Annotated in this window: 46 protein-coding genes, 1 tRNA gene, 1 rRNA gene and 1 other RNA gene; 3 read left to right on the top strand and 46 right to left on the bottom strand. The window is 50.3% G+C overall.

Features of this window, described 5'->3' with window-relative positions:
• Window positions 1-161 precede the first annotated feature (161 nt).
• Complete coding sequence (locus tag ACTQ1O_RS01535) at window positions 162-419, top strand: TIGR03905 family TSCPD domain-containing protein (RefSeq protein ID WP_441475540.1); 258 nt, start codon at window positions 162-164, stop codon at window positions 417-419.
• A gap of 325 nt (window positions 420-744) precedes the next feature.
• On the top strand, window positions 745-1,176 hold the full coding sequence (locus ACTQ1O_RS01540; RefSeq protein WP_441485811.1) for an Hsp20/alpha crystallin family protein: 432 nt from the start codon (window positions 745-747) through the stop codon (window positions 1,174-1,176).
• 117 nt (window positions 1,177-1,293) lie between these two features.
• Here the strand turns inward: ACTQ1O_RS01540 and ACTQ1O_RS01545 are convergent, their stop codons facing one another.
• The 36 genes from ACTQ1O_RS01545 to ACTQ1O_RS01720 all read right to left on the bottom strand — a co-directional run bounded on the left by ACTQ1O_RS01545 (window position 1,294) and on the right by ACTQ1O_RS01720 (window position 39,673).
• Entirely contained in the window at window positions 1,294-2,304 is a 1,011-nt protein-coding gene (locus ACTQ1O_RS01545) for an AraC family transcriptional regulator (RefSeq protein ID WP_441485812.1), read from the bottom strand.
• Between the two features lie 14 nt (window positions 2,305-2,318).
• Complete coding sequence (locus ACTQ1O_RS01550; RefSeq protein ID WP_441485813.1) at window positions 2,319-3,368, bottom strand: glycoside hydrolase family 25 protein; 1,050 nt, start codon at window positions 3,366-3,368, stop codon at window positions 2,319-2,321.
• Window positions 3,369-3,418: 50 nt separating this feature from the next.
• Window positions 3,419-4,828, bottom strand: a complete 1,410-nt coding sequence (locus ACTQ1O_RS01555; protein WP_441485814.1) for a radical SAM protein — start codon at window positions 4,826-4,828, stop codon at window positions 3,419-3,421.
• 431 nt (window positions 4,829-5,259) lie between these two features.
• A complete protein-coding gene (locus ACTQ1O_RS01560) occupies window positions 5,260-6,861 on the bottom strand; it encodes a CapA family protein (RefSeq protein WP_441485815.1) in 1,602 nt (533 codons plus the stop codon).
• Between the two features lie 143 nt (window positions 6,862-7,004).
• Complete coding sequence (locus tag ACTQ1O_RS01565; RefSeq protein ID WP_441485816.1) at window positions 7,005-7,154, bottom strand: hypothetical protein; 150 nt, start codon at window positions 7,152-7,154, stop codon at window positions 7,005-7,007.
• 173 nt (window positions 7,155-7,327) lie between these two features.
• Complete coding sequence (locus ACTQ1O_RS01570) at window positions 7,328-8,152, bottom strand: TPM domain-containing protein (RefSeq protein WP_441485817.1); 825 nt, start codon at window positions 8,150-8,152, stop codon at window positions 7,328-7,330.
• 13 nt (window positions 8,153-8,165) lie between these two features.
• Window positions 8,166-9,260 (bottom strand): hypothetical protein, encoded by a 1,095-nt coding sequence (locus tag ACTQ1O_RS01575; RefSeq protein WP_441485818.1) that lies wholly within the window; start codon window positions 9,258-9,260, stop codon window positions 8,166-8,168.
• 102 nt (window positions 9,261-9,362) lie between these two features.
• Complete coding sequence (locus ACTQ1O_RS01580) at window positions 9,363-9,776, bottom strand: hypothetical protein (RefSeq protein ID WP_441485819.1); 414 nt, start codon at window positions 9,774-9,776, stop codon at window positions 9,363-9,365.
• Window positions 9,777-9,800: 24 nt separating this feature from the next.
• Window positions 9,801-11,255 (bottom strand): SPFH domain-containing protein, encoded by a 1,455-nt coding sequence (locus ACTQ1O_RS01585; protein WP_441100723.1) that lies wholly within the window; start codon window positions 11,253-11,255, stop codon window positions 9,801-9,803.
• A gap of 31 nt (window positions 11,256-11,286) precedes the next feature.
• Window positions 11,287-11,670: a hypothetical protein gene (locus tag ACTQ1O_RS01590; protein WP_441485820.1), complete on the bottom strand. Its 384-nt coding sequence runs from the start codon at window positions 11,668-11,670 to the stop codon at window positions 11,287-11,289.
• Between the two features lie 257 nt (window positions 11,671-11,927).
• The gene (locus ACTQ1O_RS01595; RefSeq protein WP_441100724.1) at window positions 11,928-12,557 is read right to left on the bottom strand and encodes a response regulator transcription factor; all 630 of its coding nucleotides are present in this window, start codon (window positions 12,555-12,557) and stop codon (window positions 11,928-11,930) included.
• Between the two features lie 26 nt (window positions 12,558-12,583).
• Window positions 12,584-13,576 (bottom strand): hypothetical protein, encoded by a 993-nt coding sequence (locus ACTQ1O_RS01600; RefSeq protein WP_441485821.1) that lies wholly within the window; start codon window positions 13,574-13,576, stop codon window positions 12,584-12,586.
• 2 nt (window positions 13,577-13,578) lie between these two features.
• Entirely contained in the window at window positions 13,579-15,249 is a 1,671-nt protein-coding gene (locus ACTQ1O_RS01605) for a histidine kinase N-terminal 7TM domain-containing protein (RefSeq protein WP_441485822.1), read from the bottom strand.
• Window positions 15,250-15,656: 407 nt separating this feature from the next.
• Entirely contained in the window at window positions 15,657-17,000 is a 1,344-nt protein-coding gene (locus ACTQ1O_RS01610; protein ID WP_441485823.1) for an MATE family efflux transporter, read from the bottom strand.
• Window positions 17,001-17,546: 546 nt separating this feature from the next.
• Window positions 17,547-17,837 carry a hypothetical protein gene (locus ACTQ1O_RS01615; RefSeq protein ID WP_441485824.1) on the bottom strand — a complete coding sequence of 97 codons (291 nt, stop codon included), beginning with the start codon at window positions 17,835-17,837 and terminating at the stop codon, window positions 17,547-17,549.
• Window positions 17,838-17,854: 17 nt separating this feature from the next.
• Window positions 17,855-18,982, bottom strand: a complete 1,128-nt coding sequence (locus tag ACTQ1O_RS01620) for an aminotransferase (protein WP_441485825.1) — start codon at window positions 18,980-18,982, stop codon at window positions 17,855-17,857.
• Between the two features lie 143 nt (window positions 18,983-19,125).
• Complete coding sequence (locus tag ACTQ1O_RS01625; protein WP_441485826.1) at window positions 19,126-19,473, bottom strand: MATE family efflux transporter; 348 nt, start codon at window positions 19,471-19,473, stop codon at window positions 19,126-19,128.
• Between the two features lie 47 nt (window positions 19,474-19,520).
• Window positions 19,521-19,913, bottom strand: coding sequence for a 30S ribosomal protein S9 (gene rpsI / locus ACTQ1O_RS01630; protein ID WP_441101390.1), 393 nt, complete (start codon window positions 19,911-19,913; stop codon window positions 19,521-19,523).
• A gap of 19 nt (window positions 19,914-19,932) precedes the next feature.
• Window positions 19,933-20,361 (bottom strand): 50S ribosomal protein L13, encoded by a 429-nt coding sequence (gene rplM, locus ACTQ1O_RS01635; protein ID WP_441476333.1) that lies wholly within the window; start codon window positions 20,359-20,361, stop codon window positions 19,933-19,935.
• Between the two features lie 289 nt (window positions 20,362-20,650).
• Window positions 20,651-21,487 carry a mechanosensitive ion channel family protein gene (locus ACTQ1O_RS01640; RefSeq protein WP_441485827.1) on the bottom strand — a complete coding sequence of 279 codons (837 nt, stop codon included), beginning with the start codon at window positions 21,485-21,487 and terminating at the stop codon, window positions 20,651-20,653.
• Complete coding sequence (gene truA, locus ACTQ1O_RS01645; RefSeq protein WP_441485828.1) at window positions 21,487-22,269, bottom strand: tRNA pseudouridine(38-40) synthase TruA; 783 nt, start codon at window positions 22,267-22,269, stop codon at window positions 21,487-21,489. The genes ACTQ1O_RS01640 and truA overlap by 1 nt, the downstream gene beginning before the upstream one ends.
• Window positions 22,270-22,367: 98 nt before the next feature.
• On the bottom strand, window positions 22,368-23,171 hold the full coding sequence (locus ACTQ1O_RS01650; RefSeq protein WP_441485829.1) for an energy-coupling factor transporter transmembrane component T family protein: 804 nt from the start codon (window positions 23,169-23,171) through the stop codon (window positions 22,368-22,370).
• On the bottom strand, window positions 23,172-24,023 hold the full coding sequence (locus tag ACTQ1O_RS01655) for an energy-coupling factor transporter ATPase (protein WP_441485830.1): 852 nt from the start codon (window positions 24,021-24,023) through the stop codon (window positions 23,172-23,174).
• Window positions 24,008-24,916 carry an energy-coupling factor transporter ATPase gene (locus ACTQ1O_RS01660; RefSeq protein WP_441485831.1) on the bottom strand — a complete coding sequence of 303 codons (909 nt, stop codon included), beginning with the start codon at window positions 24,914-24,916 and terminating at the stop codon, window positions 24,008-24,010. Before ACTQ1O_RS01660 ends, ACTQ1O_RS01655 begins: the two co-directional genes overlap by 16 nt.
• The gene (gene yihA, locus ACTQ1O_RS01665) at window positions 24,913-25,509 is read right to left on the bottom strand and encodes a ribosome biogenesis GTP-binding protein YihA/YsxC (protein ID WP_441485832.1); all 597 of its coding nucleotides are present in this window, start codon (window positions 25,507-25,509) and stop codon (window positions 24,913-24,915) included. Before yihA ends, ACTQ1O_RS01660 begins: the two co-directional genes overlap by 4 nt.
• A gap of 26 nt (window positions 25,510-25,535) precedes the next feature.
• Window positions 25,536-27,854 carry an endopeptidase La gene (gene lon, locus ACTQ1O_RS01670; protein ID WP_441485833.1) on the bottom strand — a complete coding sequence of 773 codons (2,319 nt, stop codon included), beginning with the start codon at window positions 27,852-27,854 and terminating at the stop codon, window positions 25,536-25,538.
• 48 nt (window positions 27,855-27,902) lie between these two features.
• Window positions 27,903-29,204, bottom strand: coding sequence for an ATP-dependent Clp protease ATP-binding subunit ClpX (gene clpX / locus ACTQ1O_RS01675; protein ID WP_441485834.1), 1,302 nt, complete (start codon window positions 29,202-29,204; stop codon window positions 27,903-27,905).
• A gap of 96 nt (window positions 29,205-29,300) precedes the next feature.
• Window positions 29,301-29,882 (bottom strand): ATP-dependent Clp endopeptidase proteolytic subunit ClpP, encoded by a 582-nt coding sequence (clpP, locus tag ACTQ1O_RS01680; RefSeq protein ID WP_441485835.1) that lies wholly within the window; start codon window positions 29,880-29,882, stop codon window positions 29,301-29,303.
• Between the two features lie 3 nt (window positions 29,883-29,885).
• The gene (gene tig / locus ACTQ1O_RS01685; protein ID WP_441485836.1) at window positions 29,886-31,226 is read right to left on the bottom strand and encodes a trigger factor; all 1,341 of its coding nucleotides are present in this window, start codon (window positions 31,224-31,226) and stop codon (window positions 29,886-29,888) included.
• A gap of 356 nt (window positions 31,227-31,582) precedes the next feature.
• On the bottom strand, window positions 31,583-33,583 hold the full coding sequence (locus ACTQ1O_RS01690) for a DUF5711 family protein (RefSeq protein ID WP_441485837.1): 2,001 nt from the start codon (window positions 33,581-33,583) through the stop codon (window positions 31,583-31,585).
• A 116-nt stretch (window positions 33,584-33,699) separates the two neighbouring features.
• A complete protein-coding gene (locus tag ACTQ1O_RS01695) occupies window positions 33,700-34,638 on the bottom strand; it encodes a transketolase family protein (RefSeq protein ID WP_441485838.1) in 939 nt (312 codons plus the stop codon).
• Window positions 34,626-35,468, bottom strand: a complete 843-nt coding sequence (locus ACTQ1O_RS01700; protein ID WP_441485839.1) for a transketolase — start codon at window positions 35,466-35,468, stop codon at window positions 34,626-34,628. The genes ACTQ1O_RS01695 and ACTQ1O_RS01700 overlap by 13 nt, the downstream gene beginning before the upstream one ends.
• A 284-nt stretch (window positions 35,469-35,752) precedes the next feature.
• A complete protein-coding gene (gene recR, locus ACTQ1O_RS01705) occupies window positions 35,753-36,349 on the bottom strand; it encodes a recombination mediator RecR (RefSeq protein ID WP_441101375.1) in 597 nt (198 codons plus the stop codon).
• Complete coding sequence (locus ACTQ1O_RS01710; protein ID WP_441101374.1) at window positions 36,349-36,699, bottom strand: YbaB/EbfC family nucleoid-associated protein; 351 nt, start codon at window positions 36,697-36,699, stop codon at window positions 36,349-36,351. Before ACTQ1O_RS01710 ends, recR begins: the two co-directional genes overlap by 1 nt.
• Complete coding sequence (dnaX, locus tag ACTQ1O_RS01715) at window positions 36,692-38,347, bottom strand: DNA polymerase III subunit gamma/tau (protein WP_441485840.1); 1,656 nt, start codon at window positions 38,345-38,347, stop codon at window positions 36,692-36,694. Before dnaX ends, ACTQ1O_RS01710 begins: the two co-directional genes overlap by 8 nt.
• A 246-nt stretch (window positions 38,348-38,593) precedes the next feature.
• Window positions 38,594-39,673, bottom strand: coding sequence for a 6-phosphofructokinase (locus ACTQ1O_RS01720; protein ID WP_441485841.1), 1,080 nt, complete (start codon window positions 39,671-39,673; stop codon window positions 38,594-38,596).
• 191 nt (window positions 39,674-39,864) lie between these two features.
• On the opposite strand from ACTQ1O_RS01720, the gene ffs reads away from it, so the two are divergent.
• Window positions 39,865-40,128: signal recognition particle sRNA large type (gene ffs, locus ACTQ1O_RS01725), an RNA gene on the top strand.
• Window positions 40,129-40,182: 54 nt separating this feature from the next.
• Here ffs and ACTQ1O_RS01730 read toward each other — a convergent pair.
• From ACTQ1O_RS01730 to ACTQ1O_RS01775, 10 genes are all read right to left on the bottom strand, one after another.
• The gene (locus ACTQ1O_RS01730; protein WP_441485842.1) at window positions 40,183-40,905 is read right to left on the bottom strand and encodes an HAD family hydrolase; all 723 of its coding nucleotides are present in this window, start codon (window positions 40,903-40,905) and stop codon (window positions 40,183-40,185) included.
• A 28-nt stretch (window positions 40,906-40,933) separates the two neighbouring features.
• Window positions 40,934-41,191 carry a kinase gene (locus tag ACTQ1O_RS01735; protein ID WP_441101370.1) on the bottom strand — a complete coding sequence of 86 codons (258 nt, stop codon included), beginning with the start codon at window positions 41,189-41,191 and terminating at the stop codon, window positions 40,934-40,936.
• 61 nt (window positions 41,192-41,252) lie between these two features.
• Window positions 41,253-41,816 carry a DJ-1 family glyoxalase III gene (locus ACTQ1O_RS01740; RefSeq protein WP_441485843.1) on the bottom strand — a complete coding sequence of 188 codons (564 nt, stop codon included), beginning with the start codon at window positions 41,814-41,816 and terminating at the stop codon, window positions 41,253-41,255.
• 275 nt (window positions 41,817-42,091) lie between these two features.
• Entirely contained in the window at window positions 42,092-42,892 is an 801-nt protein-coding gene (proC, locus tag ACTQ1O_RS01745; protein WP_441485844.1) for a pyrroline-5-carboxylate reductase, read from the bottom strand.
• 101 nt (window positions 42,893-42,993) lie between these two features.
• Window positions 42,994-43,953 carry a radical SAM protein gene (locus ACTQ1O_RS01750; RefSeq protein ID WP_441485845.1) on the bottom strand — a complete coding sequence of 320 codons (960 nt, stop codon included), beginning with the start codon at window positions 43,951-43,953 and terminating at the stop codon, window positions 42,994-42,996.
• Window positions 43,954-44,066: 113 nt separating this feature from the next.
• On the bottom strand, window positions 44,067-44,480 hold the full coding sequence (locus tag ACTQ1O_RS01755) for a cytidine deaminase (RefSeq protein ID WP_441485846.1): 414 nt from the start codon (window positions 44,478-44,480) through the stop codon (window positions 44,067-44,069).
• Window positions 44,481-44,605: 125 nt separating this feature from the next.
• Window positions 44,606-44,791, bottom strand: coding sequence for a DUF6472 family protein (locus ACTQ1O_RS01760; RefSeq protein ID WP_441101365.1), 186 nt, complete (start codon window positions 44,789-44,791; stop codon window positions 44,606-44,608).
• 117 nt (window positions 44,792-44,908) lie between these two features.
• Window positions 44,909-46,267: a GH1 family beta-glucosidase gene (locus ACTQ1O_RS01765; protein WP_441485847.1), complete on the bottom strand. Its 1,359-nt coding sequence runs from the start codon at window positions 46,265-46,267 to the stop codon at window positions 44,909-44,911.
• A gap of 317 nt (window positions 46,268-46,584) precedes the next feature.
• Window positions 46,585-46,657 (bottom strand) — tRNA-Asn (locus tag ACTQ1O_RS01770).
• A gap of 108 nt (window positions 46,658-46,765) precedes the next feature.
• Window positions 46,766-46,877 (bottom strand): 23S ribosomal RNA (locus ACTQ1O_RS01775); the annotation flags it as partial.

The following is a 46,877-nucleotide window of genomic DNA, read 5'->3' on the forward strand; positions in this document are numbered from 1 at the left end:
GTCAATTGTCAGGAATAATGCCTCCCGTTTAAAACCGCGTGTAAGGCGATCCACACCAGATAGGCCAACTCGCGGGAATAATGCCCTCGCTTAAGATCGCGTGCAAGCCGAGCAAAAAGATAACATTAACATCACACATATACACAGAAAGAAGGATTTTTATGCATTACCAGTACAAAACAAAAGGAACCTGTTCCCAGCTCATTGATTTCGACATCAATGACGGCATTCTCACAAACGTAAGCTTTACCGGAGGCTGCAACGGAAATCTCTCCGGCATCAGCCGTCTGGTCGAGGGCCGCAAGGCAACTGAGGTCGCAGACATCTTAAAGGGTACAACCTGTGGATTTAAAAACACCTCCTGTCCTGACCAGCTTTCCAGGGCTCTCCTCGAGGCTGTTGAAAACGCCTCGAAATAACCGAAAAGCAGTCTGTTTCGCGCCGGTTCCTGCATCCGGCGCGATTTTTCACGCAATCATGTTTTATTTTTTAAGAAAAATTAGCACTCGCCACTTGACAGTGCTAGTAACAAGTGTTATAACAAAATTGTTCCAAAAAGAAGGAACTTATAAAACAACAATAAAGAAACAATAAAACAATAGCAATAAAACAGTACCAATAAAATAGTACCAATAAAACAACAAAAAAACAGAAGCAGCACAGAAAGACCGCTTCTATGGAACAGGCTTCCTGAACAGCCGCCTCGTATTACAGAAAATCAAAAACATAAAGGAGGAATGACTTATGTTACTGCCGGAACTTTTTGGAGATACTTTTGATGACTTTATGGATCAGGCATGGGATGGACGTTGGTTCAACGCACCTTCTGCTCCCGCTCACCGCATGAATACTGATATTAAGGAAACAAAGGACAGCTATCAGCTGGAGATGGAGCTTCCGGGATACGGAAAAGATGAGGTACACGCCGAGCTTAAAGACGGTTATCTTACAGTCACCGCAGCCAGAAACGAGAATAATGACAAGAAGGATGAAAACGGCAGATATGTACGCCGTGAACGCTACACAGGCACCGTGACCAGATCGTTCTATGTGGGTGAAAATATTGAGCCCGGAGACATTCACGCAAAATTTGAAAATGGAATTCTGACTCTCAGTATTCCAAAAGAAGCACCGAAAAAGGAAGAAACCAAAAAGACCATCACCATTGAGGGATAAAAAAATCATAGAATAAAGGCAGAGCCATCCGAACCGGCATTCCGGTCACGGATGGCTCTTGTCTTTTAAAGTATCGCCTTTTTATTAGTATCGCCTTTTATTTTTATAAGTATCGTATTAAAGCCGTATCCGTGAGTCTTTCCTGTGCCGATTCCGGAATTCCTTCGGTGTCATCTGATATCTCTCGCGAAAAATCCTATGAAAATAACTGTGATTCTCATACCCCACCGCATCAATGATATCATTCACCGGAAGGTCCGTGTCGCAAAGCAGACCTACCGCCTTGTTCAGGCGTTTCCGCTGAAGCAGTTCCTTAAAGTTCACTCCGGATGCCTTCTTAATCATGCGGCTCAGCGTGTGCGAAGGCAGGCAAAGTCCAGCGCAAAGCTCAGTCAGAGTCGCGGTCCGATAGTTCTGCTCAATATATTGCAGGGAGGTCATGAGTATCATATTCTCATATGAATCCGGTTCCATCGTTCCTGCCTTCGGAACCGCCTCCAGCAGATACATGAAAATCAGTCCCATCGTCGTCTGATTGATCCGATTCATCCTCTGAAGCAGGAAGGGTTCTCCGCCATTCTCCTTCTGAGAAATCAGCGAATAGATCATGTTTTCGATCAGATTTTGTATCTGAAGCACATCTGCGACCTTGAAATAAAGATACTCTCCCCGTCTCTCATCCTGTCTCAGCGTATTGACGATGAAATCAGCCAGCACATTGTTTGTTCCGATCATCTCAGAGGCAACATCGAAAAACTCAGGAAGAATCACAAAGTTGATCGCGATATCATTCCTGCCTGCCGGAAGAATCTCATGCCTTGTATACTGATTCAGGAAGAGAAGCTCACCCCTGCTTACCCGGATCTTTTTGCGATTGATGATATGCGTCACAGAGCCCTGGCAGATGTACATCACTTCCACATAATTATGCCTGTGCATGGGAAAATGCGCAAACCTTGTATGTGTCCGCACGGTAATCAGCTGACCTGTTTCCAGCAGCTTCGCATAATCAATGGTGAATTCCTCCCCGGAGGCATATAACTTTTTTTCAATTCCGGCTGTACCGTCCAGAATGCGCTGTTCCTCCTCTGTCACTCTGCCGAGCCGGTCCAGAAGTTCCTGATTCATTTCTTATCTTTCCCTCATTCGGCCCGGAAAAGAGCCGCCGAACCCGAAGAACCCACGGCTTCACCTGCAGATGCCTCCGAGTCATCTGCCGGTGTCATTTCGATGTCGAGATCCACACTTCCGCTGACTCCATCAACCGTCCCCGTATTCGAGTACTGCCATACCCTGAATTTGTACGGGGTACCCGGCGTCGCACTGTAATTGGAAAACCAGACCGGAAGATCATAGAGCTTTGTCATATCCAGAGTAAACGACTCCCAGTGCAGATTCGTATAGAGCATCGGTTCATAGCCAGCATCCACGATTGCAAGGCTAAAGGCCTTGATATTTTGTGTGAACTGGTCACCGCTGACACCATCGGTTCGCGCAGCGCCCTCTTCCACCGTTTCCATGTCGATCGCAGCCGGAAGATCCAGATGACGTCCGTTCAGCGTATCCGCCACAAATTTTGCCTCTTCTTCCGCCTCTGCTTCATCAATCGCCTGTGAATAAAAATAAACGCCGACATCCAGTCCTGCCTTTCTGGCTCCCTCATAATTTGTCTCAAACATAGCGTCTTCCACAAGAGAACCGTCGCTGCCATATCCACGATATCCGATTCTTAGGTACGCAAATTCATAGCCAGCATTTCGGACAGCTTCCCAGTCAACCTCCCCATTATGCTCGGAAACATCGATTCCGATACGGCTGGAATAATGATCACTGTCCGTATACGTCATCTTCTGCCCATCCAATGCAAAATCCGCTGAATTGTAGTCGTTATACATATCACTCATTGAATACGAGGTGGAAAAAAGGCGCTCTGACACCTGATTATCCTCTGCGGCGTGACTGCCGAATGCTGCAATCGCCACAAACGCTGCCGTAAAAGCAACCACTATGCCCGCGAGTATGCGGTTTCGGAGAATCTTTCTCCTCTCCGCTCTCGTCACCCGGTGACGTGCACCGTTTCTTCCCCTTTTTTTCCTGTTTGCTGCCATATGCGATCGGGCAGACGCAATGCCGCCCGTTCCTTTCTTAAATCTTCTCTCACATACCTTACACACAAAAAAGGAGTGTGTCAATCTTGACACACTCCTTTTCAATATCTCTCTTCTGCCGCAGACAGATTCCGTCAGCCCTCGTCGCTGATACCCTGAATCTGATCCTCTGTCTTCGGAACATAATCCGGATGATCGGATGCCCAGAGTTTCTCGGCAACCGGCGCCCAGTTCTTCGCGTATTCCTCAACCTTATGTGTCAGATGGTCTACATTCTCCGGATCTGACATATCGGTTGACTTCGCTCCAGTCGCATGAACCATTGCGCGAAGCTTTGCCGGATTCTCAAGCATCGGACAAGGACGAAGCAGGTTGTCGCTGAACGGCTGTCCGTCATGATATGCCTTGAACAGCGGCTGCTGCAGGCACTCGAGAATACTGTTCTGGTGAATATTCGCCCCGGAATAATGAATGAATACACAGGGCTCAGCGTCACCGTTCGGATTGATGTGGAAGTAAGCCTTACCTCCGGCGATACATCCGGATACCCACTCACCGTCATTCTGGAAATCCATAAGGAAGATTTCCTTGCCTCCGTGGTATCCGCGGACCTCACGGATTCTGTGATACATATACTCTCGCTGCTCCGGTGTCGGAACAAGCTCCATTGTTGTATCATTTCCGGTCGGCATGAAGTGGAAGTACCAGCTGAACAGAACTCCCTTGTCAATCAGGAAATCAAGGAACTCATCGCTGGTAACCGCCTTATAGTTCGCGCTGGTATAGCAGATGGAAGTACCATATGGAAGTCTGTTTTCACGAAGAAGATCCATCGTCTTCATAACCTTGTCAAATACACCTTCGCCGCGGCGGTTATCGGTTGCATCCTCAAGGCCCTCGATCGACATGGAAAGCACGATATTCTTGCATTCCTTCATGTCATCACAGAACTGCTGATCTACCAGAGTTCCATTCGTGAAGATCATGAATCCGCAGTCCTTATGAGCCTTTGCGAGCTTCACAATGTCTTTCTTGCGGACCATCGGTTCTCCGCCGGTCAGAACATAACCGCGGGTACCCAGTGCCTTTCCCTCGGTGACAATACGGTCCATATCCTCATAAGAGAGGTTCAGCGTACGGCTGTACTCAGATGCCCAGCATCCTACACAGTGCAGGTTGCATGCCGAAGTCGGATCAAAAAGGATGACCCACGGCACATTGATATTATATTTCTCAGCATTCTTTCTGGTCTCATGGTATCCAACATAGCCGGCTTCGAATCCAAATGCCATGAACAGACCCTTTACAACCTCCGGGTCAACGTCGCGCAGAATACGATCAAAAAAGTTTGCGTACTTTTCGCCCTTGGTAAACGTCTTTCTTAAATTGTCAAAAGCTTCCGGTTTCCATGTATCTCCAAGGAATTTCTGCGCCGTATCAATTACCTTGATATAGCCATCTTCCTTATTTGCTGTTTTGATTACCTGATTTAATACAAGCTCGAATGCTTTCCTCTCGGCAGCATGCACGATTGCGTTTGGCATCTTCATTAACCTCCTGATGAAACATTTATCTGACACTGCAACAATTATAAAATTTCGCTAAAAAAATGTCGAGAACAATTCCTTCAAATCAGTGGGACAAAATAAGATACCTGTCCAATTAGTGGACAACTAGCCGAAAACGTCAAATGGTCATTTTCAGCCGTACCGGCGCCATTTGTTGTACAGATTCATTAACAGGCTTGTCTTTTAAGACGAGTCACGTTGTCAGAACTGGTCAATATTTGCGTGTGATATTTACACGCAGGCTCAGATGTATCCCCTCCTCCAGGAGCTTCCCCTATGTTTCAGAAGGCAGCTGCAGCAGTCTGTCCATCCTGCAGCCGCCTTATCGCCGCCAGAATCCTACACATAATATGACAAGGACGCATTCGCCAGACCATACCGCAGCCTGTCTTCTCCAGCCATTCCCTTCAGTCTGAAAAATCAAGATAGCGGCTGTCAATGGAGTCTGTCAGAATACGCTTAATGTAAGCCAGATCAAATACTGTTCCATCCGTGATGTAACCATTTATCCCGCTTGCTTTCGCCTGTTCGTCAGTGTAATCCTTCAGGAGAACCACATGCGCGTCCGCTCCACCCTCTCCGTAGTCCGTAACAATCGGTACAAGGCTCGGATCGATAACGGTAACCTCTGGTTCTGATTCATCTGCTCCGTCGTTGCGGAAACGAAATGTACAGTCAATCGCCGTCCCGATCAGCTCGTCAGGCTGTTCCTGCGTTGACACAAAATTTCCCAGACAGTATGCGCAGAAAACCTTACGCCCGTCGGAAGCTGTCAGCATCTCAGCCGGCTGCACGACATGCGCGTGATCACCGATAATCAGGTCGGCGCCCCAGTCTGCAAGGTTCTGAGCCATTTCCTTTTGAAAATCCGTCACCTCATGACTGTCCTCATCACCCCAGTGACACGCAACAACCACAGCGTCCGCTTTTTCATCCGCCTTCTGGATCTGTGCTTCAATCAGCGAGGTCTCATACAGATAGATCACCCTCTGGTCCGTATCTGACGGCGTATCATATATTCCTCTTCCATCCAGCTCATTCGTCATCTGTGTATACGTCAGAAACGCTATGGTCTTACCATTTGAACAGGTGTATATCGGAATATCATCGTACTTCACTTCAAACTGAGGGCTGAGGCCCGCATCGCTGTAGCCCGCAGTATAACTCGTGCTGCCGTCCGTGTCTTTTTCCCAGAGACCGGTTGTCAGGAACTTCGCGCCCGAAGGCATGTCGTTCTGCCAGAACTTCACGGCCGCATTGATTCCTTCCGTTCCAAGATCATAAATATGGTTGTTCGCGAGACTGAAGATATTGAAACCGGCTTTGTACAAGTCAATCCCGTCCTGGCCCGGTGTTGAAAACTCCGGATAACCCGACGGCGTGATTTCATTGTTGATATCTGTTTCCACATCGATCCAGTTCACCTCGTGCTCCTGAATAAAAGAGGAAACGCCGTCATACAAATAGCTGAAATCATACGAGCCTCCGCTGCCTCGTTCCTCAGCCTGCGTGAGCATCCGCTCCGATATCAGGTTATCACCCACAGCAGAAAAACGGACCTCCATGCTGTCTTTTCTGTCATATGCTTTCCCTCCGGATCCTGAGTTCACTGACTCGGATCCTGCAGTCACTTTTTCCTGTCCGGTGCTTGAAGTATCTGTTACACCAGCCGACGAATCTTTTCCGTAATTCGACGAGGACCTCTTTGCAGACATTCGGACTCCGCTCACGATTCCGATCATAGCGACAGCCACAGCTGCACCGGCAACAATCCGGACGGTTTTTTTCCGGAACCTGACGCGCCTCTCTTCCTCCTCGCGGCGGCGCCGCTCTCTCTGTTTTCGTCTCCTCTGCAGCTCCTCCAGTCCTTCCTGCTCATCCTGCTCTATTTCACGGATCTCTTCCTCAAGATCCACCTGTTCAGAGGCGGTGAGCCGTCTGACCTGCTTCTTCCCGTTCGCAGAATCTGCGGAATCTCTCATTCTATGATGGTTTTCCTTATTTTCCACCCGTTTTTCTCCCTTTTTTACTCATTTCTCTCAAGCCATGGTTTTCTCTAAGCCCGATGCAGACATCTTGTACCTTCCCTCCGGAGAAGGGGCTTCCTCCTCCTTGTTGCGCAAAGAACAGCAGAAGCTGATGCTATTGGCATTTAGCCGCTCAATCCAGCTTTTGCCATTGTTGATATCATATCTTCCTTATATTCTATCTCTACAATATGAAACGCACAAGGAGCTCCTTTTTTCAAACTCCCCCTGAAATAATAAATCTTAATGATTCTTTCCTTTTCATCGTTCTTCACACACAGCCTATCCTGCAGACAGCCATGTAAAGCTCTTGAAATGTATCAATCTATGCATACACTATAAAAGGGCTCCCTAAAGGAGCCCTTTATAAAACATTAAGATTTCTTAAGATGTGCTGTATAAGTTCTTCTAAAAACGCCGACAGGATCGTCTTGCCTTTCGTTTCCTCCTAGAATTTTCCACCGCCTCCCCCGTGTATTGTCCCGGAAGACGATGTGTGCGTGCTGCTTTCAGAACCATTATTTTTTGCTTTTTCCGTGCGTTCAATCTTGTGATACAGGAACAGATCTTTGCTTTCCGTCACGATCATACTTCCTTCCCTCACATAGCTGCCCGCTGCAGCCTGGGCACGGACCGTCTTCAGCTGCTGTTTCATGGAGCCTACGATAAGCAGAGCTGTCACAAAGCCGATTGCCACGGAGACCAAAAACCAGACCGCAGACAACGGCTTCCGGGGAATATCAGACTTATCGAACGGATTGCCCTCTCTTGCCTGCGTCACATACGAACTGCCCAGACGGGCAAACGTACGAAAGGCTTCCGTATAGTTCCCGGCAGACAGATCTCCTTTCATCTGCTCTCCGAGATATTGAATGCCCTCGTCTGTAAAAGCCGTAATTCCATATCCGTGCGTGGAAACTGCCCAGTCCCTGTCCTCTGTGCTGATCAGAAGCAGAGCTCCATCCTTATCGCTTCCATAGCCGTACTGGCAGGAATTATACCAGTCATCCGCATAATCTCTGGCGGTCCGGCCCTCCAGACTCTCTACAATCACAATGCACAGATCAAATTTCAGCTCTGTGCTGTCTTGATCAAGAAGCTGCTGAATCTCGCTGTCCTCTTCTTCTGTTATAACAGCGGCCTGATCCTGCAGACGGTGATATGCGTCTGCGAATCCGCCTGTTTCTTCTCCACTGTCCGCTGCAAAAGCCGGCACTGCCATGCCAAGACAAAGTGCGAGCAGAAGAAAAATCGAAAAAATACGCTTTTTCATCGGTCTGCCCTCCCTATAAGATTCTCGCCAGATGCAGAAGCCAGATAATCCCGTAGGCCGCGGCACTGCACAGGGCTGTCAGCCCTAATGTCCATTTACGGGCTGCGCCTTTATCTACCGGAAGATCGCCCACCAGTTTTCCGGTCTGACCGTTCATCGCGAAGGTGTAGTTTTTTCCATTCCAGGTGGTGTTGAGCATCCACACCGGATAGAGCGCATAGGCTGCCTTTCCGCCCCGAAGCTTTACGCTGCCTGCTTCCGGAACCACACTCGTATAGTTCCTGACCGTATCCGCAAAGGCTTTCTCCGTGCTCTGTTTGATCCTGGCATTGGCCCGTTCTATGCTCTGTTCTTCATCTACATCATATTTATCTGCCAGATATCCCGCCAGATAAGCTGTTTTGAAATCTACCGCATCGGAAAACAGGAACGGCTCAATCGACTCCATCAGATCGTCCGGCATTTTGGAAGAGCCGTCCACAGGAACCCTCTCAAAGCCAATCTCCCCGCCCCGGGTGACCAAATAGTAGCTGGTCTCCTTGTATTGATAGCTGCTGTCGCTCCAGGTCCGGACGCTGGTCGCCTTATATCGGATGTTCGCCTCCGCCTCCGCGTCAAAAAGCCAGAACGGCACGTATATGCCCTTGATCTCATCAATGTGATTCTGATCCCTGAACACCTTGGGAAGAAGCCGCTTTCCACCGTAATGCTTTTGAAGCGCTTCCTTCGCAGCCTTCTTGTCCATCTTGAACGGAATGATATAATCCGGCTTCAGCGCGCCGGAAAACTGCCCCGTCATAACCACCGGATTCCCGCAGAACGGACAGGATGCCGCCGCGGTATTCTCATCGCCTACGATCTCACCGCCGCACGACTGGCACACATAAGTGCGAAGTCCCTCCGCTTCTCCTTCCTGCCACGCTCCTCCCGCGGCTGTTTCCCAGTTCATCTCATCCTCCCGGCCGGAGGCCTGTTCCCCGGCATAGGCTTCCAGGGTTTCTACTTCAAATTCCGTATCGCAAAACGGACATTTCATTTTCTGCGTCCCGCTGTCAAAGGCAATTGCACCTCCGCAGCACGGACATTTATATTCCTGTAAAGCACTCATATGCGCTTCCTCCCTGCATGCTTTCTATATCTGCCGCCCATGCAAGAGGGCTTCCGCGAAACAGCAGTCCTCTTGTTCATAAACGTCCTTTTATGCTCCCTGTCACGCCCTTGCAGCCGGTTTTGTTTTTACCGCTCCAAGGATATATAAGACGGGTACCAGAAGATTGACCACAAGGTTAATGATTTTAAACTCCCCTCCGCCTTTCACACTGACCGCCATAGAAATCATGCTGAGAGCCACTATCGCAATACCAAGGATCACGCACCCGCCGGCTTTTTCCGGCAATCTGCACGCTTTGAGGCCCTTTGCGCCTGCAAGAATCTCAACTGCCGAGGTGACCACTGCAAGAACGGAGCCGGCATAGAGAAGTCCGGTTCCTTCCGCACTCCCCATCAATGCCGCCAGTGCGCTGACTCCCAGAATTGCAAATACTCCTGCGAGCAAGGCGATAATTCCACCGATGACCATTAAAATCGATGTGACCTTCAAAAATGTCTGTCCCTGATTCTTCATAGCTTTCCCTCCCCTCATCAAGATTTACTTCCGGTCGCTGTCGTCAAAAGGATCCCCGCATTCCGGGCAAAATTTCGGTGGGTGCGCCGGATCCTCCGGCTCCCATCCGCATTTGTCACACCGGTACACCGGTGCGCCTGCAGGTTTTGGGGCACCACAATTTGAGCAGAACCTGCCTTTATTTACCGTTCCGCAGGAACAGGTCCAGCCAACCTCCTCCGACGGCCTCGGTGAGCCGCATTCCGGGCAGAACTTTCCGGTCGCCGTGGCCCCGCATTTGCACTTCCATGCCCCTGCCGGTACCGGCTCCGGTCTCTTCGCGCCGCACTCCGGACAGAACTTTCCGGTCGCCACTGCTCCGCAGCTGCATTTCCAGCTGTTCTGTTCAGGCGCTGCGGTCTGCGGCTGCCGGGATTGCCCGGACTGCATCTGCTGAGACTGCGCCTGTTGTGCCTGCATCTGCTGTCCCATGCTGTACAGGTTCTGCGCCGCGCCGAATCCGCCCTGACTTCCGATGCCGGCCATTCCCATGCCAAGGAAACCGGTCATGGCCCCGGCAGAATTTCCGGCGGCAGTCTCCATGGCATCCGCTGTCGCATTTGTCACCCGGCCTGCCATCATAAACGGATTGGTTCCCACCGTAGCCGCATCCTCCATCTCGTTGATCTTCTTCATATCGGCTTCGGTCAGCGTAATCGGATTCAGTGCAATCTTCCCGACGGAAATGCCGCGGTTGTCGATCCATTCCTGCCGCAATGCCTCGTTCATCGCGGCTTTCAATTCTCCGGATTTGGCCGGAATCTGTGCAGGCCTGAGCTCCTGCTCGGCGAGCGCTCCGAAGGCCGGCTGAAGCGCGTCAATGAATTCCGTCTTAAGCTGCGCATCAATCTGGTCACGGGTATATTCGTCCGCGACATTCCCGCAGAGCCGCTTATAAAAAACCAGCGGATCAGAGATCACATAGGTATATACTCCGTTGCACCGCAGCTGAACCGTTCGGCTCATGCCGATCCGCTTATTCACGACTTCAAAAATGATCGGATTTGCCGTTCCGAACTTATTGTCCAGGATTTCCTTTGTATTAAAATAATAGACACGCTGATCCCTGCCCGTGTCGCCGCCGTAGGTGAAACGCCTCCCAAGCGTGCGGAAGCTTTCCTTCAGGCTCTCCCCGAACCTCCCGCTGAAGATACTGGGCTCCGAGGATGTATCATAGGTAAACTCTCCCGGCTCGGCACAGACCTCGACAATTTCACCCTGATCCACAATGATCATGCACTGACCATCCGCCACGGCGATGCCCGAGCCGCTTGAGATCACATTGTCATTTCCCCTGGTATTGGAAGAACGCCCGGTGATCCGTTTCTGTCCGCGTCTCATTAGAACGTCATTGGGAAGCGCATCACAATAGAAAAATTCCTTCCACTGGTCTGCCAGTGTAGATCCAAGCGCCCCGATTCCTGCTTTGATAAGTCCCATACCATTACCTCCCGTCTCGATTTTTGTTCTGTCACAGTGCGTCAATGACTGCCGACAGATAACTGGAAGAAACCGATCCATAGATAAAGTTGTCAATCAGACCATCTTTTTTGGCCTGTCTGACCCGGTCCGCCAGTTTTTTCTCCGTGTTCTCATCAACTACCAGCACCACCTTGCAATCCGGATTGCTGTTCTTCAGCGCATCACGAATTCGCATTCTTCCCTCCAGCATCCATGGCGCATAAGCGGTAACCTCCATAACCAGAATGTTCGCCAGTATGGCATTGCATAATTCCAGAGTCTTGTCCGGACTTTCACTCATGACCGGATCAAAATCAGAATCAAATTTACGCAATGCTTCCGCTATCGCATCCGCAAACAGCATATTCTGCATATCAATCACGACCCGACGCAATATCCTTACCTCCAAATGTTCTGATTCATATCCGACCCCAGACATGAGACAATGCGTTTCTTTCTGTACACCCTCATTATAAGAGCAGCGAATTCTTCCTTCCCTACCCATAAGGGTAAAGTTATCGAATCGGTACCTTTTGCAAAAGCGAAACCGCCTGAAGTTACATACAAAAATCCCCGGCTTACTCTGATATGTATCCGGAATTCCGGGTACACATCAAAATAAACCGGGGACTTAATAAATCAGACATCCTTTCAATCAAACAGCTTCGGTATAATATATTGTTTTCCTGTAACGGCGATGGCGAGCTGTGTCTTGTTTGCATAGCCTGTTTTCTGCAGAATGTTTCGAATATGATACTTTACATTGTCTTTCGTGTAGTGCAGCCGTTCTGCGATTTCGCTGTACTCCAGCCCTTCACAGACCAGGCGCAGCACCTTGATTTCAGTCTCCGTCAAATCATTGCTGGTCGTAATTCCGATCTTTACCGCCGGTGTCTCCGCAGGCCAGATCTGTCTGCCCTGCATAGTCGCATCCATGACGGTCAGCAGGTCCTCCGGACTGACGTCTTTATACCAGAAGCTATCCGCCCCTGCTTCTCGCGCACGCTTGATAAAGCTCTCCTCAACCATCGAGGTGACAACAATGATTTTCAATTCCGGAAACTGCCTGCGCAGCTCGGAAGCTGTGTCGATACCGTCTTTCGTACTATGGGTACAGACATCCATAAGCACCAGATCGACCCTGCTCCTGCGGCAGACGGTTTCTGCAAGGTCCGCTTTCGACAGACTGCCCACCAGTTCGTAGTCTCCGCCATTTTTCACGATATTCTCCATATATTCCCTGGCAATCCGCTGGTCATCAATGACCAAAACCTTCGTCATACTGCCCCTCCTGTTCTCTCCCGATCTCACAATCTGACGCCAACACAGTCCGGCAGCCTCACGGTCAGAACAAACGACGGATGCCAACAGATTTCCATCCTTCCGTCCTCTTTCACAACGAGTCTCTCCAGATCCGCCAGACCGCCCCGCGGCGCAGCCGCCTCTTCCGGCGGCCTTCCGTCATTGGTCACGCGAAGCATGTGCCAACCCTGCCCGCGCTCTACTTCCACAAAAAGTATTGTGGCATCCGCATGTCGAGCTGCATTGACACATGCTTCCCGCATAATCTTCAAAAACAGCTCCAGCGTCTCCCTTTCTTTCGGCATTTGCCCTGTTATTTTTACATGAATACCGGATACCGCTGCATCATGGATAAACTCCGTCAGGCCTTCCTGCGGGCAGCTGTTTTCCTCCTGCAGCACCTGAATGGCGCGGCGAAACTGCACGACTGCTGCAGAATTTTCCGAAGAAGCAGTACCGCTGCGCAACATCTGCCGTATCGCGGTGACCCCGAGGTTCATTTGGTCATGCAGCCGTGATTTCATGTTTAAAATTTCCTGCTCCCTGGCTGCCTCCTTCATATGATCTGACAGATTTTTCAATTCCTCATACATCTTTTTCAGCTCTTTTGACTGACGTTTTAATTCCTGCCGCCTTTCATACAATTCGGTCACATTGCTGAACACCGTCTCTATATAGATCTCTCCATATTCCGTTTTGACCGGAGCTTCCGAATACTTCCATACGCTTCCATCGGGGAAGAGAAAGACATTACCGTCCCGTACAATACCGGTCGATGAATCGCACCCGTCCAGTGCACTTTTCAGCTCCTGATAGCTTTGAAGATCACTCTGTGCCATTTTTCGAAACAGCCTGTACATGACTGCGTTGCACAGTTTCACTGATCCGGAGGAGTTAAAATAGCAAACTGCGGCCGGAAGTGTGTCGAGTGCTTCTTTTACGGCAATACGCAGTGCATATTGATGCCGGATCCGTTCTGCCGCTTTTCCAATCCACATGATCACACCCCGCCTTTCCGCATTCGGAACGAAAAGCGATACATTCCTTTGTCTTCGGCAGAAAAAAAATCAGCGGTCTGCGCAAACTGCGTCAGATCCGTCTCGCAGACAAATTCCATATGCAGCAGATAACTGCCCGCATCGTTCCGCAGATGAATCCAGACATTGGTGAGGTCATACAAACAGGACTCCGTCATCGTCTCGAAGCTCCGGTACACCCGAAGCATATCCGAGGTTGCAAGCAGAACCCCCGATGGCAGTGTATAGAGACAGTTCACACCGAGAAGCTCCAGATTCATAAAGGATTCCTCAAAGCACCTGGACAGGTCCCGGATATCCGCGGATGAACTGCGCTCGCGGATAAGCAGCAGATTGCCGTATCGTTTGATATAGGCGCCGATTACCGCCGCGCCCGCCAGAAGCCGGCCGCATCTGCTGCCATCCGTTTCTGTCTCGTAATTTTCCAGAATCCGTTCGATCAGATCCATCTGCCGCTCTGTTTCGCTCTGGAGCAGATCATTTACCCTGTTTTTCTCCTGAAGGGCAAGAATCCTTTTCTTCATTTCCAGATTCTTCCGTCGGATACGGTTACGTTCCGCAAGCTCCGAGCAGTTATCCTCAATCTGATCGATGGCTTCGGTCAGTTCAGAAACATCCTCCTGCCAGAGAACATGACCGAATCCAATCGGCTGACTCCTGACAAGCGTATTTTTATCTGCCAGGATGGCCTCGTCCCCTGCCTTTCTCCTCTGTTCCTCCGTCAGCGTGACTGCGTTGAGGCTTGCAAGACAGACATTATTCTCAGCATCCGTTATCTGCGCTCCGAGCCTGCTGACCGGAAACAGTTCGTCGTAACCGGTATTGCTCTGGATCAGGCCACATTGGATACAGCTTTCAAGTGCTGCCGAGAACAGCAGGCAATATACAATGGTAATATCACCGGCAAGCATCCTCAGCCATAACAGCTGAACAATACCGAACGAATCTAAAATCCACAGCGTGCCGTAAATCATTGCAAGGATGACCGGAAGAAAGGGCAATATCAGGACTTTGCGGCTGTGCGGAATCCGGCATTTAATCAGCATGATCACAAGAGCAGTTACACTGCATAACATCATCCAGACGACAACCAGAAAATAACCAATGCCATAATTATAATCATCCATCCACACCACAGCGTCGGCAGGAAAAATGAATACGATCTGATGCAAATCGTTGGTCAGAACCAGCATCAGGAGCAGCACCGTTGGTATATATAACAATGCTGTCCACTTCGGCAGTCGGAAATTTTCTCCTTTTCCCAGTGACAGCGCGATAAACACTGCCAGCAGCGGAATCATCAGCAGGGGAACATAGTACAGGTGCCACAGGAACCGGATCAGCCATACACCTTTCTCCAGCGAATACCGGATGGTTCTGACGGCAATCCAGAATATGATGAGAGCAGAAATAACGATGAGATAACGGCGCACCTGAATCTGAATGATCCGTCTGTGGATCGAAATCCCCCAAACGAGAAACAAAACCAGATAAATACCCGGACGAATTATGTCGCTGATCCGGTCCAATACGCCATCGGTCCGGTAAGCAGCCTGACGCAGCGCCATCGCCGCCAGGACGGAAAGAAGCACATACAGAAAAACGCGAAGCTTTTTCAGAGAAGATTTTGTCACCGCGCATTTCCTCCTTCCCTTCGGGGAGTGCCCGGCACGAAGCCAGCCGTGTCATAAACAAGTTATACTATCAAGTATTGCATATTTGTTTCGTGTCAGTTTACGCTCTGTATATATTTTATTCTATTATCGCAATCCCCACAAGAACTTCAGGATTTTTTTTGGATATATTTTTCTGTTCCAAAATCTAATTTCTGTTTCAACCAAAACCTCCCGAGCTTCCAGCTGTCATATCCGGACAAAAAAAACGAGTCCGCAGTGACGAGCAGGCCGTACTCACCTGACCTTGATCCAAAAAGTCCAGTATTCATGCGGTTTTTCGGGCTTTTCTCTCTCAGTAAGCCCATAGGTAAACCCACGAAATCGCGAAATTTTTATTTTCTTGTAATCTTATTATACACCGGGTATTAGAGAGCGCTCGCCGCTTTATCCACCGGCCAGGATTTTCTGAGCGCCGCATAGGAAACCAAAAAGTTGGCAAGCCAGCCTGCAGGCACAGCAAGCCAAACAAAGTCAATGCCAAAACGCGGCGCACAGATCAAAGCCACGGACAGGCGGATTGCAAGGTTTACCATGTTGGCAATAAGGAATGGGCGCATGATTCCAAGTCCGCGAAGAACTCCATCGGTCGCCATTTTAATTCCCATAAAGATAAAGAAGTAACCGATCCACCTCATATAATCCCCAGATACCTGATAAGCCAGAGCTGTTCCGTCTTTTCCAAGGAACAGAGAGGAAATCTGCGTGTGCAGCGTTTCAATAACAAGGAAGGCAATGGCTGCAAAGCACACATCCAGCACCAATGCTGCGTGGTAGCCTTTTTTGATACGCTGCGTTTTGTTTGCACCAAGGTTCTGGGAAACATATGGAGAAACCGCATTGCCGATGGACACAAAAATCAGAGAAAAGACATTCTCCACCCGCATCGTTGCCGCATATCCTGCCAGCGCCTGTGTGCCGAAGGGATTGACTACTGCCTGTACGATCATCATACCGATAGACACGGTAGACTGCTGGAGAACTGACGGCACGGCAATTCGAAGCATCGAGCGCAGCTCCCGCCTGTCAAACCAGACAAAGGCGCTCTTATACCGCCGCATCCGATATAGGAAAATCAATAGTGAGAACACAGCGGAAATTCCTTGGGCAATCAGGGTTGCCAGTGCCGCGCCGAACACGCCAAGCCCCAGACCGGCTACCATCCAAAGATCCATCACAATATTCAGGATCGATGAAAAGATCAGCAGTCCCAGCGGAATTTTTGATTCACCGATGGATGTGAACATGGTAGAAAGAATATTGTACATGAACAAAAACGGGAAACCCACAAAATAGACCCGCAAATATAGTACCGCTTCCTCCATAATATCGGCAGGGGTCTGTAATCCGCTCATCATCGCATGAGAAAAGCAAAATCCAAAGACACCAAGGATGATGCTCAGAAGCAAAAAACTGATCAATGATGTAGAAACAATGGTTTTCATTTTGCCATATTCTTTGGCACCGAAATAGCGGCTCACAAGCACACCTGCACCAACACCGGCCCCCAGTGCCACACAAATGAAAACATTCGTCAGGGCTGCACAGGCACCAACCGCCGCCAGTGCGGAGGAGCCGACAAACTGACCGACGATAATGGAATCAGCCATATTGTATACCTGCTGAAAAAAGCTGCCGAGAATCATCGGCATTACAAAAACCGTCAGCGCTTTCAGCGGCGTATCGGTAATCAAATACTCATCTTTTGACATAATCATATTCCCCCACAGCTTCCTGCTTTTTACCCCAAAGCGCGGCCACAGTAAGAGCAGCTGTACCATCCGGTCCCGGATACTGCCCCATCATCGCCATATCTACAATCGAGTAAACAGACGAGATCCGTGTACTGCCAAAGGCCGCAACAAGATACCCGAAATAAATTTGTTTGATATTTTCTTAAAATCCGCCTCTGAACGCAAAAAAGCCGAACAAGGGACAGACATCTCAATCTGCGCCTTATCCGGCTGTTGTTTTCGCGAACAGCTCACCCTCCGAGTGAATATTCAAAATCATAGCATTGGTGTGCGCAAATGTCAATGGATCTCAGTACAGCAAAAAGTCATCAAAAAGGTGGTCCGAACCCCGCAGTTGAAACTTCTCAAATTCGTTTTTGGAATAGTTCGTGGTGGTTACAATACCAATACAATATTCCATGCCCCCGGCAGAAAAAGCGCACTTCGATGCTGCTTTCCGGATAGAGCTTTGTCCGATGTACTACATCCTTGCGATTTAATACTGCGAAAACAATCCGCTTGGTTTCACCTGTTTTTCTTGAGCAGGAAATCTGCCACAACAAGATCCGGCAGGCCTTTTTGCACATTTGCTTCCATGAACGCAACCGTCTTGTGGCCGAAAATGTGCAGTTCCGGCAGATAACCGGATTTAATATCCATATCTGCATGGCCGGGGTCGAATTCATAGAAAATGGTGGGCCATACAACGGTTTTGTCTTGACTTTTCAGCTTATAAACATTCTCTGTGCATTGGGTTGCATCTTCCATCAAAAGATTTTTTCGAACTTCTTCTGCGGAAATATAGGGAATATTCATCGGGGTTCTCCTTTCTTTTACCGGGTTTTCATTGCAATATACTCGCTGATGGCCTTGAGGCCATCGATCAGATCCTGCTTTCCGTAGGCATAACCGATGCGCATACTGTATGGCACTTCAAAGCAGTCACCGGGAGTCACAAACGCGCCGGTCTTCTTGTACATTTCTTCGCAGAATTCGTAGGAAGAAATGTACAGATCATAATAAACCAATGCCGTAGTGCCGGCTTTCGGCTTTACATAGCTGACGTGCGGTTCGCTGCCGACCCAATCGTCCAGAATCTGCAAATTCTCCCGGACGATCTTTCGGCTGCGTTCCAGCAGCTTATCGCGGTGCTTCAGCGCAGCTGCTGCCAGCATTTCATCGAATACACCGCAGCTCACAAGATTATAATCCCGATGAGAAAGGCAGCTCTTTACAACGCTCATATCGTGCGTTGCAATCCAGCCAAGCCGAAGACCAGCCAGAGAAAAAACCTTTGACATACTGCTCACCGAAATGCCCTTTTCATACAAATCCACAATGGAAGGACACCAGCCATCCTCCTGTGAAAGGTGACGATAGACTTCATCGCACAAAATCCAGGTATCTGCGGAACGCGCAATCCCCACGATCTCCCGGAGCATCTGCTCAGACATCAGCGCACCCGTAGGATTGTTAGGGTTATTGATGCAGATCATTTTTGTTTTAGGTGTCACCAAACGGCGCAGTTTTTCTAAGTCCGGCAAATAATTGTTTTCCTTACTCAGATAAAGGATCTGAACATCTGCTCCATAGGATTCCGGGATGGAATAAAGCTGCTGATATGTCGGCATGATGCTCACTACACGATCACCGGGAGAGATCAGTGAATAGAAAACATGATGGTTTGCTCCGGATGCCCCATGGGTCGGCACAATATTTTCAATGTTCAGCGTTTTGTAAAGGCCGCAGACACCTTTACGGAATTCTGGCAAACCCTCAATATCGCCATAGCTCAGGCGCCGTGCGCACAAACGATTCAAAAATTCCGTCTTATCTTCCCCTGTCAGCTCGAATAGATCGTTCATACTGATGGAGTCCACACATGTTTCAGCGATGTTATACTTTGCGCCGACCTCCCAGGCGTTCATCCATTCTTCTACGGCAAACGGCTTGATTTTCATTGCTTTTTCCTCCTTGTAATAATGGTACATGATAAAAAAGAAAAGGGCACACAGAGCTTTTTCCTTATAACATGGTGAACCATGCCGTACCTACGGAAAAACTCTGTGTGCCCTTTGGCCTCCACCCGGTGGTGGAGAGGGTTTCAATATTCAAGAGCCATTATAGTACTACACAAGCTGCACATCGTCAAGACGATTTCCCGAACTTTGGTACTCTCTGTAGTAAGAAACGGATTCAGACCTATCGTGATCATGACAAACAGCGTTCCACTCATATACCACGCAAGATAACTGTGTACATACAGCAGTGTAGCCTCCGACGCGCCTGCCAGCCGCAAAATCGGATCCATGAAGCTGTATACTGCCAACATAAGTACAATACCGAAAACAAGCAGAAGTGTAATCCCGTTGTCCAGAAATTGCTCTGCCTTCTTCTGCAGTGACGAGCAGGCCGCAGCGCAGCTGCGGTAATCAAAAAGACTCCCCGCCACAACAGCAAGGAGCCCTTTGCAACAGATTCCGAGGGGAGTCTGTTTGATTATCTCTTTGAGAACTGCGGAGCGCGACGTGCCTTCTTGAGACCGTACTTCTTACGCTCTTTCATACGAGGATCACGAGTAAGATAACCCTCCGCCTTCAGCGTCGGCTTGTTCTCGGCGTCAACCTGAAGCAGCGCACGAGAAATACCATGACGAATCGCGCCGGCCTGACCGGTAAAACCACCGCCGTGTACATTAACCAGTACATCGAACTTGTCTGTGTTGTCCGTAGCAACAAGCGGCTGACGAACGATCGTCTTCAGAGTCTCAAGTCCGAAGTAATCATCGATATCTCTTTTATTTACAGTAATCTTGCCGGTTCCCGGTACAAGGTAAACTCTGGCAATAGATTTTTTTCTTCTTCCGGTTCCATAATACTTTTCGTTAGCCATTTGTCTTTACCTCCCTTAGTTAGAATGTGAGCACTTCCGGTTTCTGAGCTGCATGAGGATGCTCAGCACCTGCGTATACGTGAAGCTTTGTCATCATTTCTCTTCCGAGAGGTCCCTTCGGGAGCATTCCCTTAACAGCGAACTCAATAACTCTCTCCGGATGCTTTGCAAGCATCTCTCTCAGAGTTGTCTCCTTCAGACTTCCAACATAATCGGAATGTCTGTAATAGATCTTCTGATCCAGTTTTCTTCCGGTTACCTTGATCTTCTCTGCATTGATAACAACTACATAATCTCCGGTGTCTACGTTCGGAGTGAACTCCGGCTTATTCTTTCCTCTGAGAACAGAAGCGACCTCAGAAGCAAGACGTCCGAGAACCATTCCGGAAGCATCAACGACATACCATTTCTTCTCTAACTTATCCGGATTAGCCATATATGTTTTCATGGTAACAACCTCCTGCATGAATGAACTACAGCGCACAGCGCGGCTGTAAGATTCGTTAATTAAATGATAGTATGATGCAATATCCACTGTCCGTATGGTCATGCACCGGAACATCCGATCTTAGGCTTTCGATCATTATGGATGCTCTGTATGCCGCACAATCAACTGTAGGATGACGTGTTTGGGAGACACGACAGGCACACTCGTCCCGCGTCACACTGAACAAGTGTATAATACTGAAAAACTTCTGTCAAGTACTTTCTTATATTAATTCTGCCTGTTTCTTATATTAATTCTGCGGATCTGTGGCAGGGTTTATGGCAGGGTTTGTGGTGGGTGTGGTGTCTATGGTGACCGTATTATACGGAATCACAATCTCCGCTTTTTCAAATTCACTTACGATCCTCTGCCGCACATTGCTGCAGGCACGATAGCTCTCCATGATATCCTTCGTGTATACCGCAAATCTCAGCAGCATTCCATTTGCCGTTAGCTCGCTGACAAGGACCGCTGTCTTTTCCGCCTCCACAACCAGCGGCTCGGTTTTCAGGATTTCCATGATAATGGTTCTTGCCTTCTCGATATCAGTCGCGTAATCAACCTCTACTTCCACAAAGGTTGCGACGGTATCCGGGTTGCTCATATTGACAATGACGGCGCCGTCCACCACGCTGTTCGGAATGATACACATCTGTCCATCCGCCTGCTCGATCACGACATGCCTCACGGTCATATCTCGGACAATTCCCTCTGCGATTACCGTCCCTGCACTCCTGATCTGAATCTTTTGTCCGATATCACAGGGCTTGGAGGATGAAAGAGAAAAACCGGAAATTACATTACCCAGCGTCTGCTGTGCCGCAAAGGTCGCTACCGCGATCAGCAATGCGCTGCTCTGCAGCACCGTCGTACTGATTTCCTTGGCGATTTCAAAAGAACCCAGCGCGGAATACACACCAACAATGGTAATGCCTGCGGTAAGAATACTTTGCAGAAATTTATTATAGAGGCTCTGTTTCTGTGTTCGCTTATTCAGCCCCCTGAAAAAACGGCGGACAAAATATACAATAGCAAAGGTGATACCCAGAATAATTGCTGTTCTGAGCAAAAGTTCCCAGTCAAACATTATTTGTTGTCCCTCCGGCAACAGAAATCCGGCTCCCACTCCGGATATTTAATTTCCATAAGCGTCAGGCCTCTTGCGGGCGCCGTCGGTCCTGCTGCACTACGGTCCCTGCTTTCAAGAATTCCCTTTAGTTCCTCCGGCTCAGTCCTTCCTTTACCGATCTCAACGAGAGTTCCCGCCAGAATCCGGACCATATTGTACAGAAAGCCGTTTCCGCATATCCGGAACCGGATCAGATCCTCCTCGCAGATGACCCTGGCAGAATAGATTGTGCGGACCGTGCTCCGGTCCGGATTGGTCTCGCCGGACGCCTGGAAGCTCCGGAAGTCGTGCTCCCCTATGAGATACCGGGCAGCTCTGTCCATGCGCTCCGCATCCAGCGGAACATATAGGAAGCAGGTGTCGTTCCGTCTCGTCGGATCCGGAAAACGACGATTCAGAATCTTGTATTCGTAGGTCTTTACTGTGGATGTGAAGCGAGGGTGAAATTCCGGCGATACTTCCCGGGAACCCTGGATTTTGATATCATCCGGCAGTCTCGTATTTAGCGCGTAGGAATACTTATTCCCCGGCATCCGGGCAGACGTATCAAAAACCGCAACGTTTCCCCTGGCATGTACCCCGGCGTCGGTGCGGCTCGCGCCGATGGTATGTATCTGTTCCCCTGTTATCTCCGAGAGAGCAGCGTTCAGCACCTGCTGTACAGCAATCCCATTCGGCTGTACCTGCCACCCGCAGTAATTGGTTCCGTCATATGCGACGGTCAGCATCACACGTTTCATGTTTTCTACCGATATCTCCGTTCCCGCTTATGATCTCTGGATCCTCATCCCGGCCTGCGGCTGACCGTTTTCAGCGCGATCTCCAATCCAGCCTTCTGTCACCAGTGCAGCACTGCCCGCAGTACAATTGCTGCCGCGAGATATACGAAAAGAACCGCATATGCCGCATAATCCCGGGACTGGTAAACAAGTGGACGCATCTGTGTCCGGCCGTCCCCTCCGTGATAACATCTGGCTTCCATCGCAAGTGCCAGATCATTTGCTCTGCGGAAAGCAGATACAAACAGCGGAACCAGAATCGGAACCATCGCCTTTACCCTCTGGATGACATTTCCACTCTCGAAATCCGCCCCGCGCGCCATCTGCGCCTTTTTGATTTTATCGGTTTCTTCCATCAGAATCGGGATAAAGCGAAGCGCAATCGACATCATCATCGCAATCTCATGCACCGGCACATGCACCTTCCGCAGCGGACGGAACAGCGATTCCATCGCGTCGGTCAGCTTGTTCGGCGTGGTCGTAAGCGTCATGATGGAGCAGCCGATAATCAGATACACAAGACGGATGCCCATCTTTGCGGCTGTGCTGATACCCTCCCTTGTAATATGGAGGATACCGAACTGCCAGATCACCGTCCCCTGCGTGAGAAAGAGATTCAGCACCATCGTAAAGATCAGCAGGACCCAGATTGCCTTCAGTCCCCTGACCATGAAGCTGAAGGGTACCTTTGACAGATGGATCACTGCAAACAGGAAAACAGTTCCGAGAACGTAGCCCCATGTGTGAAAAACAAACAGAGATATGATATAGATAAGTGTTCCGACAAACTTTACTCTCGGGTCCAGTTTATGAATCAGCGAGTCCGCCGGGTAATACTGGCCTATGGTAATATCTTTAAGCATTTATTTTCTCCCAAGCGCATGAAGGATGCTTTCTTCCGCTTCCTCGATTGTTGTGGCGTGAACATCAACATCGAGTCCCTTTTCTTTAAGCGCATGCATGATATAAGTCATCTGCGGCGCAGCAAGTCCCATTTTTTCCAGCTCTTTGTAATGAGAAAAGACCTCTCTTGGCGGCGCGTCAAATGCCTTCTCCCCGTGGTTCATGACAATCAGCTGATCGACATATTCCGCGACATCTTCCATGCTGTGTGAAACCAGAACGACGGTGATACCCCTCTTCTTCTGCAGTCCTGCGACCGTATTGAGGATCTCATCACGTCCCATAGGGTCCAGACCTGCGGTCGGCTCGTCGAGAACCAGAACGTCCGGGTTCATGGCAAGAACTCCCGCGATTGCCACCCTTCTCTTCTGTCCGCCGGAAAGCTCGAAGGGCGATTTCCGGAAAAGAGATTCATCGACACCGACCTGATGCAGTGCTTCCTCTGCGCGCTTCACGCGTTCCTCTTCGGAAAGGCCCTGATTTTTGGGGCCGAAGCACACATCGGTAATGACATCCGTCTCGAACAGCTGATACTCCGGGTACTGGAAAACAAGGCCAACATGAAACCTGAGATTTCTGCGGTCATACTTCTCGCCCCAGATGTCTTCATCATTAAAGTATACATGGCCGGAGGTTGGGCGCATCAGCCCGTTCAGATGCTGAATCAGTGTTGATTTTCCGCTTCCGGTATGTCCGATGATTCCGATAAAATGTCCGTCCGGGAGCTCGAGCGAAACGTCTTTCAGCGCATGCATCTCATAAGCGGTCCCCGGGCTGTATGTATAAGTCACATGATCTAATCTGATTGACATGTTCTTTCCCCCTGCCGTTTCCCGTCGGAAGCTGTCTCTCCATCACGGATTTTCATAATGGCATCGACGAATTCATCGATGCTCAGAATGCCTTCGGGGATATCGAGCCCTCTCAGGCGAAGCGCATGCGCGAGCTGTGTGACGTGCGGGACATCCAGACGCAGCTTGTGAAGCTCATCCACCCGTGAAAAAATCTCCCGGGGCGTTCCCTGCATTACAAGCCTTCCCTCGTCCATGACAAATACATTGTCCGCATAGATAACCTCTTCCATGTAATGTGTGATCAGAATCACGGTGACTCCTTCACTCCTGTTCAAATCACGCACGGCCTGAATGACCTCATGGCGGCCATTCGGATCCAGCATTGCCGTCGGTTCGTCCATGATGATGCATTTCGGCTTCATCGCCATAACGCCCGCAATCGCCACTCTCTGCTTCTGGCCTCCGGAGAGCTTATTCGGCGAATGACTCCGGTAAGCAATCATCCCTGTTTTTCGAAGCGAATCGTCCACCCGTTTCCAGATCTCATCCGTCGGAACACCCAGGTTTTCCGGGCCGAATCCCACGTCCTCCTCCACGACAGAGGAAACGATCTGATTGTCCGGGTTTTGAAAAACCATGCCGGCTCTCTGCCGGATGTCCCACACCTCATCATCAGCGTGGGTGTCCATCTGATCCACCCACATCGTTCCTCCTGTAGGGACCAACAGTGCGTTCATATGCTTTGCCAGCGTGGATTTTCCACTGCCGTTATGGCCGAGAATCGCGATGAACTGTCCCTCTCGGATCTTCAGATTCACATCCCTGACCGCGTGGGTGATCTCCGGTTTTTCCCCGTCCTCTCCGTATTCAAGATAGTCATAATTCAGATTATCCGCTTTAATGATGCTCATGATTCCGAAACTCCTGTCAATTCCCCGATGTAATCAAGGATTTCCTCTCTTCCCTGCTTTGTGACGGCAGAAAAAGCAAACAGTTTTTCATCTTCCCGCATTCCGAGCCCATCGCGGACCGCCTTGATCTGCTTCTGAACCTGGCTTCTTTTGAGCTTATCCAGCTTGGTCGCGATGATCACGGGCTCGTATCCGCGGGACAGAATCCACTCAAACATCTGCTTATCGTTTGCCGACGGATCATGGCGGATATCAATGAGCAGGAACACGGCCTTCAGCTGATCGGACATTTTCAGATATCTCTCGATCATCCGCCCCCAGGACTGTCTGACATTGACAGACGCGGTTGTATAACCATATCCCGGGAGATCCACGAAGTAGAAGCTGTTGTTGACGTGATAGTAATTGATAGTCTGTGTCTTTCCCGGCTGAGAGCTGGTTCTCGCCAGTGCCTTCCGGTTCAGCAGTCCATTGATCAGAGATGATTTTCCGACATTTGACTTCCCCGCGAATGCGATTTCCGGCTGTGTATTCACGGGAAACTTACTTGTGACACCGCACACTGTTTCAAGCTCGGCGTTCTTTATAACCATATCTTCTCCCTTCCATATCTGCCGGATTACGCGATCAGCGCATGCCCCAGAACCTCTTCCATCCGGCTGACATAGATAATCTCCAGGCCTTCCGTGATCTCCGCATCCATTTCCATTACATCCGGCTTGTTCTCCGCCGGCACAAGCACTGTACGGATGCCGGCCTTTTTGGCCGCAAGGAGCTTTTCCTTCAGTCCCCCGATCGGCAGCACCCTTCCGCGAAGCGTGATCTCTCCGGTCATCGCCAGATCTGCGCGGACCGGTCTCTTAGTAATTGCCGAAAGCATGGCGGTCGCCATCGTGATGCCGGCGGACGGTCCGTCCTTCGGCACAGCTCCCTCCGGTATGTGGATATGGATATCATTTCCCGTGAAAAAATCATCCGGAATCTGATATTGTGACGAGACTGACCGGATATAGCTGATCCCCGTCCGGGCGGACTCCTTCATGACATCCCCGAGCTGCCCCGTGAGAAGGAATTCTCCTTTGCCGGGCATGACATTCACCTCGATCTCAAGTGTATCTCCGCCGACACTCGTCCACGCAAGGCCGCGGACGATTCCGATTTCCGGTTTGGGATTCGCCATATTCACGGTGAACTTACCCCTTCCAAGAAAATCCTCAAGGTTCTCTTTTGTAACCGTGACGGATTTTACATCATCTTCCTGGATCCGGAGTGCCGTCTTGCGGCAGATATGACCGATCTGTCGTTCCAGGGAACGCACTCCCGCCTCCTTTGTGTACCTGGATATGATTTCATCCAGCGCCATATCCTCAATCACAAGCTGGCTCTTCTTCAGGCCGTTGGCTTCAATCTGCTTCGGTATGAGATGCTCGCGTGCGATATGCTTTTTCTCATTTTCCGTATAGCTGTTGATCTCAATAAGCTCCATGCGGTCGAGAAGCGGCCTCGGAATCATCTGGACATCGTTTGCCGTTGCAATGAAAAGAACCTGCGAGAGATCGATGGGCATCTCCACATAATGGTCGGAAAAATGGCTGTTCTCCTCCGGATCAAGCACTTCCAGAAGAGCGGAAGCGATGTCCCCCTTATAGTCGCTGCTTGTCTTGTCAATCTCATCCAGAAGCATCAGGGGATTTTTCACACCGGCATGGTGGAGTCCCTCCGCGATTCTTCCCGGCATTGCTCCGATGTAGGTTCTTCTATGTCCGCGGATCTCCGCCTCATCTCTGACTCCTCCCAGACTGATCCGCACAAAAACCTTATTCAGCGCCTTTGCAATAGACTTCGCGATGGATGTCTTTCCGGTTCCGGGAGGTCCGACCAGACAAAGGATCGGAGCGTCCGCCTTTTTTGTGACAAGCCGGACCGCCAGATATTCAAGTATCCGCTCCTTAACTTTCTCGAGACCGTAATGGTCCTCCTCCAGAATCTGTCTTGCCTTCTTCAGGTCATGATTGTCCCGGGACATTTTGTTCCACGGAAGGCCGAGCAGCGTCTCGATGTATCCCCGGATCACTCCTCCCTCCGAAGGATTGCCGGCTGTATTCGCAAAGCGGCGGATTTCATTGCGGAGAGTGTCCTTCACCTCCTTCGGTGCCTTCAGCTCCTCGCACTGACGCTTAAATTTTGCAATCTCTGTCTGTGTATTGTCATCTCCGAGTTCTTCCCGGATTTCTTTCAGCTGTTCCCGGAGTACATACTCTCTCTGGTTCTTATCGAGTCTCTGCTTTACCTTTTCCTGCAGCTCATACCGGATCCTTTCAACCGATGCCTCACGGGCAAGTGTTTCACAGAGTACATCATAGCGTTCCTGCAGCCCGATGGCGTTGAGCAGCCGCTGCTGCTTCTCCGACGGGACCGGCAGATTGATGCTGATCTGATTGATCAGCTTTTCCAGCTGTTCAATATCCAGGATTCTGATCAGCAGCTCCCTCGAAAGGTTTCTTCCTCCCGCTGAATAGATGCTGACAAGTTCTTTCAGATTCCGGATCATCGCCTCCCGGCGGTCATCATCAATTGACGGTGTACTGTCGTCCGCAAATACGGATATCCTCGAGCGGAGAAACTTATCGGTAGACTCAAAATCGAGCAGTTCCGCCCGGTCAATGCCCTCCACGGTGACTTGTATCATGTCGCGCGGAAGCCGCGCAATCTTTCTTATCTCGGAAACCGTCCCGATCCGGTAAAGATCATCAAGCGTCGGTTCCGCCACCTCAAGCTTTCTCTGCGTCACCAGAAAAAGCCGGTTATCCTCCGCCATCGCTTCTTCAATGGCATGTATGCTTTTTACACGATTTACATCAAAATGCACTACCATGCCCGGAAGGACGGTTACACCCCTCAGAGCAACGGTCGGAAGCACATATTCTGTATCATTCATCTGCGCGTGTGATTCCTTTCCATAACGGTACTGCGCGTCTTAAGCGCATCAGGCCGGCCGCATGCGCTTGGAAGAACGTGCATTTTTTGCCTTCATCTGCCTTCTCGGAACGGGTTTTGGCTCGCCGTGAACGATGATCGGGCTGCCTTTTCCTTCTACGGCATCCCTGGTGATCTCACAGGAACGGATGGTATTGTCCGACGGTGTCTCGTACATGACATCCATCATTGTCTTTTCCATGATCGCGCGAAGACCGCGCGCGCCGGTCTTGCGGCGCATAGCCTCCTGTGCCATCGCGGTAAGTGCGTCGTCATCAAAGGTCAGATCCACCCCGTCCAGCTCAAGCAGCTTGACATACTGCTTTACCAGGGAGTTCTTCGGCTCCTTCAGGATGTGGACCAGGGCATCCTCGTCCAATCCATTCAGCGTCACCACAACGGGTACACGTCCGACAAGCTCCGGAATCAGACCGAACTTCACCAGATCCTCCGGCATCACCTCGTGCAGGATCGCGCCCATATCTTCCTTCTGACGAACACCGAGATCCGCGCCGAATCCCAGGCTCTTTGTGTCCTTCCGAGCCTCGATAATCTTCTCCAGTCCCTCGAAGGCTCCTCCGCAGATGAAAAGAATATTGGTTGTATCGATCTGGAGAAACTCCTGGTGCGGATGCTTTCTTCCGCCCTGCGGCGGAACATTCGCAACAGTTCCCTCGACGATTTTCAGCAGTGCCTGCTGTACACCCTCACCTGAAACATCTCTTGTAATAGAGGGATTCTCGGATTTTCTGGTGATCTTGTCGATCTCATCGATGTAGATGATACCATGCTCCGCGCGCTCAATATCGTAATCCGCGGCCTGAATGAGCTTCAGAAGAATATTCTCGACATCCTCACCCACGTACCCCGCTTCTGTAAGCGTTGTAGCGTCAGCAATCGCAAAGGGAACGTTCAGCATTCTGGCGAGCGTCTGTGCCAGAAGGGTCTTGCCGGAACCAGTGGGGCCAAGCATCAGGATATTGCTTTTCTGAAGTTCCACATCGCTTTCCTGCTGTGAAAGGATTCTCTTATAATGGTTGTACACAGCAACAGACAGGACCTTTTTGGCCTCGTCCTGCCCGATTACATAATCATCCAGAAACTCCTTGATCTCCACCGGCTTCATCAGATTAATCTCGCTGCCTGCCGGCGAAGGAGTGTGGAACTGCTCATCGATGATTTCCGAGCAGATGCCAATGCACTCATCACAGATATATGCCCCGCCCGGACCGGCAATCAACTTGCGGACCTGATCCTCTGTCTTTCCGCAGAAGGAGCATCTGATCTTCGGTTCATTTCCTTTATTTGCCAAATCTTCTACCTCTTTCTTTTATTTCCCAATATACACATGAAGGGCATCCCGAAATCGGATCAAAATCAACCCATTTCTGAACACCCTCACATGCACTTACCGATTTGTAATTACGTTATCAATCAGACCGTATGCCTTTGCTTCCTCGGCTGTCATATAGTTGTCCAGCTCTGTGTCATGCTGAACCTTTTCCAGCGGCTGTCCCGTATTCTGGGACAGAATCTCATTCATACGTTTCTTTATTTTCAGAATCTGCTCGGCTACGATCTCAATATCCGTTGCCTTGCCCTGAGCACCGCCTGACGGCTGATGGATCATGATCTCCGCATTTGGAAGAGCAAGTCTCTTGCCCTTTGTACCGCCGGCGAGCAGAAATGCTCCCATGCTTGCGGCCATTCCAAGACAAATCGTCGATACATCGCACTTTATGTACTGCATGGTGTCGTAGATCGCCATTCCGGCAGTTACGGAACCACCCGGGCTGTTGATATACAGATGGATGTCCTTTCCCGGATCCTCGGATTCCAGGAACAGCATCTGCGCAACAATCAGGTTTGCAGAAACATCGGAAACCTCTTCCCCAAGAAAAATGATTCTGTCCTTCAGCAGTCTGGAATAGATGTCGTAACTTCTCTCTCCTCTTCCCGTCTGCTCAATAACATATGGAACTAACGGCATGTATTATTCCTCTTCTTTCTTCTCCTCAGCCGGCGCTGCTTCCTCTTCCTTCTTCTCTACCTCAACGGCATTGTCAGCAATCAGATCTGCAGCCTTCTGAACGGCGAGCTCTTTGCGGATGCTCTCCTTCTGCTCATCATCAATGAGCTTGGAGATATCCTCAACCTTCATGTTGTAGGCTTTCGCCATATTCTCAATTTCCTTATCCACATCCTCATCGGTCACTTCGATCTTCTCGGTCTCCGCGATCTTCTCGAGAACCAGCTCATTTCTGATCTGAATCTCTGCCTGAGGCTTTACCTGCGCGCGCATCTGGTTTACATCCGCGCCGGTATACTTCATGTACTGCTCCAGAGACATTCCCTGTGCCTGCAGTCTTCTCGCAAAATTCTGAACCATCTCATCGGCACGGGTGTCAAGCATTGCCTCCGGGATCTCGATGGTGGCATTGGAAGCCGCCTTGGATACTCCATTGTCCTTTCTGGCCTGCTTTGCTTCTTTTTCCTTGCGCTCTGTGATCTGCTTTTTGAGATCTGCCTTATACTCGTCCAGAGTATCAAACTCGGAGTGATCCTGCGCATATTCGTCATTCAGCTCATCCAGCTCGGTGCGTACGATTTTCTTGACCGTGCAGGTGAACTCTGCGTCCTTGCCCTTCAGATCCTCTGCATGGTAATCTTCAGGGAATGTAACCTTTACTACTCTGGTCTCGCCAGTTTTTACGCCGATGAGCTGATCCTCAAATCCCGGAATAAAGGTATTGGAGCCGAGCTTCAGAGTCTGATCCTTTGCTGTGCCGCCGTCAAAGGCAACGCCGTCAACGGTTCCCGCATAATCCAGAGTAAGGACATCATCCTTTGCCGCTTCCTGATCATCCTCAAGGGTAACCTCGCGGGCATTCTTCTTCTGATCCGCCTCAAGTTCCTTCTCCACTTCCTCATCTGTTACGGAAGTATCGGTCTTCGGAACCTCGACACCCTTGTACTCGCCGAGAACAACATCAGGCTTTACCGCTACCTCAGCGGTGAAGATGAAATCCTTGCCCTTCTCGATCTGTGTAACGTCGATCTTCGGCTGTGATACGATATCAAGTCCGCTCTCCTTCGCAGCGTCAGCATATGCGGAAGGAAGGATTGAATTTGCCGCGTCTTCATAGAAAACTCCCGGACCATACATCTTTTCGATCATCTGTCTCGGAACTTTTCCCTTGCGGAATCCGGGAATGCTGATATTCTTTTTCTGTTTCTGATATGCATTCTGCATTGCTTTCTCGAATTCCTCAGCGGATACTTCGATGGTGAGCTTTGCCATGCTCTTCTCCAGGTTTTCTACTTTGACGCTCATTCTTGTCAAATCCTCCTTATATGAATAAAAATTCTCTCGGCATTCATAGCTTATAAAAGCATCAGCCCCGACGGCATGCCTTCCGGTATGCCAAAAAGGCTGAATAATAGCGCATTTCCATGGCTACGCAGCCATTTAGTGAGTATATCATAAACAATTTTAAAACGCAAGAATTGCTTGCAAATCCGCCGGGTGCCGTAATTGCCTGTGAATCCGCAGTGTGCCGATACCGCTGCGTTAGGCTCCTGCCGATTCCGTTTCCCTCAGTTATTGCTCATGGACACTAATCCGCTTCAGGCGGATCATATCTGTAGACACGAATCTACTTCAGGCGGACCATATCTGTAGACACGAATCTACTTCAGGCGGATCATATCCAACGAATTTTCCTTCACGACAACGTATCTGTGCTTCCCTATGGAAAAAATTTCCTGCGGAGTACCGTTGTAGCTTCCGTTGAATTTTTCCACGCCGTACATATTGAAGACGCAGATCTTTGCTCCATTGTACAGACTGATTTCATCTCCGGTAAATTCAACAGAGCGGTAGGCGAAATTAAATTCCCTGTCCAGCAGCTGCCTGCCGGCGGTATTGTAAACGAGGAGATCGAAATCCCCGGAGTCTGCGGCGTTTACAATCATCCCGATTCTGGTGGCGTCGTGAAAAACGCTCTGTATCTTCTGATCAGTGGAAACCGTTGCCGTCTCTTTGACAGAGCTTTCGCCGCCGTACACAGAGAAGCCATCCGACCGGAACGCGACACAAGTCTGGGAATCCAGATATTCCAGCTGCGGTATGATCACATTGCTGTACTGAAAGTCGGCGATACGGTTGTCCATCTGATTCTGACCGGCACTGCCGAAATTATAGAACCGCACACTGGACTTCTGACCGGAGCTGTCATAGCTCAGATATGACACGGCAATGTTCTGACCGTCGTCGGAGAGCGCTATGTCAAGAGGGAATCCCGGATTGTCCATAGAGGTTTTGATCGTGGCAATCTTCGCGCCCTTTTTATCATAATATTCCACATAGGCATTGCTGCTGTCCTGCATCAGAGCGGCTACAGCCCCGGTTTCACACACTTTGGCGCGGACAATCGGGAGACTGGTTGACATCGTTCCAATTTCCCCGGACGCGTCACAGACCACAATATTTGTCCCGTCCCTGTCATACACGGCCATGATATCGCCGCACAGAGCCACTTCCGGATCGTTCATTGAATAACTGACGTCCCACAGGGCTGTCCCGGACCGGCTGATCAGAGAGGCTCCGTCCGTACTGTACCGCAGAATATTGTCTCCCGCGCTGCAGTAAGAGGCGGACATGGTATCTTCCTGCTTTCTGGAATCCACCACCTCATAGCCCCTGTACTTCCAGTAAACAGTACCGAAGATTGCGCCCAGCGCAGACACGACAACCACTGCCACAATGATAATAACTGCAGCAAGTCCGGCAGGAATCCAGATAACATGTTCCTCCTGCCGCGTATTATCTCCGGCACCGCCCGCTTCCTCTGTTTCATCCGATTCTCCGGAAAGTACAGCTTCTTCAGAGAGCCTGCGTGCTTTTTCCTGCTCCGCTATCTTTTTGGTACGGATCCGGATTTTCGGGAAGCGAAAATGAAAATGGAATCCCCTGCTTACGGGTTCTTCGTCTTCATCAAAGAATCCCTCATCTTCTGAAAGCAACTCGTCTTCTGAAAACTGCTCATCTTCTGGAAATGACATATCTTCTGAAATCGGTTCATCCTCATCAGCAGATCTGTCTTCTCTGCCAGATCTTTCTGAACTTTCGCCCGGGGTTTTTCCCCGTCCGTTCTTCTTCAGAATATCCGACGTTTTCTTCTCCGGATCATCTGCAGGTTTTCCTGTCTCGTTCTCCGGATGATCACCCTGATTTTCTCCCGGTTGTTCCGGTGCGCTGTTCTCACGAATGTCTGCATTCTTCTCCACAGATCTGTCTGTGGAATTTTCTTCCGGTTCATCCGGAGTTTTCTCTTTCGGAATGTCCGGAGATTTCTCTGCCGGTCTGCCCGTGGCTTTCTCTTCCGGCTTCTCCGGAGAGTTCTCATCCGGCCTCTCCGGGATTTTCCCTACCGGTCCTTCCGGGGTTTTCTCTTCCGGCTTCTCCGGAGAGTTCTCATCCGGCCTCTCCGGGATTTTCCCTGCCGGTCCTTCCGGGGTTTTCTCTTCCGGTCTTTCCAGGGTTTTCTTCTCCGAAATATCGGGTGTCTTCTGCGGGCTTTCTGGTGTCTTCTGCGGGCTTTCTTTCGAAGTCACATCCGCAGAATTGCTGTCCGGTTGTTTCGGGATTTCCCTCTCCTCTCCGGTTGTATTTTTCACTTCTTCACTCATTCACAGCCTTTCATCCGTTCTCCGGCCAACAATCTCCGGTCTTCCTTTTCTCAAAGCTACGCGCGGGTACTGCCGGGACAATCTTCCTGCGTACGCCGGTCAGCTCATCCTCCGCATCAAAGCCACGCGCGGATCTGGCTATATAAACCTTCCCCGTCGAGACGGTACTTGTGGAGAAGCTCCACAGCCGGTCCGGACTCGCCGAATACGTCGTTGACGCCGATCCTGAGCACCGGAACCGGTGCCTTCGCGGAAAGTGCCTCGCAGACCGCTCCGCCGAGTCCTCCGATCACAGAATGCTCCTCTGCGGTGACGACCCGCCCGGTCTTCTTCGCGGACGCAAGGATCAGCTCCTCATCCAGCGGCTTGATCGTGTGGATGTTGATCACTTCTGCGTCGATGCCATCCGCCGCAAGCTTCTGTGCGGCCTCAAGCGCCGACTGCACCTCCAGTCCTGTCGCAACGATGGTCACATCCTTTCCCTCACGAAGGGTGATGCCTTTTCCGATTTCAAACCGGTAGTCCGGTCTGTCATTGATCACCGGAACCGCCAGACGTCCGAACCGCAGATATACCGGTCCCTTGTACGCATATGCTGCCTCGACGGCCGCCCGCGCCTCGATGTCGTCCGACGGAACGATGACGGTCATTCCCGGGATCACGCGCATCAGAGCGATATCCTCCAGGCACTGGTGGGACGCTCCGTCTTCTCCGACAGAAATTCCAGCGTGTGTCGCGCCGATCTTTACATTCAGGTGGGGATAGCCGATGGAGTTTCTGACCTGTTCATAGGCGCGTCCCGCCGCGAACATGGCAAAGCTGCTCGCGAATGGAACCATTCCCGCAGCGGCAAGTCCCGCCGCAACGGCCATCATGTTGCCCTCGGCAATTCCGCAGTCAATATGGCGCTCCGGGAAAGCCTTCTTAAAAATTCCTGTCTTGGTCGCTCCCGCAAGATCCGCGTCCAGAACCACCAGGTCGCCGTGCTTCTTTCCGAGCTCCACCAGAGCGTTTCCGTAGCTCTCCCGGGTGGCGATTTTCTTTACTTCTGACATAATGCTTCACCTGCTTTCTTCAGTTCTTCCATTGCCTGCGCGTACTCCTCGTCATTCGGTGCCTTGCCGTGCCAGCCGCAGTTGTTCTCCATATAGGAGACACCTTTTCCTTTCACGGTTCTGCAGATGATCGCCGTCGGCATGCCCTTGATCTGTGCTGCCTCGCGGAAAGCGGCGCGGAGCTGATCAAAGTCGTTTCCGTCCGCCACGGAGATGACGTGAAAACGGAAGGACTCAAACTTCCGGTCGAGCGGAAGGGGCGAATTGACCTCCTCCAGGGTTCCGTCGATCTGGAGATTGTTGTAGTCCACAATTACAGTCAGGTTGTCCAGCTTCTTGTCGCCCGCGAACATCGCGGCCTCCCAGACCTCGCCCTCCTCGCACTCACCATCTCCGAGCAGTGTGTATACATGATAGCTTTCTCCGGACAGCTTCGCTGCGAGTGCCATTCCACAGGCGACAGAAACGCCCTGTCCGAGCGATCCCGTGGACATGTCCACACCTGGAGTGTCGTTCATGTTCGGATGTCCCTGCAGATAGGAGCCCACATGACGGAGAGTGACGAGATCCTCCTTCGGGAAATAGCCTCTCTCCGCCAGAGCAGAATACAGTCCCGGCGCGCAGTGGCCTTTGGAGAGCACGAAGCGGTCACGGTCCGGCTTCTTCGGATCGTGCGGATCAATGTTCTTCAGCTCCTCAAAATACAGATAGGTAAAAATATCCGCCGCTCCGAGAGACCCGCCCGGATGGCCGGATTTCGCGGAATGTACGGCGGTTACGATGTCCTGGCGGACTTCATTTGCAATTTTCTGTAATTCCAGATTTTCCATTTTTACTCCTGTTCCTGTAGAATTGCCTTGGCGCGAAACGCCGTGCAATCCGTAGATTCTACCGTGTACGGTACAGTATCATACCTTTTTTTCGTATTTGGTACAGTATCGTACCATTCTTTCCTGTGCGGTGCAGTATAGCGCCGTTCTTTCCTGTGCGATGCAATATCGTACCGGTTGTTGCACCGTTGAAAGGGGCACCGCTAATACAGGCGCTAATTTTTAATCGTGCAATATCGTACCGGTTATTACACTGTTAAAAGGGGGTGTGATTCAAAGTCTCATCAGAGCTCCGTCCGGCCTTCCAGGGCCCTCAGAAGCGTAACCTCATCGATATATTCCAGGTCGCCCCCGACCGGAACACCGCTTGCGATCCTCGTCGTCCGTATTCCCGTCGGCTTGATCAGCTTGCTGATATACATTGCGGTCGTCTCTCCCTCCAGCGAGGAATTGGTCGCGATAATCACCTCATCGACATCCCCCTGAAGCCGCTGCATCAGTTCCTTCAGCCGTATATCCTCCGGACCGATCCCGAGCATCGGGGAAATCGCTCCCTGAAGCACATGGTAAACGCCGGTGTATTTCTGCGTTTTCTCATACGCCGCGAGGTCTCTGGTATTTTCGACCACCATAATCTGCCGGTGGTTGCGGTTCGGATCCGCGCAGATCGGGCAGAGCTCCTGATCGGTCAGATTGCCGCAGATCCTGCAGTAATGTACCTTCTCCTTCGCATTGATGATCGAGCCCGACAGCTCCTTCACCTGGTCCTCCGGCATATTGATGATGTAAAACGCGAGCCTCTGCGCGGACTTCGGCCCGATGCCCGGCAGTCTTCCCAGCTGTTCAATCAGCTTTGAAATATTTTCGCTGTAATACGCCATTAAAAGCCAAGCCCTCCGAGGCCGCCCATGCCTCCGGTGATGCTTCCCATCTGCTCAGCCTGCGCAGTCTCTACCTGACGCAGGGCCTCGTTCGTCGCAGCGACGATCAGATCTTCCAGCATCTCCACGTCCTCGGGATCAACCGCCTCCGGGTCAATCTCAACCTTTGTTACCTCTCTTTTTCCGGTAACTGTTACCTTGACCGCTCCGCCTCCCGCAGCAGACGTAAACTCTCTGGTTTCCATCTCCTTAGCCTGTTCCTCAAGCTTGCGCTGCATCCGCTGTGCCTGCTTCATCAGATTATTCATGTTTCCGGGCATTCCGCCCTGAAATCCGCCTCTCTTACTCATAGGAGCCTCCTTCATAATCGTACGGTTCCTCACCGTCGTCATCGTCTTCCTCTTCGATCGGGATACCCTGGATCTCTGCCTCCAGCATCTCCTCAACCGGGATATCCGTCAGTTTCTTTTCACCGCCTTCATCCGGCGCGACGGCCTCAATTTCAACCTCCCTGCCGGTCAGCTCACGAATGACCGCCTTCAGCTCTTCCCTGCGGGACTCGTCATTTACCTGCGTGCGGCTGATATCATCCTCCATGGACAGATACAGCACGTTGCTGCCGCTGGCGCTGTCATATTTGGGAACCGCCTTCTCCAGGTAGGCATGCAGAGGTTCACGGGTCATTCCCGCGATTTTTTTCCATTCTGCCCGAATCCTTTTCAGATCTTCCGGCGCGGCCCTGACAGCGGCAGGCTTTTCCGGAGTTTCCGGATTTGCTCCTCTCTCAGGCATATTTGCAGCTTCCCCGGCGGAACCGGCGGGAGCTGCCTGTACAAATGTCCCGCTTTCCATTTTCTTCTCCAGCTGACGAATCCGGTCCAGCACACCGGACAGATCCGTATCCATCTGCGGCCTGCAGAGCCGGATCAGAGCAGTTTCCGTCAGGATCTGCTTCTGTGCGGCAAAACGAAGCTGATTGCTCAGGTCTGACAATATACGAATGTACCGCATCAGACCGTTGCTGTCAATCATTGTGCTTTCCTCTTTCAGCTGCCTGAGATTCTCCGCGGAAACATCAAGAACATCCTCCAGATCATCGGAATTCTGCACCAGCATCAGGTTTCGCAGGTACCATGTGAAGTCTGTCACCAGCTGCCCCATCTCCTTGCCGTTGCGGACCATCTCATTGAGAATCCGGATGGCTCCCGAAGCGTCGCCATCAATAACCCTTCGCAGAAGTCTGCTGAATACCTCTGTGTCGACCGTTCCCAGCACATCGAGAACTTTTTCATAGGTAAGCTTTTCTCCGAGATAAAAAGCGATGCACTGATCCAGCAGACTCAGGGCGTCCCGCATAGAGCCGTCGGCAGCTTTCGCCACATAGCGGATGGCTTTTTCCTCCGCCTCTACACCCTCCTTTTGCAGAAGCTCCTGCAGTCTGGACGCAATCGTGTCGATCGTAATGCGGTGGAAATTATATCTCTGACACCTGGAAAGAATTGTAACCGGGATCTTGTTGACCTCTGTCGTAGCAAGAATAAAAATCACATATTCCGGCGGCTCCTCCAGTGTCTTCAGCAGAGCGTTAAACGCACCGGTGGAAAGCATGTGCACCTCGTCAATGATGTAAACCTTGTATCTGCCCCTTGTTGGCCGGTACTGAACCTCCTCACGGATTTCCCGGATGTTATCCACGCCGTTATTGGAGGCCGCATCAATCTCAATCACATTGCCGGAGGTTCCGTTCAGAATCTCCCTGCAGGTTTCGCACGCATTGCACGGACTTCCGTCCTCCCGCGGGGATTCGCAGTTTACCGCCCTCGCGAGAATTTTTGCGACGGTTGTCTTACCGGTACCACGGGTTCCGCAGAACAGGTAGGCATGACCAATTCTCCCTGCCTTCAGCTGGTTCTTTAATGTTGTGACGATATGATCCTGACCCTTTACCTCATCGAAGGTAGTCGGCCGGAACTTTCGATACAGAGCAGTGTAGCTCATTCAAATACTCCTTAAATACCTGTTGCACACTTCGGTCGAAACGATAAATTGCTCCCGTCGGAGCGGCATCTCTGCCGGCCCGCCAGCGGGAGCATTTTCCTTTTCTATTCTCTGTGATAGTTGGACATCCGTCTCCGAAAAGGATTCCGATTTGCTTCGTGTCACTGATTTTCCGGATTGCCGCACACCAGTCCACGAAAGAGATTTCCATTTGCTTCGCACCGCTGATTTCCGGTTTGCCGCGCATTAGTCTCCGAACGAGATTCCAATTCGCTTCGCGTCGCTGATTTCCTGGCATGCCGGATCAACCGTCTTAAGCTTGCCTGCGACATCTTCAAGCGGTATCTTCTTGATCTTCCCGTTGACGAGCGCAACCATATAACCGTACTGTCTTTCAAGGATCAGCTTGGCTGCCTCGGATCCGATTCTTGTGGAAAGAATTCGATCGTACGCGCAGGGACTTCCTCCTCTCTGCATATGACCGGGAACCGTCACCCGGATTTCCATGCCGGTCTCCTTGAAGATATCATCAGCGATCTTATAAGAAATCGACGGGAACTGTTTCGCGATCTCCGCCATTTTCTTCTTTGCTTCCTTCTTTGGAAGAGCGGCGATTTCTTTTGGAATCGCTCCTTCGGCAACCGCAAGGATGGTGAATCCGCTTCCGCGCATCTTCCGCTTGTTGATCGCATCGATGATCTTACTGATGTCGTAAGGGATTTCCGGGATCAGAATCACATCCGCGCCGCTGGCAATTCCTGCGTAAAGAGTCAGCCAGCCTACCTTATGCCCCATCACTTCTACAATGAAAACCCTGTTGTGAGAGGATGCTGTCGTATGAATGCAGTCAATCGCGTTTGTCGCGATGTCCACCGCACTGTAAAAGCCGAAGGTCATATCCGTTCCATAGATGTCATTATCAATCGTTTTCGGAAGATGAATGATGTTCAAGCCTTCTTCACGGAGAAGATTTGCGGTCTTCTGGGTTCCGTTTCCGCCGAGAATCACCAGGCAGTCGAGGCGGAGCTTGTAATAGTTCTGCTTCATGGCTTCCACCTTGTCGAGACCATTCTCATCCGGCTCTCTCATCAGTTTGAACGGCTGACGGGATGTACCGAGAATTGTACCGCCGCGGGTAAGAATACCGGAAAAATCGTGATCCGTCAGCATCCGGTAATCGCCGTAGATGAGGCCCTTGTATCCATTCATAAAACCATAAACTTCCAGCTCATCCAGATTATTCGCCAGGCCCTTAACTACGCCCCGCATAGTAGCATTCAGAGCCTGACAGTCGCCTCCGCTTGTCAACATACCAATTCTCATCATACTTTTATCCTTTCCTGAGTGCAATCGACTCGCGTCATGCCTCACCGTTTTGCTTCCCTTATTATAAAATAAATCCCTTTCTCACACAAGAATAGTTTCTGTTGGTCTGCAGCCGGCAAAGCTACGTGTTGGACTGCAACTGGCAAAGCCCCGTTGACTTTTGTACGCAAAGACGTTATACTTCACATTATCCGCGCAACCGGGGAAGCAGCGGCTCCCTGTACCTGCAATCCGCTATAGCAGGGGTGATGCTGAACAGAGGCCTTAGTCCTTTCGTGGCTGCCTTCTGTAAGTGACGATGACGTCCGGGTCTTACGCAACGGAAATCTGTGAACCGTGTCAGGGCAGGAATGCAGCAGCACTAAGCAGAACCTTTCGTGTGACGTAGGGTCGCCTGGGCCGAGTTAACTGCAGAAGTAACGCATGTGGGGGACGGATCGACGGGATGCGCGCGGTATTTCTATTTTTCTGCCCGGCATCTGATTCCGACCGCCAAATTTTTTCCCTCTTTAGATTTGCTTTTTGTCCCGCAGCTGATATCTGTCGCGTATGTAGTCCCGAACGTCCAGCAGAGATGACATTTTCTGAAGATACATGCCGTCGACCGCAGCAGTATTTTTCTGCAGGTCCGGTACCATGATCACCGGTGTTCCCGCTGCAAACCCGGCCTTCACGCCATTGACAGAATCCTCCAGAACCAGTGTTTCCTCCGGCTTCATTCCGAGCTTCTGACACGAAAGCCGGTAAATGAAAGGATCCGGCTTCGCGGCTCTGACCATGTCACCACAGATCACGAAACAAAAAACGTTCGGCGTCCGGGTGACTGCCAGATTCAGGTACGTATGCCCGCTGCTGGATCCGGTGGCAAGTACCATCGGAATTTTTTCATTTGAGAGGAACTGAAGCAATTCGAAGAGACCTTTCTGAACCGGAATTCCCCCGGTCAGCTTTTTTCGCGTCACGATGTCCTTGTATTTTTTCTCAAACTTCTCATATGGAAAATCCATGCCAAATTTTCCATGAAAATACTCGACCCGCAATGCCCGGTTCATACCCATTGTATGAAAAATCTCATCCCCGAGCGGATGTCCGACAATATCCGGTCCGACAATATCCCACGCCTCACGGATCATCTGCTCCGTCCGATACATAAGACCATCCATGTCAAAAATAACGGCATGCGGCCACGGCCTTCTCTGTATGATTTTTGATTCGATCTCCTTCCAGCTCAACGGATTCCCATCCTCCCCGCCCTGAAAACTACATGCCCTGACGATTGTCAAAGATCTCCAGTGTCCTGCAGATCTCGTTCTCGTAATCTCCGGTCACTTCCTCCATATGCCCCGCGTGCATAAGGTTGGTCTCCGCCCCGCAGCTGCCGTCATCATTCCGGAATTCCCAGATATGATAGGACAGCCCGCGGTCGATGAAATCAATACTGCCTACACCATCATCCTCCGCATATGTAAACGGATATTCCTTTTCCCTTAAAAGCTTCTGAATCTTCTCCAGTCTCATGACAATCTGTTATTCTCCCGTCGCGCTGCCGTCTCGTGCTGAAATACCCTCTGTTGACCTGTCACACTACCGTTTCATGCTGAAATACCATCTGTTTCTTCAGCTCTCTCGCACTGTCCTCCCCGTTCAGGATACGCACGAGCTCAAAAGCAAAATCAAAGGCAGCCCCGGGACCGTGACCGGTGGTAACATTATCGTCCGTAACAACCGGCACATCCTGATATTCTGCTCCGATCAAAGTATCTTCCATCCCGGGATATACCGTAGCCTTTCTGCTTTCCAGAAATCCCATCTTTCCGAAGATCGACGGTGCTGCGCAGATCGCCGCGATATGACTGCCGGAGATATACGCGCTGTTCAGTATTTGCGCAAGTTCATGGTTTTCCGCAAGATTCTTTGTCCCTTCGCCTCCGCCGGGGAGAACGTACAGATCACCATCCTCACACTTTACCTCCTGAAGCATACGGTCTGCCTCAAGATAGATTTTGTGAGAACCCCTGATCCATTTTCTGCCCATGACAGAGACCGTAATCACTTCATTTCCTGCTCTTCTGAGAACATCAACCGGTGTCATGGCCTCGACCTCCTCGAGACCGTCCGCAAGAAATACATATACCTTAGCCATAGTCTTATCCTTTCTGAGTCATTCTTCCTGAGTTATTATTTCTGAATTATTCTTTATTATTCTTTCTGAATTATTCTTTCTGAATCTTTCCCGTATTCTGACGCCCGTACGCGGAGCACGTTCGCCTGTCGATCTGCCGTCCTCCCACACATAATCCCGGAGCACATTTGTTTATTGATATCATGTTCTGCCGCACTGTATCCCGGAAGCCACAATAATTTTTCATGGTGCGAACCGGACATTGTGCACTCCTGCGTGCGAGACTTCAGATTGGGTTATAATTTTCCTGCCTTGTCAATGCAGGCAAGCGTAGCTTCTATCACCGCACTCCGAAATCCCTTCTCTTCAAGCACACGAACCGCCTCGATCGTCGTCCCACCCGGAGAGCACACCATATCCTTCAGCTCACCCGGATGCTTTCCGGTTTCAAGAACCATCTTCGCACTTCCAAGCAGCGTCTGCGCCGCAAACTCATATGCCTGCTTCCTCGGCATTCCATCGTGTACAGCAGCATCCGCCAGTGCTTCTATAAAGAGGAACGCATAGGCCGGAGAACTTCCGCTCACCCCGGTAACGACATCCATCATATTTTCCTTCACAATCTCACAGCGCCCGAAGCTTTCGAAAATCTCCCGCACAACCTTGAGATCCTCATCGGTCGCAGAATCATCGGGACAGAGCGCTGTCATGCCCTCGCCTACGAGAGCAGGCGTGTTCGGCATGGTTCTCACAATTTTGATCGGTCTTCCGAAAGTCTCCCTCAGCCATTGCAGCGTCTTGCCCGGCGCAAGCGTTACCACAATTGTATCTTCGCGCACGTGATCCGCGATTTCACGGACTACCTCCTCCATGTATACAGGCTTCACCGCAAGAACAAGGACGTCTGAAAATTCCGCGACCTCGATATTGTTCTGCGTCGTGGCAATGGAAAACTGTTTTTCCGCTTTTTCTACCGTTTCTCTGCTCTTTGCCGATGCCATGATATTCCCGGCAGGCACAAGCTTCTTCTTCAGAATTCCTCCGATCATCGCGCCTGCCATATTTCCGCAGCCGATAAATCCGATTTTAATATCCATCCTGATACCTCTTTTCTGTCGCTATTCCGACTTTCCTGTATCCGACCGTTGCAATAGTGATTCAGCAGAATCTCTGCTGCCCGAACCGGTGTTTCTTCATCTCAGACGCCCTCTCCGTCAAATGAAGGAATGAAGCTCTCCTCCGCAGTACCGCCCTCCTGAATAAACGCATTCTCAACGCCAAGCTCCAGCGCATAATCAATAAGCGCGTCGTATTCTCTCCGTGTTACCTTTCTGCTGATCTCCGGATACCTGTCCCGAATCCTCTCAAAAGGCGTGTACTGATTCATCAGGCTGAGCCATACCCTGTCTCCATAGTTTGTCCAGACATATTCTACCACCTTCTTTGAGTTTCGGACATGTCCGGGAAGCAGAAGATTTCTTACGATGATGCCTTTTTTCATCAGACCATCCTCGGAAAAAACACATTCCGGACACTGTCTGTACATCTCCGCCAGTGATCGGGCCGCCCATTCCGGATAATCTTCCGCTCCGGAATACTTCATTGCCAGATCGGCCTCCATATATTTAAAATCCGTCAGATAGATGTCGATGATACCATCCAGAAGCCGCAAAATCTCGGGATCTTCATATCCTCCGCAGTTGCACACAAACGGAATCTTAAGCCCCATTTTCCGTGCCCTATCTGCCGCAAGGACAATCTGCGGCACATACTGCGTCGGTGTCACCAGGTTGATATTATTGGCTTTCTTGTCCTGGAGCTCCAGAAAGATCTCAGCAAGCCTTTCAACCGTGATTTTCTTCCCCGTCCTCGCATGCGCAATCTCGTAATTCTGACAATAAACACACTTCAAGGAGCATCCGGAGAAAAAAACTGTTCCCGATCCATTTGCGGTTCCGTTCTCCCTGCTCCCGGAGATACAGGGCTCCTCCCAGAAATGCAGTGCAGCTCTTGTCACATACAAATCGGCGGGCACACCGCAGACTCCCGTTTTTCCATTCTCCCGATCCACTCCGCATCGTCTCGGACAGATCCGGCACGACTTCATGTATTGCGAAAGAAACGCCGATTCCTCACTGATTTTTTTCTGATCATGCATATGTAAATACACTCATATCCCTAAACTCAAATAAACTGATGTCTCTATTTTTATGAAATCCTGCAGGTTTTTATGTAATCCTGCAGGCATCGAATTCTTTTTTTAAGACACCTTTACTCCAGAGAATCCGGCCCGAAGCTTTCCGGAAGTAATTCGCCAAGTGAAAAACAACGCATTCCCTTTTCCGTATCCTCGAGTATGATCTTAAACTCCGGCCTGCAGAACTCTCTCATTACCTGGCGACAGATACCGCATGGCGGACAGTAATGAAAGGATTCCGCGGAGTCTTCTCCTCCTGTGATTGCAATCGCAACAAATTCCATCTCTCCTTCGGATATTGCCCTCGCAAAAGCAGCCCGTTCCGCACAGATCCCTGCCCCAAAGGAAGCATTCTCAATATTGCATCCGCGATATATACGTCCGCTTTTCCCTAGAAGCGCCGCCCCTACCCGGAACTTTGAGTATGGAGCATACGCGTTTCCCCGGGCAAGATAAGCTTCCCTGATCAGATTCTGTTCACCTGTCATTTCTTCTCCTCCGTTTGCGGTTAGTGTAACGATATTCTGCACAGTATAGGATCCGATATGGACATTTCCAACGAGATAAAACACGCTGTGCGAGTTTTATCTCGTTATCGCGACGCTCGCGTAAATCAGAATCCCTGTTTTCTTGCTACTGCGTACTCATCTCCATTTCGATAGTAGGGGCAGTCCGCATGTTCATCCTGCATCAGTCTTGAGAAATCATCCTCGTCCATATTGATATCGCACAGGTACTCCCCAAAGTCTTCATCATAGATAAGATACGCACACGTATCACAGCTTCCCTTCCATCCCATTCTTTTACTCCTCTGATCGAATGATTATGAAACTGCCCGGCCAGATGGAGACCGGGCATAAAACGAGATAAAACACGCTGCGCGAGTTTTATCTCGCTATCGCGACGCTCGCGTAAATCAAAGACCGGCTCCATTTGTCCGAATCACATCGCTGTACCAATATGCCGAATCCTTCTTTATCCGCTCCTGCGTATTATAATTCACATAAACAAGTCCGAACCGTTCTGAGTAACCTTGGGACCATTCAAAATTATCCATCAGTGACCACAGAAAATATCCCCGCAGATCAATCTCATCCGCCGCCCGTTTCAATTCATGCAGATAACGCGTCAGAAAATCTATGCGGTTCGGATCATGCACTCTGCCGTCGACTGAAACCACGTCATGACACGACATGCCATTTTCGGTGATGTATATGGGTTTCTGGTATCTCTCATAAAGGAACTTCGGTCCCCAGTACAGACATTCCGGTGTGACCGGCCAGTTTGACGCTGTTCTTGGATACCCGGGGATTCTTTCAACCTCCTCCGGCTTTCCATCGGCTCCCCTACGAAAAGCCCTGCCGTTATAGATATTCTGTCCATAGACGTCGATCGGCTCGGAAATCAGCCTCAAATCTGCGTCTGTAATCCGCGGCAGATATTTCTCATATCTTATGAGACCTTCTTCCGGATAGTGTCCCAGCAGAACAGGATCTGACCACCACGTCACGTTCCAGGTCCAGTTAGAATCATCATCCTGCAGGGAAAAATATTTTTCTCTTGCAGCCTCAATATCCTCGGTTTTTTCACTCGCCGGATAAATGACTCCGCTTGTCGGCGCATATCCGATAATCAGCGGCTGTTTCGCGTACTGTCGCAGCGCCTGAACCGCGCGTCCATGAGCGCGAAGCGCATTATGAGCCATCTCAAAGGTATCGCGCAGCGGACATTTCAGTCCCGGCGCGTGAACTCCATTCAGATATCCCAGTCCCACAAAGCACTGAGGCTCGTTCAAGGTGAAGAAATGCGTCACTCTGTCGCTGAACCTTTCCGCGATCAGACGCGCGTAACTTCCAAACCATTCCGCGATGTCCCGGTTCAGCCAGCCGCCCTTTTTATACAGCTCATAGGGCAGTTCCCAATGGAATAAAGTAACATATGGTTCAATGCCATTTTTCAGGAGTTCATCAATCAGATCGCTGTAAAACCGGATACCCTCCTCATTTACCCGTCCGGTTCCCTCGGGCAGCACACGGGACCAGTCGATCGAGAAACGATATGCCTTCAACCCGATCTCTTTCATGATCTTCACATCCTCGCGAAAGCGATGATAATGATCACAGGCCGTGTCACCCGTGTGACCATCGAGTATTCTTCCCGGTTCCTTTGTAAATACATCCCATACATTCAGTCCTTTTCCGGTACCACCGGCGCCGCCTTCAATCTGATACGCACTTGTCGCAGCTCCCCAAACAAAATCCCTCGAAAATCCCATATCTGACTCCTAATATCTAAAATATCATTGATCTATATTCGACATGCATAAGTTCCCGCATCACTTCACTGGTCTGCAGTTTATACTGTGTACGGCGTAAGCACAATATACCGAATGGATATTCACCCGGTCATCAACTTTATGCCCTTTAATACAGAATTATACATGATTCTGCTCCAAATGTACAAGTCTCCACAGCTTATACCGTATGTGTGCCCTGCTTGCAGGGCATGACGTTTTACATTCCCTGTCCAAAACCCATACCCCCATATACGACAAAAAAGCCCGTAAATATCACATTTACAGGCTTTACCAAGCTCCCCCTGGTGGACTCGAACCGCCGACATCATGATTAACAGTCATGCGCTCTACCGACTGAGCTAAGGAGGAATATTTCATTTCTTTATTATGAAAAGATACATACCTTCAAAACTGAACACACAAACGCTTCCCGGGAATCCGTCTCCGGATTCCCTCTTTTCCTTCCAACTTATGCTTCAGGTCAAACCCTCGACCGATTAGTAACAGTCAGCTCCATGCCTTACGGCACTTCCACCTCTGCCCTATCAACCTTATCGTCTTTAAGGGGTCTTACTTCTTTCGAATGGGA

The sequence above is a fragment of the Bilifractor sp. LCP21S3_A7 genome (assembly GCF_052118825.1).
In the GTDB taxonomy this organism is placed as follows: domain Bacteria; phylum Bacillota; class Clostridia; order Lachnospirales; family Lachnospiraceae; genus Bilifractor.

Coding starts and splice junctions, on each gene's coding strand:
- ACTQ1O_RS01735 (WP_441101370.1), bottom strand. CDS start 41,191: ATGAGACTGGAGAAGATTCAGAAGCTTTTAAGGGAAAAGGAATATCCG.
- ACTQ1O_RS01710 (WP_441101374.1), bottom strand. CDS start 36,699: ATGAGTAAGAGAGGCGGATTTCAGGGCGGAATGCCCGGAAACATGAAT.
- lon (WP_441485833.1), bottom strand. CDS start 27,854: ATGAATGATACAGAATATGTGCTTCCGACCGTTGCTCTGAGGGGTGTA.
- ACTQ1O_RS01690 (WP_441485837.1), bottom strand. CDS start 33,583: ATGAGTGAAGAAGTGAAAAATACAACCGGAGAGGAGAGGGAAATCCCG.
- ACTQ1O_RS01570 (WP_441485817.1), bottom strand. CDS start 8,152: ATGAAAAAGCGTATTTTTTCGATTTTTCTTCTGCTCGCACTTTGTCTT.
- ACTQ1O_RS01535 (WP_441475540.1), top strand. CDS start 162: ATGCATTACCAGTACAAAACAAAAGGAACCTGTTCCCAGCTCATTGAT.
- ACTQ1O_RS01640 (WP_441485827.1), bottom strand. CDS start 21,487: ATGTTTGACTGGGAACTTTTGCTCAGAACAGCAATTATTCTGGGTATC.
- clpP (WP_441485835.1), bottom strand. CDS start 29,882: ATGCCGTTAGTTCCATATGTTATTGAGCAGACGGGAAGAGGAGAGAGA.
- proC (WP_441485844.1), bottom strand. CDS start 42,892: ATGGATATTAAAATCGGATTTATCGGCTGCGGAAATATGGCAGGCGCG.
- rplM (WP_441476333.1), bottom strand. CDS start 20,361: ATGAAAACATATATGGCTAATCCGGATAAGTTAGAGAAGAAATGGTAT.
- dnaX (WP_441485840.1), bottom strand. CDS start 38,347: ATGAGCTACACTGCTCTGTATCGAAAGTTCCGGCCGACTACCTTCGAT.
- tig (WP_441485836.1), bottom strand. CDS start 31,226: ATGAGCGTCAAAGTAGAAAACCTGGAGAAGAGCATGGCAAAGCTCACC.
- ACTQ1O_RS01585 (WP_441100723.1), bottom strand. CDS start 11,255: ATGGGACTTATCAAAGCAGGAATCGGGGCGCTTGGATCTACACTGGCA.
- ACTQ1O_RS01540 (WP_441485811.1), top strand. CDS start 745: ATGTTACTGCCGGAACTTTTTGGAGATACTTTTGATGACTTTATGGAT.
- ACTQ1O_RS01760 (WP_441101365.1), bottom strand. CDS start 44,791: ATGGGATGGAAGGGAAGCTGTGATACGTGTGCGTATCTTATCTATGAT.
- ACTQ1O_RS01695 (WP_441485838.1), bottom strand. CDS start 34,638: ATGTCAGAAGTAAAGAAAATCGCCACCCGGGAGAGCTACGGAAACGCT.
- ACTQ1O_RS01595 (WP_441100724.1), bottom strand. CDS start 12,557: ATGACGAAGGTTTTGGTCATTGATGACCAGCGGATTGCCAGGGAATAT.
- ACTQ1O_RS01655 (WP_441485830.1), bottom strand. CDS start 24,023: ATGTCAATCAGATTAGATCATGTGACTTATACATACAGCCCGGGGACC.
- ACTQ1O_RS01660 (WP_441485831.1), bottom strand. CDS start 24,916: ATGAGCATCATTAAAGCGGATAATCTGAATTATGACTATCTTGAATAC.
- ACTQ1O_RS01610 (WP_441485823.1), bottom strand. CDS start 17,000: ATGTCAAAAGATGAGTATTTGATTACCGATACGCCGCTGAAAGCGCTG.
- truA (WP_441485828.1), bottom strand. CDS start 22,269: ATGAAACGTGTGATGCTGACCGTCGCATATGACGGAACCAATTACTGC.
- ACTQ1O_RS01700 (WP_441485839.1), bottom strand. CDS start 35,468: ATGGAAAATCTGGAATTACAGAAAATTGCAAATGAAGTCCGCCAGGAC.
- ACTQ1O_RS01740 (WP_441485843.1), bottom strand. CDS start 41,816: ATGGCTAAGGTATATGTATTTCTTGCGGACGGTCTCGAGGAGGTCGAG.
- ACTQ1O_RS01600 (WP_441485821.1), bottom strand. CDS start 13,576: ATGTGGATTGGAAAAGCGGCAGAACGGATCCGGCATCAATATGCACTG.
- ACTQ1O_RS01620 (WP_441485825.1), bottom strand. CDS start 18,982: ATGAAAATCAAGCCGTTTGCCGTAGAAGAATGGATGAACGCCTGGGAG.
- ACTQ1O_RS01765 (WP_441485847.1), bottom strand. CDS start 46,267: ATGGGATTTTCGAGGGATTTTGTTTGGGGAGCTGCGACAAGTGCGTAT.
- ACTQ1O_RS01580 (WP_441485819.1), bottom strand. CDS start 9,776: ATGAAGAATCAGGGACAGACATTTTTGAAGGTCACATCGATTTTAATG.
- ACTQ1O_RS01615 (WP_441485824.1), bottom strand. CDS start 17,837: ATGAATATTCCCTATATTTCCGCAGAAGAAGTTCGAAAAAATCTTTTG.
- ACTQ1O_RS01750 (WP_441485845.1), bottom strand. CDS start 43,953: ATGCATGATCAGAAAAAAATCAGTGAGGAATCGGCGTTTCTTTCGCAA.
- ACTQ1O_RS01545 (WP_441485812.1), bottom strand. CDS start 2,304: ATGAATCAGGAACTTCTGGACCGGCTCGGCAGAGTGACAGAGGAGGAA.
- yihA (WP_441485832.1), bottom strand. CDS start 25,509: ATGGTTATAAAGAACGCCGAGCTTGAAACAGTGTGCGGTGTCACAAGT.
- ACTQ1O_RS01755 (WP_441485846.1), bottom strand. CDS start 44,480: ATGACAGGTGAACAGAATCTGATCAGGGAAGCTTATCTTGCCCGGGGA.
- recR (WP_441101375.1), bottom strand. CDS start 36,349: ATGGCGTATTACAGCGAAAATATTTCAAAGCTGATTGAACAGCTGGGA.
- ACTQ1O_RS01575 (WP_441485818.1), bottom strand. CDS start 9,260: ATGAGTGCTTTACAGGAATATAAATGTCCGTGCTGCGGAGGTGCAATT.
- ACTQ1O_RS01720 (WP_441485841.1), bottom strand. CDS start 39,673: ATGATGAGAATTGGTATGTTGACAAGCGGAGGCGACTGTCAGGCTCTG.
- ACTQ1O_RS01555 (WP_441485814.1), bottom strand. CDS start 4,828: ATGCCAAACGCAATCGTGCATGCTGCCGAGAGGAAAGCATTCGAGCTT.
- ACTQ1O_RS01650 (WP_441485829.1), bottom strand. CDS start 23,171: ATGCTTAAAGATATTACCATAGGCCAGTATTACCCGGCGGACTCGCTG.
- rpsI (WP_441101390.1), bottom strand. CDS start 19,913: ATGGCTAACGAAAAGTATTATGGAACCGGAAGAAGAAAAAAATCTATT.